Source organism: Tetzosporium hominis (genome assembly GCF_002265435.1).
Taxonomy (GTDB): domain Bacteria; phylum Bacillota; class Bacilli; order Bacillales_A; family Planococcaceae; genus Chryseomicrobium; species Chryseomicrobium hominis.
Window position 1 is genome coordinate 56,980 of record NZ_NOKQ01000204.1, and the last position, 54,251, is coordinate 111,230.

Annotated in this window: 51 protein-coding genes and 1 pseudogene (1 of these 52 running past the window's edge); 36 read left to right on the plus strand and 16 right to left on the minus strand. The window is 43.1% G+C overall.

The annotated features are described in order from the left end of the window. The 15 genes from mdh to CF394_RS07860 form a co-directional block, all read left to right on the plus strand. On the plus strand, positions 1-85 hold the final stretch of the coding sequence (gene mdh / locus CF394_RS07790; protein WP_094942771.1) for a malate dehydrogenase. Its footprint begins 854 nt before the window's first position; the window shows 85 of its 939 coding nt (coding positions 855-939); its start codon lies beyond the left edge, outside the window; its stop codon occupies positions 83-85. Positions 86-314: 229 nt separating this feature from the next. Beyond that, complete coding sequence (locus CF394_RS07795; RefSeq protein ID WP_094942772.1) at positions 315-1,463, plus strand: acyl-CoA dehydrogenase family protein; 1,149 nt, start codon at positions 315-317, stop codon at positions 1,461-1,463. A 15-nt stretch (positions 1,464-1,478) separates the two neighbouring features. Next, entirely contained in the window at positions 1,479-2,063 is a 585-nt protein-coding gene (locus CF394_RS07800) for a TetR/AcrR family transcriptional regulator (RefSeq protein ID WP_094942774.1), read from the plus strand. Positions 2,064-2,075: 12 nt separating this feature from the next. After that, positions 2,076-3,581 carry a class I adenylate-forming enzyme family protein gene (locus CF394_RS07805; RefSeq protein ID WP_094942776.1) on the plus strand — a complete coding sequence of 502 codons (1,506 nt, stop codon included), beginning with the start codon at positions 2,076-2,078 and terminating at the stop codon, positions 3,579-3,581. Between the two features lie 46 nt (positions 3,582-3,627). After that, the gene (locus CF394_RS07810; RefSeq protein WP_094942777.1) at positions 3,628-4,773 is read left to right on the plus strand and encodes a TRAP transporter substrate-binding protein; all 1,146 of its coding nucleotides are present in this window, start codon (positions 3,628-3,630) and stop codon (positions 4,771-4,773) included. A 62-nt stretch (positions 4,774-4,835) separates the two neighbouring features. Then, positions 4,836-6,149, plus strand: coding sequence for a TRAP transporter large permease (locus CF394_RS07815; protein WP_094942779.1), 1,314 nt, complete (start codon positions 4,836-4,838; stop codon positions 6,147-6,149). Positions 6,150-6,160: 11 nt separating this feature from the next. Further along, positions 6,161-6,664, plus strand: a complete 504-nt coding sequence (locus CF394_RS07820) for a TRAP transporter small permease (protein WP_094942780.1) — start codon at positions 6,161-6,163, stop codon at positions 6,662-6,664. Next, on the plus strand, positions 6,664-7,572 hold the full coding sequence (locus CF394_RS07825; RefSeq protein ID WP_094942782.1) for an NAD(P)H-dependent flavin oxidoreductase: 909 nt from the start codon (positions 6,664-6,666) through the stop codon (positions 7,570-7,572). Before CF394_RS07820 ends, CF394_RS07825 begins: the two co-directional genes overlap by 1 nt. Continuing rightward, entirely contained in the window at positions 7,565-8,380 is an 816-nt protein-coding gene (locus tag CF394_RS07830; protein WP_094942783.1) for an enoyl-CoA hydratase-related protein, read from the plus strand. The genes CF394_RS07825 and CF394_RS07830 overlap by 8 nt, the downstream gene beginning before the upstream one ends. Before the next feature lie 5 nt (positions 8,381-8,385). Next, complete coding sequence (locus CF394_RS07835) at positions 8,386-9,228, plus strand: 3-hydroxyacyl-CoA dehydrogenase family protein (RefSeq protein WP_094942785.1); 843 nt, start codon at positions 8,386-8,388, stop codon at positions 9,226-9,228. Positions 9,229-9,341: 113 nt separating this feature from the next. After that, complete coding sequence (locus CF394_RS07840; protein ID WP_094942786.1) at positions 9,342-10,523, plus strand: acetyl-CoA C-acetyltransferase; 1,182 nt, start codon at positions 9,342-9,344, stop codon at positions 10,521-10,523. After that, positions 10,523-10,789, plus strand: a complete 267-nt coding sequence (locus CF394_RS07845; RefSeq protein WP_094942788.1) for a hypothetical protein — start codon at positions 10,523-10,525, stop codon at positions 10,787-10,789. The genes CF394_RS07840 and CF394_RS07845 overlap by 1 nt, the downstream gene beginning before the upstream one ends. Positions 10,790-10,889: 100 nt before the next feature. Next, positions 10,890-11,330 carry a MarR family winged helix-turn-helix transcriptional regulator gene (locus CF394_RS07850; protein WP_094942789.1) on the plus strand — a complete coding sequence of 147 codons (441 nt, stop codon included), beginning with the start codon at positions 10,890-10,892 and terminating at the stop codon, positions 11,328-11,330. 1 nt (position 11,331) lies between these two features. Continuing rightward, the gene (locus CF394_RS07855) at positions 11,332-11,949 is read left to right on the plus strand and encodes an alpha/beta hydrolase (RefSeq protein WP_094942791.1); all 618 of its coding nucleotides are present in this window, start codon (positions 11,332-11,334) and stop codon (positions 11,947-11,949) included. Between the two features lie 66 nt (positions 11,950-12,015). Next, positions 12,016-12,651, plus strand: a complete 636-nt coding sequence (locus CF394_RS07860) for a nitroreductase family protein (protein ID WP_094942792.1) — start codon at positions 12,016-12,018, stop codon at positions 12,649-12,651. 40 nt (positions 12,652-12,691) lie between these two features. On the opposite strand, the gene CF394_RS07865 is transcribed toward CF394_RS07860, so the two are convergent. The 3 genes from CF394_RS07865 to CF394_RS07875 all read right to left on the minus strand — a co-directional run bounded on the left by CF394_RS07865 (position 12,692) and on the right by CF394_RS07875 (position 15,702). Continuing rightward, positions 12,692-13,831: a zinc-dependent alcohol dehydrogenase gene (locus tag CF394_RS07865; protein ID WP_094942794.1), complete on the minus strand. Its 1,140-nt coding sequence runs from the start codon at positions 13,829-13,831 to the stop codon at positions 12,692-12,694. Between the two features lie 247 nt (positions 13,832-14,078). Next, complete coding sequence (locus CF394_RS07870) at positions 14,079-15,194, minus strand: TolB-like translocation protein (RefSeq protein WP_094942795.1); 1,116 nt, start codon at positions 15,192-15,194, stop codon at positions 14,079-14,081. Then, complete coding sequence (locus tag CF394_RS07875) at positions 15,169-15,702, minus strand: sigma-70 family RNA polymerase sigma factor (RefSeq protein ID WP_094942797.1); 534 nt, start codon at positions 15,700-15,702, stop codon at positions 15,169-15,171. Before CF394_RS07875 ends, CF394_RS07870 begins: the two co-directional genes overlap by 26 nt. Before the next feature lie 311 nt (positions 15,703-16,013). Between CF394_RS07875 and CF394_RS07880 the strand changes: the two genes are divergently transcribed. Next, on the plus strand, positions 16,014-17,000 hold the full coding sequence (locus CF394_RS07880; RefSeq protein WP_094942798.1) for a sodium:calcium antiporter: 987 nt from the start codon (positions 16,014-16,016) through the stop codon (positions 16,998-17,000). A gap of 30 nt (positions 17,001-17,030) precedes the next feature. On the opposite strand, the gene CF394_RS07885 is transcribed toward CF394_RS07880, so the two are convergent. Continuing rightward, entirely contained in the window at positions 17,031-17,576 is a 546-nt protein-coding gene (locus CF394_RS07885; RefSeq protein ID WP_094942800.1) for an ECF transporter S component, read from the minus strand. Between the two features lie 113 nt (positions 17,577-17,689). Between CF394_RS07885 and CF394_RS07890 the strand changes: the two genes are divergently transcribed. Beyond that, positions 17,690-19,390: an ABC transporter ATP-binding protein gene (locus tag CF394_RS07890; protein WP_094942801.1), complete on the plus strand. Its 1,701-nt coding sequence runs from the start codon at positions 17,690-17,692 to the stop codon at positions 19,388-19,390. 13 nt (positions 19,391-19,403) lie between these two features. Here the strand turns inward: CF394_RS07890 and CF394_RS07895 are convergent, their stop codons facing one another. Continuing rightward, positions 19,404-20,246 carry a TetR/AcrR family transcriptional regulator gene (locus CF394_RS07895; protein WP_094942803.1) on the minus strand — a complete coding sequence of 281 codons (843 nt, stop codon included), beginning with the start codon at positions 20,244-20,246 and terminating at the stop codon, positions 19,404-19,406. A gap of 102 nt (positions 20,247-20,348) precedes the next feature. Here CF394_RS07895 and CF394_RS07900 point away from each other — a divergent pair, with 102 nt between their 5' ends. From CF394_RS07900 to CF394_RS07915, 4 genes are all read left to right on the plus strand, one after another. Continuing rightward, positions 20,349-23,444, plus strand: a complete 3,096-nt coding sequence (locus CF394_RS07900; RefSeq protein ID WP_094942805.1) for an efflux RND transporter permease subunit — start codon at positions 20,349-20,351, stop codon at positions 23,442-23,444. Between the two features lie 111 nt (positions 23,445-23,555). Beyond that, positions 23,556-24,404 (plus strand): VOC family protein, encoded by an 849-nt coding sequence (locus CF394_RS07905; RefSeq protein WP_094942806.1) that lies wholly within the window; start codon positions 23,556-23,558, stop codon positions 24,402-24,404. A 45-nt stretch (positions 24,405-24,449) separates the two neighbouring features. Continuing rightward, positions 24,450-25,118, plus strand: a complete 669-nt coding sequence (locus CF394_RS07910; protein ID WP_094942808.1) for an HAD family hydrolase — start codon at positions 24,450-24,452, stop codon at positions 25,116-25,118. 52 nt (positions 25,119-25,170) lie between these two features. Then, positions 25,171-26,271, plus strand: a complete 1,101-nt coding sequence (locus CF394_RS07915) for an MBL fold metallo-hydrolase (protein ID WP_094942809.1) — start codon at positions 25,171-25,173, stop codon at positions 26,269-26,271. 26 nt (positions 26,272-26,297) lie between these two features. Here CF394_RS07915 and CF394_RS07920 read toward each other — a convergent pair whose 3' ends face one another. Then, on the minus strand, positions 26,298-26,741 hold the full coding sequence (locus CF394_RS07920; protein ID WP_094942811.1) for a GyrI-like domain-containing protein: 444 nt from the start codon (positions 26,739-26,741) through the stop codon (positions 26,298-26,300). A gap of 42 nt (positions 26,742-26,783) precedes the next feature. Here CF394_RS07920 and CF394_RS07925 point away from each other — a divergent pair, with 42 nt between their 5' ends. Together CF394_RS07925 and CF394_RS07930 are read left to right on the plus strand one after the other, a co-directional pair. Further along, positions 26,784-26,975: a hypothetical protein gene (locus CF394_RS07925; protein ID WP_094942812.1), complete on the plus strand. Its 192-nt coding sequence runs from the start codon at positions 26,784-26,786 to the stop codon at positions 26,973-26,975. A gap of 205 nt (positions 26,976-27,180) precedes the next feature. Then, positions 27,181-27,819, plus strand: a pseudogene (locus CF394_RS07930) (SDR family NAD(P)-dependent oxidoreductase); the annotation flags it as partial. Between the two features lie 37 nt (positions 27,820-27,856). Here CF394_RS07930 and CF394_RS07935 read toward each other — a convergent pair. The 3 genes from CF394_RS07935 to CF394_RS07945 form a co-directional block, all read right to left on the minus strand. Further along, positions 27,857-30,028 (minus strand): YhgE/Pip domain-containing protein, encoded by a 2,172-nt coding sequence (locus CF394_RS07935; RefSeq protein WP_094942814.1) that lies wholly within the window; start codon positions 30,026-30,028, stop codon positions 27,857-27,859. 78 nt (positions 30,029-30,106) lie between these two features. After that, on the minus strand, positions 30,107-30,661 hold the full coding sequence (locus tag CF394_RS07940; RefSeq protein ID WP_094942815.1) for a TetR/AcrR family transcriptional regulator: 555 nt from the start codon (positions 30,659-30,661) through the stop codon (positions 30,107-30,109). Positions 30,662-30,750: 89 nt separating this feature from the next. Then, entirely contained in the window at positions 30,751-32,508 is a 1,758-nt protein-coding gene (locus CF394_RS07945; RefSeq protein ID WP_094942817.1) for an ABC transporter ATP-binding protein, read from the minus strand. 170 nt (positions 32,509-32,678) lie between these two features. On the opposite strand from CF394_RS07945, the gene CF394_RS07950 reads away from it, so the two are divergent. From CF394_RS07950 to CF394_RS07960, 3 genes are read left to right on the plus strand one after another with little or no spacing between them, the layout of a single operon-like run. Further along, complete coding sequence (locus CF394_RS07950; protein WP_243370743.1) at positions 32,679-34,082, plus strand: ABC transporter permease; 1,404 nt, start codon at positions 32,679-32,681, stop codon at positions 34,080-34,082. A 10-nt stretch (positions 34,083-34,092) separates the two neighbouring features. Then, on the plus strand, positions 34,093-35,589 hold the full coding sequence (locus CF394_RS07955; protein WP_094942818.1) for an ABC transporter permease: 1,497 nt from the start codon (positions 34,093-34,095) through the stop codon (positions 35,587-35,589). Positions 35,590-35,610: 21 nt separating this feature from the next. Beyond that, the gene (locus CF394_RS07960; RefSeq protein WP_094942820.1) at positions 35,611-37,404 is read left to right on the plus strand and encodes an ABC transporter substrate-binding protein; all 1,794 of its coding nucleotides are present in this window, start codon (positions 35,611-35,613) and stop codon (positions 37,402-37,404) included. 37 nt (positions 37,405-37,441) lie between these two features. On the opposite strand, the gene CF394_RS07965 is transcribed toward CF394_RS07960, so the two are convergent. Further along, positions 37,442-38,815, minus strand: a complete 1,374-nt coding sequence (locus tag CF394_RS07965) for an RQC-minor-2 family DNA-binding protein (RefSeq protein WP_094942821.1) — start codon at positions 38,813-38,815, stop codon at positions 37,442-37,444. Positions 38,816-38,989: 174 nt separating this feature from the next. On the opposite strand from CF394_RS07965, the gene pxpB reads away from it, so the two are divergent. From pxpB to CF394_RS07985, 4 genes are read left to right on the plus strand one after another with little or no spacing between them, the layout of a single operon-like run. After that, positions 38,990-39,652, plus strand: a complete 663-nt coding sequence (gene pxpB, locus CF394_RS07970) for a 5-oxoprolinase subunit PxpB (RefSeq protein ID WP_094942823.1) — start codon at positions 38,990-38,992, stop codon at positions 39,650-39,652. Beyond that, a complete protein-coding gene (locus CF394_RS07975) occupies positions 39,645-40,604 on the plus strand; it encodes a 5-oxoprolinase subunit C family protein (RefSeq protein ID WP_094942824.1) in 960 nt (319 codons plus the stop codon). Before pxpB ends, CF394_RS07975 begins: the two co-directional genes overlap by 8 nt. Further along, positions 40,594-41,367, plus strand: a complete 774-nt coding sequence (locus tag CF394_RS07980) for an IclR family transcriptional regulator (protein ID WP_094942826.1) — start codon at positions 40,594-40,596, stop codon at positions 41,365-41,367. The genes CF394_RS07975 and CF394_RS07980 overlap by 11 nt, the downstream gene beginning before the upstream one ends. Further along, positions 41,354-42,109 (plus strand): LamB/YcsF family protein, encoded by a 756-nt coding sequence (locus tag CF394_RS07985; protein ID WP_094942827.1) that lies wholly within the window; start codon positions 41,354-41,356, stop codon positions 42,107-42,109. The genes CF394_RS07980 and CF394_RS07985 overlap by 14 nt, the downstream gene beginning before the upstream one ends. 37 nt (positions 42,110-42,146) lie before the next feature. On the opposite strand, the gene CF394_RS07990 is transcribed toward CF394_RS07985, so the two are convergent. Further along, entirely contained in the window at positions 42,147-44,198 is a 2,052-nt protein-coding gene (locus CF394_RS07990; RefSeq protein WP_165767504.1) for a sensor domain-containing protein, read from the minus strand. 100 nt (positions 44,199-44,298) lie between these two features. Beyond that, entirely contained in the window at positions 44,299-44,847 is a 549-nt protein-coding gene (locus CF394_RS07995; protein ID WP_094942830.1) for a hypothetical protein, read from the minus strand. Between the two features lie 225 nt (positions 44,848-45,072). On the opposite strand from CF394_RS07995, the gene psiE reads away from it, so the two are divergent. Further along, complete coding sequence (gene psiE / locus CF394_RS08000; protein WP_094942832.1) at positions 45,073-45,540, plus strand: phosphate-starvation-inducible protein PsiE; 468 nt, start codon at positions 45,073-45,075, stop codon at positions 45,538-45,540. Positions 45,541-45,655: 115 nt separating this feature from the next. Here psiE and CF394_RS15770 read toward each other — a convergent pair whose 3' ends face one another. From CF394_RS15770 to CF394_RS08005, 3 genes are all read right to left on the minus strand, one after another. Then, on the minus strand, positions 45,656-45,820 hold the full coding sequence (locus CF394_RS15770; RefSeq protein WP_165767505.1) for a hypothetical protein: 165 nt from the start codon (positions 45,818-45,820) through the stop codon (positions 45,656-45,658). A gap of 68 nt (positions 45,821-45,888) precedes the next feature. Beyond that, positions 45,889-46,044, minus strand: a complete 156-nt coding sequence (locus tag CF394_RS15775; protein WP_165767506.1) for a hypothetical protein — start codon at positions 46,042-46,044, stop codon at positions 45,889-45,891. A 71-nt stretch (positions 46,045-46,115) separates the two neighbouring features. Then, positions 46,116-46,433: an ArsR/SmtB family transcription factor gene (locus CF394_RS08005; RefSeq protein WP_094942833.1), complete on the minus strand. Its 318-nt coding sequence runs from the start codon at positions 46,431-46,433 to the stop codon at positions 46,116-46,118. 207 nt (positions 46,434-46,640) lie between these two features. Between CF394_RS08005 and CF394_RS08010 the strand changes: the two genes are divergently transcribed. The 3 genes from CF394_RS08010 to CF394_RS08020 all read left to right on the plus strand — a co-directional run bounded on the left by CF394_RS08010 (position 46,641) and on the right by CF394_RS08020 (position 49,000). Continuing rightward, positions 46,641-47,942 carry a M48 family metallopeptidase gene (locus CF394_RS08010; RefSeq protein ID WP_094942835.1) on the plus strand — a complete coding sequence of 434 codons (1,302 nt, stop codon included), beginning with the start codon at positions 46,641-46,643 and terminating at the stop codon, positions 47,940-47,942. 120 nt (positions 47,943-48,062) lie between these two features. Next, positions 48,063-48,647, plus strand: a complete 585-nt coding sequence (locus tag CF394_RS08015; protein WP_094942836.1) for a YdcF family protein — start codon at positions 48,063-48,065, stop codon at positions 48,645-48,647. A gap of 71 nt (positions 48,648-48,718) precedes the next feature. Then, complete coding sequence (locus CF394_RS08020; RefSeq protein WP_094942838.1) at positions 48,719-49,000, plus strand: DUF1292 domain-containing protein; 282 nt, start codon at positions 48,719-48,721, stop codon at positions 48,998-49,000. Between the two features lie 40 nt (positions 49,001-49,040). Here CF394_RS08020 and CF394_RS08025 read toward each other — a convergent pair whose 3' ends face one another. After that, positions 49,041-49,391, minus strand: a complete 351-nt coding sequence (locus tag CF394_RS08025; protein ID WP_094942839.1) for an STAS domain-containing protein — start codon at positions 49,389-49,391, stop codon at positions 49,041-49,043. Positions 49,392-49,473: 82 nt separating this feature from the next. Between CF394_RS08025 and CF394_RS08030 the strand changes: the two genes are divergently transcribed. Together CF394_RS08030 and CF394_RS08035 are read left to right on the plus strand one after the other, a co-directional pair. Beyond that, positions 49,474-53,268, plus strand: a complete 3,795-nt coding sequence (locus CF394_RS08030; protein WP_165767508.1) for a DEAD/DEAH box helicase — start codon at positions 49,474-49,476, stop codon at positions 53,266-53,268. Beyond that, the gene (locus tag CF394_RS08035) at positions 53,225-53,965 is read left to right on the plus strand and encodes a hypothetical protein (RefSeq protein WP_094942842.1); all 741 of its coding nucleotides are present in this window, start codon (positions 53,225-53,227) and stop codon (positions 53,963-53,965) included. Before CF394_RS08030 ends, CF394_RS08035 begins: the two co-directional genes overlap by 44 nt. Positions 53,966-54,251: the final 286 nt, after the last annotated feature.

The window sequence follows — 54,251 nt, forward strand, 5'->3', positions numbered from 1 at the left end:
TGAGCTCGAGCTGACAGATGCAGAAAAAGAAGCCCTTGATCGTTCTGCTGAATCGGTAAAGAACGTCCTTAATTTATGTAAATAACTATTAACAGACTGGCTGTTATAGCTGGTCTTTTTTATTTGTTCAATTATTAAACAAAAGTCAGTCATTGGTATTGCTCAGCTAATTGCTATTTGATATATAATTTATAATTCAGTTTAAAATTTGAACTTTGTTCAAAAAGTTCTTTACTTCGAAGTTAAGGCGATTTATACTTTACTTAATTATCAGAAAATTAAATGTTATTAAACAATTATGGGGGGAGTTAGCATTGACGAGTTTGCAATTCACTAGCGAACATGAATTATACAGAAAGTCATTACGAAAAATGCTAGAAAAAGAAGCTTATCCATTCTATGAAGAGTGGGAAGAAAAACGTCAAATTCCAAGATCGATTTGGACGAAGTTGGGGGAAAATGGATTTCTTCTTCCCTGGGTTGAAGAGGAATATGGGGGGCTGGGGCTAGATTTTTCTTACTCAATGATCATGATTGAAGAACTTGAACGGGTGGGACAAGGATTAGCTGGTGGGGTTTGTCTTCATTCAGAAATTGTAAGCCCTTACATTGTGGAGTTGGGAACCGAAGAACAAAAGAATAGATGGCTTCCAAAGTGTATTAGTGGAGAGTTCATTACTGCTATCGCTATGACAGAACCTGGTGCAGGTTCAGATCTTGCCAACATTAAAACCACTGCAAGAAAAGAAGGAGACTACTACATTCTAAACGGAGAAAAGACCTTTATCACCAATGCAATTGATTCTGACTTAGCTATTGTTGTTTGTAAAACGGACCCTACTGCTCAGCCTGCTCATCGAGGCATTAGTCTCATAGTTGTTGAGACAGGCACACAAGGATACAAAAAAGGAAAAAAACTCGACAAGATGGGAATACATAGTGGGGATACAGGAGAGTTGATTTTTGAAGATGCGAAAGTGCCAATTAGCAATCTTTTAGGTGAGGAGAACAAAGGATTTTATTATTTAATGGGGCATCTCCAACAAGAGCGCCTAGTAGTCGCCATTCAGTGCCAAATTGAAGCAGAGGTCATGTTTGACATCACGCGAAATTATGTAAAAGAGCGAAAGGCATTTGGCAAGTCCATCAGTCAATTTCAGAACACGCAATTCAAGTTAGTCGAAATAGCAACTGAATTAGAATTGGGTAGAAATTATCTGAATTCTGTAACCCATAGACATATTCAAGGAGAAGATATTGTGAAAGAGGTTTCTATGGCGAAATGGTGGATAAGCGAAATGGCCAAAAGAACCGCTGCTGAATGTCTTCAATTACATGGAGGATACGGATACATGGAAGAATATGAAATCGCTCGCAGGTATCGAGATATTCCAGTTGCAAGTATTTATGCAGGTACGACTGAAATTATGAAAACCATCATTGCGAAACAACTGGAGCTTTAGAAAAGAGGGTGTGCTATGAAGCGCTCGGAGATGAAAGTGAAGAAAAAGAAAGAAGATATCATTCTTTCTGCTATAGCCATAATGAATCGCCAAGGTACTAAAGGAGCGACTATGGAACAGATTGCTGCAGAGCTTCTTATGACGAAAGGATCTCTTTATTATTACTTCCGCAATAAGGAAGATCTCATTTTTCAATGTCACGTTTTGGTCCTGTCACGAGCCAATGAGGATATACAACAAGTTGTAAGTAGCGATAAAAGTTACGAAGAACGATTACGAGAAATGATTGCGCTGCATATCGATTACGCCATTAATGAAAAAGAAACATTCAATATGATCATACGTCCAGACAAAACGTTTGCGGAAGACCAGTTACAACCTTTGTTTGAAAAACGTGCGATTTACTCTCGCTTCTTTGATGAAATTATTGAAAGAGGGATTGAAGCGGGAGAATTTGAAAAAGTGGATGTTCGAATGGTGCGGATGATTTTACTCGGTGCGATGAACTGGATTCAACAGTGGTACAAAGAGGATGGAAAAAAATCGATTGAAGAAATTCAACAAGTGTATGCAGATTATTTAATCAAACTATTGAAGTAAAGGGGTAGAGTCATGTTTATTACGGGTCAATTAGCAAAGCATGCAGCAGCTCAAGGGGACAAGGTTATTACATCGTTTGATGGAAGAGAGCTAACTTATCAAGAATTTTATGAAAAGGCAAAGCGATTAGCAGCTTTTTATCAATCCAAAGGGTTAAAAAAAGGGGATCCAATCGCTTTCTTATTACCTAACAGTGACTTCTTTTTGGTTTCTTATTATGCAGCACATTTAGGTGGATTTGCCGCTCTTCCAATCAACCATAAACTTGCTCCTCCAGAAATTCAATACATTCTAGAGCATTCAGAAGCAAAACACTTTATCTATGACACTCGTTTTGATGAAACGTTAAAGCAAATCCCTACTTCTGTTCAACAGTTCGAAACAGTGTTAAAGACCGGCGAAGAGGAATCTCTTGAAAACGTCTTAAATAATACTTCTTTGGTCTATACACCTGTAGAGCTTACAGCAAAAGATGTAAATGTCATCTTTTATACGTCTGGGACGACAGGGCGACCTAAGGGAGTCATGTTAAGTGCCGGAGCGACAGAAGCGACCGCTCAAATCTGGGGAGAAGCAATGAACTTAAACTCCGAGGATCGCATGCAAGTGGTGACACCATTGTTTCATTGTGCTGCTAGCCACGTGTTTAGTATCCCTGTTATTTATGCCGGAGGAACCATCGTCATTGAAGAGGCATTTTCACCAGATACAGCAATGGATACGCTAGAAAATGAAGATATCACAATTTTCTTTGGGGTCCCAGCCATGTACAGCATCCTATTGAATAATGCGCGCATGAAAGAGTTGAATTTACCAAAACTTCGCCTCTTTACTTATGGTGCAGCACCTATGCCTTATGAATTAGTAAAGAAAGTAAAAGAAATGTATCCAAACGTAAAAGTCCAGAACTTGTATGGTCAAACAGAAAATTCACCAGCGGCTACCACGCTTAAAGATCACTATGCATTAGACAAGATTGGATCAGTGGGAGAAGTACTGCCACAAACGGATGTCAGAGTAGTCGATGAGTTTGGTGAATCCTTGCCTGTTGGACAGGTAGGAGAAATTGTTGTGAAGGGTCCGCAATTGATGAATGGGTACTTAAAAAATGAAGAAGCAACGAACCAGGCGATTCGCAATGGTTGGTTATACAGTGGAGACTTAGGAAGGTTCGATGAAGACGGGCTTCTCTATATCGTAGACCGAAAGAAAGACATGATCATTAGGGGTGGTGAAAATGTCTATCCGGTAGAAGTAGAAGAAGTACTCTATCAAATTCCAGAAATTCTAGAAGCTGCGGTAGTAGGCGTCCCTCATCCGATTTATGGAGAAGTACCAAAAGCATATGTTGTGTTAAAGAGTAATCAAAACGTCACGGAAGAAGATGTCAAAACCTACTGTAGTCATCATATTGCAAAGTATAAGGTTCCGGAAGAAATAGATTTCTTAGATGAATTACCACGAAATGCAAGTGGCAAAGTTCTTAAAAATGTTTTACGAGAACATCAAACAACATAAACACTTTATCAAATGAAAGTAAATACAATTCAAAGGGGATAATGGGATGAAACTTTCAAAAAAATGGCTTTCTGTCGTAGCAATGTCTGCTCTAGTTTTAGGTGCTTGTGGGGATGGAGGGGGTTCATCATCTTCTGCAACAGCCGATGGAAGTGCTTCAGGAGAACAACAGTCGCTCACGTTTAATGCTTCTTCAGGGGTAAATGATAAACACTTTTGGCATCGAGGTTTCTTCCAGCCACTTATGGATTCTGTGGATGAAGAGACAGGCGGAAAAGTAAGCTTCAATGCGTTTACCTCTGGGGAGCTTGTAGGACTCGGGACAGAATATGACGCACTGACGAACGGTACAATCGATGTAGCTTTGACACTCATGGCGCCTTACGATCCACAGCGTTTCCCGTACACAGAAGTAGTCATGCTTCCTCTTCTTGAGTCGGATTCTACGATTGCGGCTGAAGCCATGAAAGCGATGATGAACAGTGATCAGGAAATTAAAGATGGGAAAACCTATTATCAAATCGAATTTGAGGACAAAGGGTTAGTGGCTTTCGCAAACTCACCAACACAACCTTATGTGATTTCTACGACGAATAAAGCATTTGATGAGGTAGGGGATTTTAGTCGAGATGTTCGCATGCGCACCGCTTCACGCGTACATGAAATCTTATCAACGAATTTAGGGATTACTTCACAATCTATGCCGATTACAGATGCATACGATGCATTAAGTAGAAATGCTTTAGATGGCTTCTTCTATAACGTTCCAGATTGGATAGCTTTCGGTTTTGATGAATTAATCAAGCATACCATTGAGGGGGCTAACTTCGGACATTTCGTAGGTCATACAGCGATGACAGAAGAAACATGGGCAAAACTAACGCCTGAAACGCAAGATATCTTCCGCAGCAATGCAGAGCGATTGATTGTCGAAGGGTCGCAGTTGACGAAAGACGAGACGGAAGAAAATCGTCAAAGTAATATCGACAAAGGTGGAGAATTTAAACACCTTTCAGAAGTTCCAGAGGACGTTCGAGTACACATAGAGGCAGCTATTACAAAAACATGGTTAGACTGGATTGAAAACTTAGAATCACAAGGACATGCAGGTAAAGAAATTGCCATCCTTTGGAGAGATAGCTTAGTAGAAGCGGGTGCAGAAGTACCTCAGGAAGTAATGGATATTAAATAGAAAAAAGAAGGTTTGGGGGCTCCATAGCCCCTATTCTTCTTTTTAGGCGTAGGGGGCAGCGTATGACAGAAAATATTGTGTTGTTTATCGTCATTTTAATTTTTCTGTATTTCTTAACTACAGGTATGTATATTAGTTCATTATTGTTTTTCGTTGGTATTCTTGGCATTTATCTCATCGGTGGAACGACAATTATGAGTGGTTTTTTACAAGGTGAACCCTTTGCCCGTGTCGCTAGTTATTCATTAACAACAATTCCACTCTACATACTCATGGCACAGTTTATTATGCAAGCTGGAATTGTAAAAGACCTCTATGATCTCGCGTATAAGTTATCAAAAGGAAGAGGTGGCGTTTTAGGGGTTCTTACCGTATTCATCGGGGGTCTTCTAGGCGGTGTATCTGGATCGGGAACGGCTACTTCTGCTGCTCTTGGGCAGATTGCGGTGCCGGAGCTGATTCGAAGAGGCTATCCGCCACACTTAGCGGGTTCACTCGCAGCTGCCTCAGGATCTTTGTCTGCGATTATTCCGCCAAGTGTATTCTTGATTTTATACGGTGTGGTGGCACAAATTTCAATAGGACAACTCTTTACGGCCGCCATGATACCAGGGATTCTCATGATGTTCGTATTTGCTGGGACAGCAGTGGTTTATTTAAAACTCTATGGAAAAGAGTTTGCGACCAACGCCATCCAAAATGAGAACAACGAAGAAACTCCCGTGATGCGATATGTCACAGTTGTCCTCGCCGGAACATTTATCGTGGCAGCGATTTTTGGTGGAATTTACATGGGGATCTTTACTCCGACCGAAGCGGGAGCTGTAGGAGCTTTTATCGCTTTTCTATTAGCACTTGTATTAAGAAAGGTATCTTTTAAATTTTTAAAAGTTTCCTTCGTTGAAACGATTAAAGTTACAACTATGGCAATGTTTATCGTAGTAGGTGCTTCCCTATTTGGCCGATTTATCTCATTGTCACTGGTGCCAAGAAAAATTATCGATTTATTAGGACCTCTCATGGAATCACCACTTTTAATTATCACAATTATTATGGTTTTCTACTTCTTCTTATTTATGTTCATCGAAGGAGTAGCCGTCATTTTAATGACCGTCCCAATCATCACACCAATTCTAGATCAGATAAATGCGGATCCATTATGGTTTGGTATTATGTTGACAGTTGTTTGTACTCTTGGGATGTTGACCCCACCAGTAGGAATCAGCGTGTATGCAGTCGGTGGTGTCACGGGAATTCCTATCGAGCGATTGTTCAAAACATCTACCGTGTTCGCCGTAGTGGCAACCATTGTTGTCATTGGATTATTGATTGCATTTCCGCAACTGGTTACTTGGTTGCCGAGTCAGATGCGATAGGAGGAATTTGAGTGAAGACTATTGAAAAAATCGCACATTGGTTCCGTGTTGTTGGAATAAGTTTAGCAAGTTTTGCTATAGCCGCCATGGTTCTTATGATTGTTGTAGATGTAACCATGCGCAATGTATTTAAAATTCCAATTCAAGGAACATATGAAATTGTTCAATACTTTTTGATGCCCTTAGCTATTTTTCCGACTCTTGCATTTGCCTATCAGTCTGGGGTGTTGCCAAGACTCAGTGAACTGGTGGAAAAGTTACCGAAGCGATTTCAACAAATCAATCGCATCATCATTTACGTGATTGAACTAGTTGTATTTTTATTTTTGACGTATTATAGCATCCTCTTTGCTTTATCAGGGATACAGGACCAGATGGCAATTCCAGTTGCAGGGAATTTATTGCCAGTCTATCCGCTCTACATTATCGTACCAATCAGCTTTGCAGCAGTGGTCGTTGAGATACTGTTATCGATTTACCGAACATACTTCAAAAAAGCAAGGGAGGTTGCATGATGTACGCTCGTTTAGAATTGCCAGTCATTGTCGCGCCGATGTTTCTCGTATCTAGTCCAGAATTAGTAATTGCTAGCTGTCGAAATGGCTTGATAGGATCGATTCCTTTATTAAATGCTCGAACGAAAGATCAATGTGAGGAATGGTTGCAGCAGCTTTCAAAAGAGCTTTCCGAACTACCTTGGGCAGTCAATTATATTTGTCATCGTACCAATAGAAGATTAGAAGAAGATCTAGAGTTGATTCAGAAATATCAACCACCCGTAGTCATTGCTTCACTGGGTCATCCAGGGAAAGTAGTTAAGGTTGTTCAATCATACGGTGGAAAAGTGTTTGCGGATGTAGCGAATTTAAGGCATGCTCAAAAAGCTGCGGAGTCCGGCGTAGATGGCCTCATTCTTGTAAGTGCAGGTGCGGGTGGTCATGCAGGTATCATTAATCCATTTGCGTTTGTTTCAGCAGTAAGAGAGTTTTGGCGTGGCACACTTATTTTGGCGGGTGGTATTTCTACGGGGCAGGATATATTAGCGGCGCAAGTACTCGGAGCAGACCTGGTTTATATGGGGACACGCTTTATCGCAACCCAAGAGAGTATCGCATTTCCTGAGTACAAAGAAATGCTTACCAAATCAACAACAGAGGATATTCTCTATACGGATGCGTTCAGTGGAGTTCATGCAAATTATCTAATACCTAGTTTGAAGAACAATCATATTGACCCGTCCACATTAAAGAAAAAAGAGTCGGTTGATCTCGGACACATGATTGACCCTAAAGCATGGCGAGATATCTGGTCTGCTGGACATGGTGTGACGGTGGTAAAGGAAACGCAACCCGTATCTACACTTATTCAAACGTTGAAAGGTGAATATATGAAAGCAAAGGAGAAGTGGGCAGTCCATGTTTAATACAATTACATATAATGTGGAGGAATCCATCGCAACCATCTCATTGAATCGACCGGATGCACTCAATGCATTTAATGAACAAATGATGCATGAGTTGATCCAGGCCTATAAAGAAGCCGATCAATCCGATGCGGTTCGGGTCGTTATTCTAACTGCGCAAGGAAGGGCTTTCTGTGCTGGAATGGACTTATCTTCAGGTGATGACGTGTTTGCATCTGAAGAAAGTTTGGAAGAATTTAGAGATACTGGCGGAAGAGTGAGTTTAGAGGTATACAAAGTCAAAAAACCTGTCATTGCTGCCGTGAACGGAGCGGCTGTTGGGATTGGCGCGACCATGTTGTTACCGACAGATATTCGGATCTTCTCTGAAACATCGAAAGTTGGATTTGTTTTTGGAAAACGTGGAATCGGTCCAGAAGCTACAAGTGGCTATTTTTTACCGAGACTAGTAGGCATGTCGAAGGCTCTAGAATGGGTCTATACAGGGAGAATGATTTATCCTGAGGAATTGCTTTCTTCAGGATTAGCAAACTATGTCGTGGAAGATGCATATGAAAAAGCCCACTCTCTAGCCAAAGAAATCATAGAAAACACTTCCCCTGTCTCTAACTCTTTTACTAGGCAACTATTTTATAAGATGTGGGAAGCCGACCATCCAGAGGATTCGCACCTAATTGAATCCAAGTTTTTATACTGGGCTTCTAGAGAAAAGGATGTAAAAGAAGGAATTGCTTCTTTTAAAGAGAAGCGTCATCCGAATTTCCCTCTAACAACGAGTGATTTACCAGATTTCTTTAAGGAGAGTTGAATGGAATGAAAATCGGCGTACTAGGCGCAGGCACAATGGGACATGGCATCGCGCAAGCCTTTGCGATGTCAGGATACGAAGTGAAATTATTTGATATCGAACAAACCAGCTTAGATAAAGCAAAGAAAAGTATTCACAAGAGTGTATCAAAAATCCACGAAAAACAAGGGAAAGAAATACAGGCGACGGAAGAAGTAGTACAACGCATCGACTACGTCACGGAAATAGAAAAATTGGCAGAGAGCGATTTGATTATCGAGGCGATTGTGGAGCAGATGGCAATCAAAAAAACGGTATTCAAACAGCTAGGAGACATCTGTAAAGAATCTACCATTCTCGCATCGAACACATCAGGACTCAGTGTGACAGAATTGGGGGCAGCCAGTGAACGTCCGGAGCAAGTGGTCGGCATGCATTTTTTCAACCCTGTGCCTCTGATGAAGCTGGTCGAAGTGGTCAAAGCGGAAGAAACGTCAGAAGAGACGCTTCAATCGGTGAAGGACGTGATTACATCTCTTGGGAAAGAGGCGATCACGGTTCTCGACTCACCACTATTTGTCGTCAACCGGATTCTGGTACCCATGTTGAATGAAGCCATGATTGTCTACGGAGAAGGTCTGGCATCAAAAGAAGACATTGACCGAGGCATGATGCTCGGAACGAATCAACCGATTGGACCATTAGCTTTAGCTGACTTGATTGGTCTAGATACACTTCAATTTGTGTGTGAAACCCTCTTTACGGAGACGGGAGATTCCAAATATCGAGTGCCACTCATATTGAAGAAGAAAGTGAGAGCAGGTCACTACGGAAGAAAGTCAGGACGAGGCTTTTATTCATATGAATAAAGGGGCGGGCGAATCGAAAGGTTCGTCTGTTGTCGTGTTCTTTTCACTAGAAAATCGATATACTTAAAAAGTAATTGAATCGTATATAGGATGAGCAAAGGGGATGTTTCAACATGAAAGAAGTGTACATATTGGATGGCGCACGTACAGCCTTTACGGCGTTCGGGGGATCGTTTTCAACGATTCAAGCGGATGAGCTTGGAAAAGTCACAGCAGAAGAGGCGATGAAACGGTCAGGCGTCACGCCAGAACAAATTGATCACGTGGTTTACGGCAACGTCATTCACTCGCACACCAATGCAGCATATCTTGCACGTCACATTGGACTAAAAGCAGGCGTCCCGAAAGAAGTTCCAGCACTGACACTCAATCGCCTGTGTGGCTCGGGAACACAAGCTGTCGTTTCCTCGGCACAGATGATTCAACTTGGAGAAGCAGAAATTGTGCTGGCAGGGGGAGCAGAAAACATGTCGATGGCACCTTATGCGAATTTTAGCAGCCGCTTCCATCAAGCCAAACTCGGTCCGATGAAGTTTGAAGACATGCTGTTATCGACGTTGACCGATGATTATACAGGAAACGGCATGGGGATGACTGCAGAAAAACTCTCTGAGATGTACGACATTTCACGTGACGAACAAGACGCGTTTTCAGCACTGAGCCATGAGCGTGCTGCAGCTGCCCGTGAATCAGGTCGCTTCGGCAAAGAGATTGTGCCATTTGAAATGGCAACCCGTAAAGGGACGCTAGTGGTGGATAAAGACGAACACATCAAGCCAGAGACAACGGCCGAGACACTTGGAAAGCTGCGTCCTTCCTTCAAGAAAGATGGAACAGTTACAGCAGGAAATGCAAGTGGCATCAACGACGGAGCCGCGAGTCTGGTGATCGCAAGCAAAAATGCAGTGGATCGCCACGGATTAAAACCGATGGCGCGCATCGTATCTTGGGGGATTTCCGGAGTGGATCCTGAAATTATGGGAATTGGTCCTGTACCAGCTATCAAACAAGCACTCGACCGTGCAGGCATGTCACTTGAACAAATCGATTTGTTTGAAGTGAACGAAGCCTTTGCTGCACAGTATCTGGCTGTAGAAAAAGAGTTAGGTCTAGACCGAGAAAAAACGAATGTCAACGGTGGGGCCATCGCACTTGGACACCCTGTGGGAACAAGTGGGGCACGCATTGTGCTTAGCCTTGCGTATGAATTAAAAGAGCGCGGGCTGAGATACGGTGTGGCGAGTTTATGTATTGGTGGAGGCCAAGGAATTGCTTTGGTCATTGAAAGCGTCTGATGGAACTTCTAATTGCAGGCATTGTCCTTCTATTAGCCATCGGTATCACGTTCGTCTGGGTAAGAAAGAAATCGGAGAAGATTCGCTGGGTGACCTGGGGCATCGTTTCTTTATTGATCATCACGCCACTTGCTAGTTGGCTGATCAGTATGGGCTACGCAATTTATGAGGGAGACGGTTTTGCGGGAGTCGCCCTCATCATGATTCTTTTTCCGATCTGCGCTATCATCAGTGCAGTCATCCTGATTCGAGGAATTTTTCTATAGAATGTAGCGAGGGGCTTACGGAGACGTGAGCCTCTTTTTTGACGTTGTTTTCCATGTCGTGCTATAATATCTTAAAATCAAGATAAAAGGAGGGTCTACTATGGTGGAGACAAAATTAGTGGGACGAGCCATCGATGCTTTGGTTCGCACATCAGGTGCATTTCATCAAAAAATCAAAGAAGATGCCGCGATGCATGGTCTACATGTTACAGAATTCTCTGTTCTCGAATTATTGTATCACCAAGGTCGTCAACCCGTACAAAAAGTAGCCCGACACGTATTAATCACGAGTGGTAGTACCACGTATGTGCTAGATAAACTTGTTAAAAAGCAATTACTAAAACGCACGCTATGTGCAGAAGATCGTCGCGTGACCTATGTGGAATTGACGGACGAAGGGCAACGATTAATGGAAAAGGCCTTTCCCGAACATCTCGAGAAAATGGCACAGTTTTTTGACGGAGTCGATGAAGTAACATTAAAAGAGTGGATTGAGTTAACACGTAAACTTGGAAAAGCTGCTCGTAAAGGAGAGAGATAATATGAAGCATATTTATAAAAAAGGGACCGATCAACAAGCACCAACCCTTCTCCTGTTACACGGAACAGGGGGCAATGAACACGACCTGTTGTCTATCGCATCTATGATTGATGACACAGCGAACGTTCTAAGTGTGCGTGGCAACGTCTTGGAAAATGGCATGCCACGTTTCTTTAAACGACTAGCAATGGGTGTCCTAGACCAAGAAGACCTTGCTTTCCGTACAAAAGAGTTATATGACTACGTAAATGAAGCGGCGAAAGAATATGGTTTTGACTCTACGAACGTTGTGGCTGTTGGCTACTCCAACGGAGCGAATATTGCGGCGAATCTAGTGATGACCGAGAAAGATTGCTTGGCAGGAGCCATCTTGTATCATCCAATGATTCCGAACCGAGAAGCCCAAATTCCAGACATCAGTGGTCTGCCTATTTTTATAGGTGCAGGAGAGAACGACCAGATGGTACCGTATGAAGAATCGCGAGATCTTCAACAGATGTTAGAAGCGTATGGCGCACATGTTTCTATGCATGTGGAGCCGTATGGCCACCAATTGACAGGCACGGAAGTGGATGCCTCGAAACAGTGGTACACACGCCATTTCAAGCAGAGTAATTGACTTCGAATGGGAGCTGAGTTTAGACTAGCTAACATGCTAAAGAGTATAAAAGTGAGGGTTTTATAAATGACAACGACAACACAACCAACATATCAAGAGACGGTCAAGTCACGCCGTTCGATTCGTACGTATCAACCAGATGTGAAAATTTCACAACAAGAGATGCAAGAGCTTTTAGCAGAGGCGACGCTTGCCCCATCATCATTAAACTTGCAGCCATGGCGTTTCCTCGTCATTGAAAGTGAAGAAGGCAAAGCGACATTGAAAGAACTAGCGAAGTTGAATCAGCGTCAAGTAGAAACGTCTTCTGCGGTCATTGCTGTCTTTGTAGATATGGAAAACATTGAAACGACGCAGGAAATTTATGATCTAGCGGTAGAAGAAGGCGTCATGCCAGCAGATGTGCGAGACCGCCAAGTACCTTCAATTCAGAGTATGTTACGTGCCATTCCACGTGAAGAAATGAGAGCCATGAACTTTATCGATGCGGGTCTCGTCTCTATGCAAATCATGTTATCTGCCCAAGCACGTGGGTATGCGACAAACCCGATGGGTGGGTTTGAAAAAGCCAAGATTGCTGAAGCCTATGATTTAGATAAGAACCGCTTCGAACCTGTGATGTTGATTTCTATCGGTAAAGCGGCTGATGAAGGGCATGCATCGGTTCGTTTACCGATTGACGATATAGCGAAATGGGTATAATAGAAAAGCTGAGCTGCACGTGTGTGCAACTCAGCTTTTTTTATGGTTTCAATACAAACTTAATGCTATCGTCTTGATGGTCATGGAACAGCTCGTACGCATCAGCCGCTTGGTCTAAGCTCATACGATGTGTAATAATTTCCGTAGGATCAAACTCGCCGTCTTCAATTTTCTTATAGAGCATCGGCATTAAATGCACGACAGGAGCCTGTCCCATTTTTAACTCGACGTTTCGTTCGAAAATGTTTCCGAGAGGGAAATTGTTATAACTAGATCCGTACACACCCGTCATTTGAATCGTTCCGAACTTGCGGACTGCTTCCAGACCAATATCCAGTGCACTTAATGTGCCTCCTTGGAGTTTCAGTTTCTGCTGGGCTTTATCAGCAAGGGACATCTTTCCGTCCATTCCGACACAGTCAATGACGATGTCCGCACCACCATTCGTGATTTCACGGATATGTTTCCCCATATGATCAAAATCATCAAAGTTATACGCTTCCACTTTATTCATCTGAATGGCTTTTTGAAGACGATATGGCACATGGTCAATGGCAATGACGCGCTTAGCTCCAAGCATCCATGCAAATTTTTGTGCCATTAATCCAATCGGACCACATCCTAAAACTGTGACCGTGTCTCCTTTTTTCATCCCAGAATTTTTGACACTCCACCATGCAGTAGGCAAGACATCCGAAAGGAATAAAAGGGCTTCATCTTCAAGTTCACTGGACTCTGGGATTTTAAACGGAAGGTAATTGCCAAACGGTACGCGTAAATATTCCGCTTGTCCGCCTGCCCAGTCCCCGTAACGTTCAGTAAATCCAAAATACCCACCGGAATCAATTTCTGGATTATCATTGGTATTGTCACATTGACTCTCCATGTCGTGCTGACAATAGAAGCAATCGCCGCATGCTACATTAAACGGAATAACGACCCGGTCGCCTTTTTTCACAGATGTCACATCCGGCCCGACTTCTTCTACGATTCCCATCGGTTCATGCCCAATGACATAGCCTTTTCGCGTCGGAAGAGCTCCGCGATAAATATGCAAATCGGATCCACATATCGCTGTGGTTGTGATTTTCACGACAATATCATCTGATTTCTCAATCTTTGCATCTGCGACTTCTTTTACTTGCACGTCCTTTGAACCTTGAAACGTAACTGCTTTCATCCTAACATCCGTCCTTTCGGGTTGAATTAGTACACTATTCCCTATAGACGGTGAAATAATCTGCGACTAAAGTGGCAAATTAATGAAAATGATTTATAGTCGTGATAGTTTGTTCAATTTGATCTCCAGTAATTCTGTTGTTTGTTACGAAACGAATAATGCCTGGTCCAAAACATCCCGCGAGGATAGTTGCTTCTTTTAGATATGGAAGTTAAATAAACCACGGCGCAATTTGCGCCGTGGCTTTTTAAGGTTTCACGAAGTGGAGGGTAGGTCCATCTGAGATGAAATCCTCTTCGATGAAGAATGCAAAATCCCTGCCAAATAGATAAGGGATGACTAAACGTTCCTTGACCTCTGGGAATTGCGAGATAGGCACGAGTTCTTGACCTTTCACCTTATACAACTTTACGTCCGATAAATCACTTCCACGTTTATCTGGCATGTCTAAAGCTACATAGTCCCCAAATATAATCGAGTTCCAATAAGTGGGTGTATCGAGTTCTGTGTATTCGCCCGTACTCATAGTCAAATAACCAAGCTGCATATGTTCATCTTCGCTTGCAAAATCTCCGTAAATACGGTCTCCGATAATTTGCAACCTTTGAACGGACGCGTAGGGAGAAGGGAATTCATGTAACAGTTCGCCCGTTACATCTGAGTACACAAAAAGAGTTGACGTGTCTTCCGTACGTTCAGAAAAAACAATCTTCCCATTTTCATGATCGAGCATTCCCAATGACCCATCTTTCCCTTGAGAATGTAAAGAAGTATCCTGCAGTGTCGCTAGATCGAGTAACCAAAAAGATGGTGGGTTTGTAGAAATACTTAAGTGAACCAGTTTGTCGCCTTCTATACTCATAATTAGCGCTGAATCATTGGTTATACTATTTTCCTCACCCGTTTCCCGATTAACAATATGAAGAAAACTATTAGTGTCCGTATTTTCTTTCCAAACGATCCACTTCTCCGAAGCCACATAATCATAAATACGCTTTGGTGTATCGTATAACTTTTCACTCACGCCTTGTTCGAACGAATAGCGATAAATCCCATCATTGGTTGTATAGATCAGTTCATCAGTTTGCTCGATATACGTAGACGGAATTAACGAATCATACGGTATATCTGGTAATGCTACCGAACGCTCGATTTCGAAAGCTGGTTGTTGATCCTGCGTTAGAGTAGGTATGAAAAGAATAAGTGCCAACAATAAAACGGAAGCCGCCACAACTGGTGCTAAGAATCGCAAAGAATTAGGCTTTTTGTTTACATGTATACGTTGTCGAATCGCCGCTTTTTCTCGTTCACTTAACGTCATGTCATCAGGTATCGTCTCACTCAGTAACTGTTTGATGTTCATAGCCATTCACCTCCAATTGTTCCCGCAGATGTTCACGTCCACGAGCTAACCGTGTTTTCACTGTATTGGCTGAGCACCCCAGTACGTCCGCAACTTCCGCTACCGATAACTCCGCATAATAATAGAGCCATAAGGTCTCTCGGTAATGGAGGGGGATCGACTCGAGGACAGTTTGGAATTCCGATGTCCGCTCTTGTTGTATGTAGGTATCTTCTGTGCTTTCCCGTCGTTCCCAGAACTTCAGTTTGTCACGGAAGGATACTTTGGTTTGATGCCAGCTCTTTAAGTGATTCAAGCTTTCGTTGACTGCAATCCGGTAAATGTATGTCTTATAAGAAGCGTGTCCGTCGAACCTATGAAGGCTCAGATAAAACTTCACAAACGTTTCCTGAGCGATGTCTTCCGCTCGCTGCCTGTCGCGCACGTAGGAATAGATGACGCGCTTGATCATGTCACCGTGCTCATTCATTGCTTCATTGAGAAGCTGGTTTTTTTGTTCTTCTGTCACATCACCGCATCCTTTCCTAAACGTTAGACAAAGCAGCTTCTTATATGGTTTCATATTTATTAAATAAAAGAAAAGATTTACTTAGGATGCTGGTCTTCTCGCTGGACAAGAATACAAGTGCCCGCTATACTAAAACTATAAATAGGGGAGTAGTGACAAGTGATGTGTTCGTCATTCCGGTACCGAGTACCCGGACCATCCCGCTCGCAATGAGCGCACAAGACCTTTTTATGAAAACAAGCTGACTCATCAGATGTTTTCATAAAAAGGTCTTTTTTTGTCTCTACTCTTAGTGAAAAGGAGGAATTTAAATGGTGTATGTATTGTTCATTCTTGTAGCTGCTGTCACGGTATATGCTGCAATGAAGTTATCAACATTCGCTGATGTTATTAGCTCAAAAACATCTATGGGAGGTCTGCTGGTAGGGACTATCTTATTAGCAGGTGCCACTTCACTTCCAGAAGTAACAACGAGTATATCGGCAGTTGTGATTGGAAGCCCAGATATTGCAGTTGGAAATGTATTAGGGTCCAACTTATTCAATCTTTTCATACTAGCCATGTTTGATTTGTACTTTAGAAGTAAACGACTTTATGAAAAAGTGGATCGTACTCATTTGTATTCAGCGATTCTCGGTATAGTGCTAACTGGTTTGGCATTAACAGGGTTGCTTTATAATCAGACACCAACATTATTAGGCGTTGGTATTGAAACGATTGCGATTTTAATCATCTATATCGCAGGTCTAGTGTGGATGAATAAAAAAGCGGCTGAACATCCTATTGCAGAACCAACTACAACTGAGGAGCAGACAGCCGGTTCAGATATCTCAGTGAAAAAAGCGGTAATTGGTTTTGCTGTTGCCGCTGTGGTAATCATGGCTGCTGGTACAGCTCTTTCGATATTAGGAGATCAAATTGCAGTGTTAACGGGATTAGGAGCAAGCTTTATTGGAAGCTTCTTAATTGCTGCCACAACTTCACTACCAGAAGCCGTTTCCGTGTTCGTTGCCTTGCGCTTACGTAATGTCAACTTAGCCTTCGGATCTATTCTTGGAAGTAACTTATTTAATATGCTGATCCTGGTGATGTCTGATGTCGTTTATAATGGTCAATCTATTTTGAATGTCGCAGCAACAAGCCATATCATCACAGGGATTAGTATCACATTTTTATCCTTCTTGGTGATGTATACCATCCAGCGAAAACGAAATGTGTCAGGACCAAGATATATCTTACCTTCCATTATCACCGTACTAGTTTACTTTGGAACTACGTATTTGCTCTTTGCAGCATAAAAAAGCACGGCCAGCTGGCCGTGCTTTTGCTTACTTGAAATAAGGAAGACGCTTTAGAGCGACTACAACTGGAATCGCAATAAGTAAGCCGATACCATTTTGAACTAGGTTTCCTGTGACGGAAGCTAGAGGAGCAATAAGGCTTTGGTACATAATCGCTTCACCGATATAGTAAAGGACAAGCATGAACGGGATAGAGATGACCGCTCCAATGATATTCCAAACAATGCTTGATCCATTGCGGTTTCCAGCCCATGCAATCTTACCGACAACAAATCCTTGTACGGCACGTGCTACAAACGTAATAGGTGCCCAAGCTAACCAACCGCCTGCAATATCGAACAGCCCCATACCGAAGGCTCCAGCTGCGGCTCCTTTTTTAGGTCCGAACAACATAGCAGAAATGAACAGCATAGCTGTACCCAGGTGGACGAGCCCGCCATTGGCAGCGATAGGAAGACGAATGTTGAGCATCATGGTGGATACAAATACTAAAGCAATCAACATAGATGTTAAAATAAGGTCAAAGGTCTTAACGCGTGAAGTAGGGCGCGAAAGTGTTTGAGGGTTTTGCATAAGATACCTTCTTTCTAGTGTCTAAGATGTAGTTTACTTTACCAAAAAGCTGAACCCTCAAAAAGTATCAGTTTTAAATAAAAATAGGTGGTCAGAAAAAGGGGAGAGAGAAGATGAAAGCGTTAGTCGAGGGAATGAAATGGCCGAAGTGGATGATTGGCTTTGCTTTTTTCTTCAGTCTAATTGAAACGGCCTTCGGGCTTGTAGTGCCATTACTGACTATGGACTTCATAGACAGCTTCACAGAAGGTGGCATCAGTGCGTGGATGCTCGCTGCAGTCGCCCTACTGTTGATTGTTCAAGCGATACTATCAGGTGTCGCCTTTTATTTAATGCGCAAAATTGGAGAATACGTAGTTGCATACATTCGCAATAAAGTATGGCGTCATGTACTCGGACTACCTGTCGCCTTCTTTGATGAAGAAGAGTCTGGAGAATTGATGAGTCGGATCCTCCAAGATACGGGGGTGATCAAGTCACTCATTACCGATCACTTGATCACATTTTTTACGAGTATTCTTACAGTTGTTGGTGCCATAGCGATATTGATTTATATTGACTGGAAGATGACATTGATTCTGCTAATTTCGGTACCTGTCACTCTGGCTATTATGTTCCCTATTGGGCGCATGATGTCCAAAGTGGCGAAATCCACTCAAGATGAAGTGGCCACATTTAGTGCACAACTTGGAAGAGTCCTTCAAAACATTCGTCTCGTAAAGTATAGTCAGTCTGAACCAAAGGAGCAGCTCCACGGGGAGCAGCAAGTTGCACGAATTTACTCGTTCTATCTAAAAGAAGCCAAGCTTGTAGCCGTATTGTCTCCAGTTATGACGCTCGTCATGACGCTAGTGCTTATCGTTGTGTTTGGATACGGAGGTGCCCAAGTAGCTTCAGGAGCATTGACGGCAGGTGCTCTAGTAGCTATTATCTTTTACTTGATTCAAATCATTGTCCCGTTTACCCAAATGGCGAGTTTCTTCACGGCTTATCAAAAAACAGTCGGGGCAACAGAGCGTATTAAGGATATTCTTGAGCGACCTCAAGAAACTAGCGGAGGCATCCCCCTTCCAAGTGAAGAGCAAGACATAGAGCTTAGAGATGTTACATTTGCATATGGTGAAAAAGTCATTTTAGACAACGTCTCTTTAATCATTCCAAAAGGAAAAGTCACAGCCTTTGTTGGGGAGAGTGGTGGAGGGAAGACCACTTTGTTTTCTATGCTTCAGAGATTTTACCAACCGCGTGATGGCACCATTTTATATGGAGATACTGACATTGGAAACATCGACTTAAAAGAATGGCGTAGCTTGTTCGGGTACGTCTCTCAAGAAAGTCCGCTCATGAACGGAACGATTCGAGATAACATCCTGTATGGTGTAGATCCTCAATCTGTCTCAGATGAAGCTATGGAACAAGCATTGAAGCAAGCGAATGCTTGGGAGTTTGTTTCTAAACTAGAGCAGGGGCTTGAGACGCCAGTTGGAGAGGGCGGGATCAAACTCTCTGGTGGTCAGAGGCAGCGAATTGCGATTGCTCGGGCGGTTATCCGTAATCCAAGAATTTTGCTATTGGATGAAGCTACTTCGAGTTTAGATACAGAATCCGAACGCTTGGTCCAGCAAGCCTTGCAAAGCATCATGAAAGGTCGTACGACGCTTGTGATCGCACATCGCTTGTCTACAGTGCAACACGCCGATCAACTCGTTGTCATCAAAGACAAAGGGGTACGGGGAACAGGCACTCACCAGCTATTGGTGGAAACCAACTCGTATTATCAAGAACTCGTCAAGAACGCACAATTGTTCACATGAGAAAAGACGCCAACTAGGCGTCTTTTTTAGTGTCTATTTGTTTTACAAGATACGATAACCACTTAGTTGGCGTATAAGCGATTAGATGCCCATACAATCCTTGGAGAACTGCTTGACGTGGTAGTTCTCTTTGCAATTCCTCAAGCAAGACCTCAAATGTCTCTTCAATTAGTTCCGGATGGCGTTCCTTTTTCAAGTCTTCTATGACTAATTGAATAGACTCTGCACTCGGTTTGGTAAGTTCACTAGTAACCGGAAGTTTCACCATCTCCATAGTCAAATAGAAGGTGTTTGAATGCTTACCTAGCAGCATCGTCTTCTCTACTAAAACTTCTACAATACGAGTCGTATCATGCGGATAGGGATGGAACAATATCAGCTGTGAATAGATTCGGATGAGCCCTTTGATTGAGACGAGCAAATCGATGGCTTGTTGTTCCGTTTGCTGAGGGAACAATTCCTGAAACAGTGAGAGAAGAGATTGATCGATCAAGGCATCGTAATACATCAGTTTTTCTACTATTTCTTCGTTGATACTGTACATCTGCTCTTGCGCATACATTTTCGCGAAATTCGCATGTTTCTCCAGTAAATTCAAATGTGCAGAGAAGTAATCCTGTAGTTTCTCATCTGCTGGATGTTGTGTATTGACCACTCGGTCAATATCTGCAACAAACTGTTTCATGAAAGTATCGATAATCTCTTTGATCAAGTCTTCTTTAGAAGCAAAGGATAAATAAAATGCGCCTTTAGAGATACCTGTAGACTTGGTGATGTGTTGGATAGAAGTGGCCTCTATTCCGTGTTCTGCGAACAATTGAATAGCTGTCTCTAAAATCTGTTGCTTTTTAGACATATTTTTACTCCTTTTTTAGTTGGTTGAAATTGACGTTTGACCAACTGGTCATTAGTATAAAGTGGTGAGTTGATTTTCGTCAAAGAGAAAGGAAGTTATGGTGTGCAGAATCTTGTGCGTTTTGTTTTAAAAAATAAATTTGCCGTTTGGTTGCTAACTCTTATTGTAACCTTTGCAGGTATCTATTCCACTACTCAAATGAAAATGGAGTCCTTGCCAGATGTCTCAATCCCTTATTTGATTGTAGCTGGTGTGTACCCAGGTGCAACTGCTGAACAAGTTATGGAAGATGTATCCATGCCACTTGAACAAGCGGTTGAAGGTCTTGAAGATGTAAAAGCGGTTTTCTCTAATTCTTCTGCCAACGTCTCTCAAGTTCAAATTGAGTATGAGTATGGAGTCGATATGGACCAAAAGAAGCGTGAGCTCGAATCCGCTCTTGATAGTGTGACGCTTCCAGAAGAAGTAGAGACACCATCTATCTTAGCTATTAGCTTAAACATGTTTCCGGTTGTAGCGTTATCTGTCAGTAGCGAGGAAGAATCTATCGTAGAACTGACAGAGCGCGTAGAGAACTCAATCCTTCCCGAGCTTGAAAAAATCGATGGGGTTGCGTCCGCCACGGTAAACGGACAGCATATAGAGGAAATCCATCTGAGGTATGATGAACAAGCTTTAGAAACCTTTGGTGTGACTAAAGATGACGTCAAACAGATGATTGAAGCAAGCAATATTGCCGTTTCGCTTGGTCTTTATGAGTTTGAAGAAGGAGAAGAAGCAGTTTATGTTGACGGAGCCATTACGTCAGTCGAGGACTTCAAGGAGATCCTCATTCCGGTCACACCTTCTGCAACAAACCCGTCTCCTTTTGTGCCGTTATCTGAGCTAGCTGCTATTGAACAAGTAGGGCAAGTTGAATCGATTGCACGAACGAATGGGGAAGATGCGATTGCCATTCAAATTGTAAAAGGTCAAGAAGCCAATACCGTATCGGTCGTCAATGCGGTTAAAGACTTGATGAAAGAGTTCGAAGCAGAAACAGAAGGTTTACTTGTAGATATCACATTAGACCAAGGGGAGCCGATTGAAGAGTCGGTATTCGCAATGATTGAGAAAGCGCTAATTGGAGGTTTGATTGCGGTAGCAATCATCCTGATTTTCTTACGCGATTTCCGTTCGACTCTGATTGCGATCGTTTCTATTCCAGTTTCTATTTTTGTAGCATTACTGCTGTTGAACTGGCTGGACATCACTTTGAATATCATGACACTGGGAGCCATCACGGTCTCTATCGGTCGCGTTATCGATGACTCCATTGTCGTGGTGGAAAATATCTACCGACGCATGCATTTGAAAGAAGAAAAACTAACAGGACGCAAGCTGATTCAATCGGCAACGATTGAAATGTTCAAACCGATTTTGTCATCAACGCTTGTAACGATTGCCGTTTTCGCTCCACTAGTATTTGTTGGAGGCATGGTTGGAGAGTTATTCTTGCCATTCGCACTTACGATGTCCTTCGCGCTATTAGCTTCACTGGCAGTGGCGATTACGATTGTACCGGCAATGTCCCACAGCTTGTTCCGTAAAAAACTATACGGAGAAAAAACGGTTTCTGCCCATGAAGAAGTAGGGAAGATGGCGTTGTGGTTCAAAGGGTTCCTTGAAAAAGCCCTCAACCACAAATGGATTACTTCCATTGTGGCGGTTGCGTTACTAGTAGGGTCACTTGCTTTAACGCCACTGATTGGATTCTCTTTCTTAGGTTCCCAGACGGAGAAGATGATGTACGTCACGTACTCACCAGCTGCTGGCGAATTGAAAGAAGAGACTACAGCAAATGTGGAAGAAGTGGAGCAGCTGCTCCTTGAACGCGAAGAGATTGATATTGTGCAGCTGTCGATTACGGATGCGTCTTCAACTGATATCGCTTCTATCATGTCAGGAGGAAGCGACGGAGCTTTACTGTACTTGATTTTTGATGATGCCTTATCAGTAGATGAGTTTGAACAAAATCGAGAAGACGTTTTGGAAGAGCTTGCTTCACTAGACCATTCAGGTGAATGGAAAGAGCAAGACATGATGGGTGGAGGGATGATGGCTTCAAATGAAGTGGCCTATACCCTCTACAGTGAAGATTTAGAGGACTTGTTAGAATCGGTCGCAAAAGTAGAACAAGCCATGACAGACATCAATGGCTTAGTAGATGTCACGTCAGATGCGGAAAACCCTTATGTGGAGCATGTGTTGCAGGTGGAACAACAAGACACTTTACAATACGGGTTAACTGCAGGCCAGATCCTGATGGCACTCTCAGCAAGCGGGCAAGATGAAATACTGACATCTGTGCGCACAGATGCAGGTGAATTAGAGGTTATAGTGAAGAACCCTGAGCAACAGACAGCGGCTACTTTTGAAGAGTTGCTTGAAACACCGATCCCGACAGCAATGGGAACGATGATGACGCTTGGTGAGTTGGTGAACGTAGAAGAAAGTACTACTCAAAACACATTAAGCCGTTCAGAAGGCGAGTTCTATGCGAGTGTATCGGGGACAGTTGAGACAAAAGATGTTTCAGGTCCGAGTGCCGAAGCGCAGGAAGCCATTGATAAACTGGACTTGCCTATGGGCGTTAAAGTTGAGACGGGTGGAGTGACTGCAGACATTAATGAGACGTTCACGCAGCTAGGAATTGCGATGGCAGCGGCTATTGCCATTGTCTATTTCATCTTGGTGGTCACGTTTGGAGGAGGACTTGCACCATTTGCTATCTTGTTCTCCTTACCGTTTGCAGTAATCGGTTCCTTCACGGGCTTATTCTTAACAGGACAAACTATTTCAGTATCCGTTATGATGGGTCTCTTGATGTTGATTGGTATCGTTGTTACGAATGCCATCGTATTGGTAGATCGTGTCATTCAAATGGAGCGTGAAGGGATGTCTGTACGAAATGCTTTGTTAGAAGCAGGAGCTACACGATTACGTCCTATCCTGATGACAGCTATTGCTACGATAGGTGCCATGGTCCCTATGGCATTATCTAGCGGCGGAGGAGGGCTGGTCTCTCAAGACCTTGCCATTACGGTTATCGGCGGGCTGTTCTCGTCTACATTATTGACGCTTGTTGTAGTACCAGTCGTCTACGAACTACTGCGTAAGTTACAAAAGAATAAATCATTGGTAGATCAAGAAGATTAATCTAACTGCCGGCTCTTTTATTAGAGCCGGTTTTTTTGTTGGGCAATTGTTGACAGTTTTAGATTACTAATATAAACTAAGTTACAAATAGTAACTTAAGGAGAATGAAACATGAACTTTCATCAAAAACCAACTACATTTGTAACTAACGTTACAATTAATGTAACCGATATCAAACGCTCGACAGAGTTTTACCAACAGATTATTGGATTTCAAGTCCTTTCACAAACAGCAAATGAGGTCCAATTGACTGCAGATGGCAAGACAGCTCTGTTGACGCTCATTCAACCAGACCACGCTGGAAGAAAGCAACCCCGCACAACAGGACTATACCACTTTGCGATTTTACTTCCGTCTCGTCAGTCACTTGCAAGCATCGTTCCTCATTTGGTCGATCAAGGAGTCCAGTTGGGGTCTTCGGATCATTTAGTAAGTGAAGCGCTCTATTTTGCGGATCCGGATGGCAACGGCATTGAAATTTATCGCGACCGCTTACCAAAAGAATGGACGTGGAATGAAGGCTCTGTAGAAATGACGGTGGATCCATTGAATTTTGAGGATTTACTTACAAAAGAAAACGTCCTTCCGTGGACGGGACTACCTGAAAATACAGTAATGGGTCATATTCATCTTCATGTTGACGATCTGCAGGCCGCTGAGAACTTCTATACACAAGCACTTGATTTTGAAGTTGTGACTCGTTATGGGCACCAAGCTATCTTCATCGCTGACAACAAGTATCATCACCATATTGGACTCAATGTTTGGAACGGAATTGGGGCTCCGCGTCCGGCTGCACATTCTGCGGGGCTTGTTCATTACACATTAGTTGTTGAAGATGCCGAAAAGCAGAAGCGTTTCGAAGAGCACTTGAACACTCTGGGTGCTCGAGTCGAATGGAATGACGAAGTTTTAATTACAGAAGATCCTGCAGGGAACGAAATTCATATTCGGAGTTAATTCCTGTACAATAAAAGGAAACAAACCAAGTTGGGGGATTTTCCGATGACAACAGTTGCACTATTTGATTTTGACCGCACGATTTATAAGCATGAAACGTACACGCTATTAATGCGCTTTTTGCAGTCTCATGAAGTGTATGGCAAGCGGTATAAAAAATTCATGCGCCGGCTCATGCCGGTCTACCTTTTGTATAAGATGAACATGACGCCTGAGAAGACGATGCGAAAAAAAGCGATGGAAATTTACTTGAAGACTTTTGAAGGTTCGAGTGAGCAAGAACTACGTGCCTACTTTAGAGAGATGGCAGAAGAGATGGCAGGAGACTTTAATATGGAAGTCATCGAGCGACTCCATTGGCATCATGAGCAAGGCCACCGCATTTTAGTCATCTCTGGTGCCTTTGATGTCATGCTCGATGAGGTGTTAAAAGACCTTCCTGTTGATTCGAAACTTGGGACGCAAGTACCTTTCCGAGATGGGCATCTCCTAAAAGTGACGGAACTGTCTCATGTTCATGAAAAACAAAAACTCGTACGAATCGAAGAAGATTTGCAAGGTGTAGAAGTAAACTGGAAAGAAAGCTTCGCTTATGGAGATAGTATTTACGATATAGATGTTCTGGGACTTGTAGGACATCCTGTAGCTGTACAACCAGACAAGGAGTTAAAATCATATGCATATGAGCAGGGCTGGGAAATTATCGAAGCCTAGTTTACCGCAATACGTTTTACGGGAATACATCCAGTAAAAAGAGGTGACGAGGATGCACATCAAGAAACGATGGATTGCGGGTACGGCCGTGGCAGCTCTGGTTGGGTATATCATGGCGAATCCGACCTTTGGAAAACGCGTGACGCGGGCTCAAAAGAAACAATTTGATGAGCTTCCGCATTTTAAAGATGGGAAGTTTCGGAACACGCCACCAATTGTGTCTCCTGGCGGGTTTGAAACCCTTCAAAGTCTTGCAAAAGATTACTTAGTACGAAAAGCGGACTTACATCCTGCTAATCCGATGTCGAGTGTGAAGTATGAGAGACATTCAGGTGTAGAAAGTCCTCATGTTACATGGCTTGGCCATTCTTGTTTTTTACTAGAGTGGAAGGATAAAGTCATTCTTGTTGATCCTATGCTTGGAAAAGTTCCCCTGCCATTTCAAATCAAAGATATGCGGTACCCGGTAGAAGAGGCGTTTGATCTCGAACAACTTCCGGAAATTGATATTGTAGTGTATTCTCACGATCACTACGATCACTTAGATTATGATACGCTTCAGCAAATCAAAGACCGCGTGCGTAAGTTTTTTGTTCCGTTAGGAGTTGGCAAGCGACTTGAGGGGTGGGGAGTTCCGGAACACCGAATCTTTGAAGTGGACTGGTGGCAGTCTATTGAAGAAGAAGGCATCTGTTTTACAGCAGCTCCTTCTCGCCATTTTTCAGGGCGACTCGGTATTGATTATGCAGAAACGCTTTGGTGTTCTTGGATTTTTGAGTGGGACGATACTCGTATTTTTTATAGTGGAGACAGCGGATACGGGAAACACTTTGAAGAAATCGGTCGCCGTTATGGACCGTTTGATTTAGTGTTGATGGAGTGCGGTCAATATGATGAGCGTTGGCCAGGTGTGCACATGCATCCAGATGAGAGTATGCAGGCTTTCCTCGACTTAAACGGAAGTCATTTACTGCCCGTTCATTGGGGGGCTTTTACGTTGGCTTTCCATAAGTGGGATGATCCGCCGGAAGAAATGATGCGTCTTGGAAAAGAACACGATGTCCATGTTGTGGTTCCTAAAATTGGAGAAACACTAGACGTTTCTAAATTGAACGACTATCAAACAACGACTTGGTGGAAACCATGTATATAATAACAACGCCTTTCCTAGGAAAGGCGTTAGTTTGTTTTTACCGGCAAATAAATCTCAACTTCTTCAGCTGTTTCTGTAGGGAAGTACATCTCGACAATATAACCTGAAAGATCAAATTGAAGGTTTTCGTCAAGCATCCAGTTTGTGAGTTTCTCATGAAGTGTTCCGATTTCTTCCGTCGTGCCTCGAGCAAATGCATAGTCTCGTGTGATTTCAATATACTCCATGCCAGCAGGTGGATGGGGCGGTTGATGCGAGACGAGAACACCTACGTAAAAATGACCTTCTTCATGGTCGATTCCGGACTTTGGTTCAAATAAAGCAACTTCCACGTGGGCTTGGTAATCGGTGTCCTGCAACTTTTCCATGAAGCTTCGAGCTTTTTCGGGTACAATGGTAGCATAATCTTGAAAAATTCCTGTATGCCGCGTCACAAGTGCGCGGATGGTTACAGATTTATGAGCTGGCATGATTCCAGTCCTCCATTCAAAGAATTCGTAAAGGAGACTCTTATGAAAAATCGTGTATTTGGTACAATCTATCTAGTGTTTAGCATAGCACTCTTTATCGGCGTAGAAAAGTGGCCATTTCTTCAGGACATCGATCCGATCTACCACATTCCACTTTATTTTCCGTCACTCGTATTAGCAGCTATCGGCTTTTATTTGTTCCGGATCTCAACAACCAAGTTGCCAAATTCGTGACTCTTCTCTTACTGGGAAGAGTCTTTTTTTGTTTGGCCAAAAAAGGTATAACTCGCAATATGGGCTTGACTCAACTGAATGAGTTCATTAATAAACTGTTGGTCCTCTTTTGCGTAATTTGTTTGAATCCAATCCCGGATCAATCCGTACAATCCATTGGCCATATAGCGCTTAAATAAATCCATATCTACAGGCAGGTCGTTAAGGAGCTAAATTAGTTTTAGTCGACCTTCAAGAAGATCTAGGAACATCTTTTGCTCAAGAACTACCAGACGCTATCTTTGTAAAAGCAGATGTTACAAATGAAGAGCAAGTGGCAAATGTGTTTGAAAAAGCAAAAGAAGCTTATGGCCAAGTGGATATCGTGTTCAATAACGCAGGTATCGGTAAAGTGACACCAACACATGAAGTGAGCTATGACGAGTGGAGAAAGACCGTTGCAGTAGATTTAGATGGTGTGTTCTTAGTGGCTCGCGAAGCGATTCGCTCTTTCCAACAGACAGGTGGTGGAGTGATAGTGAACACAGCTTCTATGTATGGGTGGGTAGGTTCTCCAGGGTCAGCAGCTTACAATGCGGCAAAAGGTGGCGTAGTCAACTTTACTCGCTCAATCGGTCTTGAGTACGCAGAACACAATATTCGTGTGAACGCCCTATGCCCAGGATTTATCGATACACCAATCATCCCTGAAGAAAGCAAAGACATCTTGAAGCAGATGACACCGATGAAACGATTGGGCCAGTCAGAAGAGATGGCAAAAGCAGTTCTATTCTTGGCATCAGATGATTCAAGTTTTATGACAGGTGCAAGTTTAGTAGTAGACGGTGGATATACAGCTCAATAACAAAAAGGCTCTCTTCGAATTCGAAGAGAGCCTTTTCTTATGCTTCTTTAGTTGTAAGCTTTCTGAAACTAAATATAAAGTAAAGAAGTGTAGCTACAGAGAAAACAATCGCAAATACAGCTAATATTGTAGCGGCAAACGCGAATCCTGCACCGCCTTCGATAGAGATGGCGGATTTGAAAAGATCAACCGAGTAAGTCATCGGCAACCACTGATTAAATACTTGAAGTGCTTTCGGTAACAATTCTAGTGGGAACGTTCCCGCGCTTGTAGTCAATTGAAGAATCAATAAGATAATGGCTACAAAACGTCCTGCATCTCCAAGTGTCGTCACTAAGAACTGAACGAGTGCCATGAACGTCAGGCTTGTAAGGACAGTACCTGCAACAAATAACCAAGGATTGACTGGATCCACTCCAACTACCCAAATAGCAAGTCCCGCGACAATGAGTGCTTGTAGGATGCCGATTGCAGCTACAACCATTGTCTTGCTTGAATACCAACGAACGCCGCTTGTAGGTGAAGATGCAGGGTCTCGTAATGGGAAGACGATGGAAGTAAGGAGTGCACCGACAAAAAGACCAAGTGAAATGAAGTAAGGAGAGAATCCTGTTCCGTAATTGGGTACTTCATGTAGTGCTTTCTTTTCCACCTGTACTGGCTGAGCTACAGCTTTCGCTGAAGCTTCACCGGCCTTGAATTCCGATGCCTTCTCTGAGCCATCTGCTAGTCCGTTATGAAGCTCTGTGGTGCCTTCAGCTAATTGTGTGCTTCCCTCTGCTAGTTTCCCTGCACCATCCGCGAGTTGTTGCGAGTTTGATGCGAGCGTTGTTGAGCCAGATGTCAGTTGGCCAGCACCCTCTGCTGCTTCTGTAAGTCCCGCAGTCAAACGAGCTGAACCTTGTTGAAGTTGTTCAAGGCCACTTTCTAACTCAGGGAGCTTGCCTGCTAATTGTGTGGTCCCGGAATTCACTTGATTAGCACCGTCTGTGAGCACGCTATTCTTTGAAGCTAATTGTTCTAGACCGTCTGCTACTTGTGAAGTACCTTGCTCCAAATCTTGGCTTGCTGCTTGAAGTTGTTGTAGACCATCAGCAAGCTGTGAGCCTCCACCAGCAGCTTGTTGCATTTTCGTACTATAAGATTGCGTAGCCTGCAGAAGGGGATCGAGTTGCGCTTGTACGGCAGCAGCTTGCTCTGGAGGAAGACCAGCTACAAGTTGTGCGATTGCACCATTCCAACTAGCTGCTAATTGTTCGGAACCAGTTGCTAATTCTGAAAGCCCCTGCTGTAGTTGCACAGCGCTTGTGGATGCTTTTGAAACACCAGCACTAAACTGGACCTGACCATCCTGCAATGTCCCGGAGCCAGTTGCTAATTTGTCTACAGCAGCTGTGTAATCTGCAATTCCTTGCTGTAGAGAAGTTGTCCCAGCCGCTAGCTGTGAAGCACCCTCTGCAGCTGTGCGAGCGCCATCTTTAGCATCACCTAGTTTAGTGGTTAACGTAGCACTACCTTGTCGCGCTTGCTCAACACCTTGTGCGAGCTTTGCTGTCCCGTCCGTCAATGTAACGCTTCCAGCTGCTAGGTCATTTAAATAACTTTTTAATTCACTTGTCCCTTGTTGAAGGGATAGAGCCCCATCTTCTAGTTTTGCAGAACCATCCGCTGCACTTCCAATTCCGTCTTTCAAAGAATCGACAGCTTCATAGATTCCTTCTGTAAAGGTTTGTGTCACTTGTTCATTAACAGTTGCCTGAATGCGAGCGATGGCTGTCTCGCCGATTTGGCTGGATAAGAAATTAAATGCCTCGTTTGGACGGTAGATCAATTCCATTTGAGAAGGGGATTCTCCGAGCAGTGTCGTTGCGTTGTGAGAGAAGTCTTCAGGAATTTCAATGACCATATAGACTTCTTTATTTTCTAGAGCCGCATCTGCTTGGTCACGAGTAAACGCTTCAAACTTAAAGTCCTGTCTCTCTTCTAAGTTCGTAAGTAAATCCGTACCTAGCTCCAGTTGCTCTTCCTGATAGGTTGCTCCTACATCTTCATTCACTACTGCAACGGGTAAATCCTCTAGCTGCGCATAAGGATCCCAGAATGCCCATAAAAACATACCAGCGTACATAATCGGAATAAAGAGAATAGCCAGTAAAGGTATCAATTGTTTCTTGTTAGTAAAGATTGCTTTCCATTGTTGCCGAATCATGAAGATTCTCCTTTCTGTTGTGACCGAATGACTGCTTTGTTATTTTGGTTATTTTATGATAAAAGAAAAGGCTCTTTATTAGAGCCCTTTGAATAGGCTTTGATGAAAAAACTGACTGATGGTTTTTTCATCTAAAGGCTGCTCATACAGTTGGTTCCAGTCCACTACAAAAGCTACATACGATTTGTATAACAAATAAGCAAGAAGTTTCGGGTCTGACTCAAGATCAGGCAGAGCCCGACTCAATCGCTGTTCAATAAATTCTACAATCGCTTTTTCTACCTGCTGCATCATATCATACACAGCTTTGGACTTCGTGGCACGTTCTTCTTCAATCAAACGAGCAAGAAGTTGGTGGGTTTCACGGAACTCCAACATTTTAATTAAAGCTTTATGTGCATTTTCTGCAGGAGTAGCAGAAGGATCTAAGACACGCACGGCTTGTTGCTTCATTTCCTCTATTGTAGAAAGGACGATAGCTTGAAATAGATCTTCTTTATTCGCAAAAAATGTATAGATGGTTCCTTTTCCAACACCAGCTTCCCGTGCTATCTGATCTACGCTAGTAGCTTTGTAGCCATACAGGCTAAAGGTTTTGGCGGCAGCTTTTAATATTTCTTGTTTGCGATCCATCGATTCGCCTCCTAAAATGACCGAAATTCAAATTCGGTCATTTAGTCAAAGTATACATCGGATGTTTTATAGAGGCAAGTGAAATTCCATTACACATGTGTAAGCTCTTGTTGAAGTGCCACCCAGTGGTTTGGAGAAACTTCTGTCCAGATTGAGTTTGCTACATCGTAATGTGGTGTCTCTTGATGTGCGACACTTGCACGAGCCGCTCGTCTCTTCACTTCAACATGCGGATCAGGAAGGGGGATGGCAGCTAGCAGAGCCTGCGTATAGGGATGTTGTGGGTTTGAGTATAGCGTTTCACTTTCAGCTAGTTCCACAATCTTCCCTTTATACATCACCGCTACTCGATCACTCAAATGTTTTACCATCGACAAATCGTGAGCAATGAATAAGAAGGTCAATCCTAATTTCTGCTGGAGCTCTCGAAGGAGTTCCACGATTTGCTTTTGTATAGAAACGTCCAGTGCGGATAAGGGCTCATCACACACTATGAAATCTGGTTCAACTGCGAGTGCACGTGCAATCCCGATTCGTTGACGCTGCCCTCCAGAGAACTCATGGGGATAGCGCATAGCATGACTTTTCTCCAGTCCCACTAATTCTAGTAATTCTTCGACTCGCTGTTGTCTTTGTGTACGGTTTTGAGCTAGTCCGTGAAGGTCTAAGGCTGTACCGATGATGTCGACGACTTTCTGTCGAGGATTTAGCGATGCATAGGGATCTTGGAAAATGATTTGAATTCGGCGACGCATTTGTTTTAATTGTTTCTTGTTCAAGCGATTTAAAGGGATGCCGTCAAACAGCACGGTTCCAGAAGTTGCTTGATGCAGCTGTAGAAGGGTGCGTCCGGTTGTTGACTTCCCAGAACCAGATTCTCCTACAAGCCCTAGTGTTTCTCCTGGGTAAATAGAAAAACTGATATCGTCTACGGCTTTGAGTTGTTCGCCTCGGCCAAGATCAAACTCTTTAGTTAAATTTCGGACTTCCACAAGTGGTTGAGAAGGGTCACGCTGGGTATCCACCTTGCTAGGAAGTTTCGGTTGTTTAGGTTCATGAAGTTTCGGCAGTGCAGCAAGCAGCTTTTTTGTATAAGGATGCTGAGGCGAATAGAAGATGTCTTCTGTCGTTCCCGTTTCAACGATTTCTCCTTTTTGCATCACAATGACACGGTCACACATTCCAGCAACGACACCTAAATCATGCGTGATCAGTACGATAGCTGTGCCAAGCTTTTGTTGCATCGTCTTCATCAGTGCCAAAATCTGCGCTTGAATCGTCACGTCTAGTGCAGTCGTGGGCTCATCCGCAAGCAATAGTTCAGGTTGACAAGAGAGTGCCATGGCAATCATGGCACGTTGACGCATTCCTCCAGAAAATTCGTGAGGGTACTGTGCGGCGCGCTGACTCGCTTTTTGGATCCCGACCTGCTCCATCAGCTCAATAGTTTGTGTAAGGGCATCTTTTTTAGAGAGCTTTCGATGCTTGATCAAGCTTTCAGCAATTTGATCACCAATACGTGTCGTCGGATTTAAAGAGCTCATCGGGTCTTGGAAAATCATCGAAATCTCTTTTCCTCGAAGTTGCTCCAATCGTTTCTCTGGAGCTGAAAGTAACTCTTCGCCTTTCCACAGGATAGAGCCACTTTTGACAAATGAAGGAGGAGAGGGAAGGAGGCGCATGACCGAGCGGGCAGTAACACTTTTTCCGCTTCCAGACTCTCCGACAATGGCTACTGTTTCTCCTGGATAAACATCTATATGTACACCTTTAACAGCTTCTATTTCTCGTTCTCCTGCTAAAAACGAAACGCGTAAATCTTGTATCGATAAAATGGGTTGATCCATAACAAACACCTCAATCTTTAAATGAGCAAAATCTATTGACTCTTTAGTAAATATGTTTCATACTCTACTATACCACTAGGAATTATACAATATATTCATTTTACTTCGAACTCGTCTTCTAGTTATAGAAGGCGGGTTGAATTTTTGGCAGAAGAAAGGAGTGTGCCCTAATGACCATCCCCGAATTTATGAAGTCACTCTATTTAAAGGCTTCCTTACATAGAAAGTCTTATTGGCTTGTAGTATTGCTGAGTCTTCCTCTCCATCTGATTTCCTGGTTGTTGTACCGTATTCAGAAACCCGAAAAGAACTACATAGAACAGCTAAATAAGGAAACAAGATTGATTTCTGAACAGGAAAGGCAACACTGGTTTGAAGATTTCTACCGACAAGAGAAAGCAAAAGATCAGACGTTCCAACTTCGTCAAAGTGAAGACACGCTCCATAAGACGGCAAAGCGATTAGTTGCTCAGCATGAACGGGAAGAGTTGGAGAAGAAGCTTGAGAAACAAGGTGTTGTTCCTCAGACCTATTCACATTTTACGGGTAACCTGATTGGAACGCCTATCTTCTTCTGGACGACTTTCATATTTGCGTTCTTGTTATATAGCTTCCTTGCAGGAAGAAGCCAATCATTCGCTTGGTTTGTGTTGGGACGCTTAGTTCAAACTGTGTTTGTCATCATAGGTGTCGCAACTTTTGTCTTTACGATCTTATACATATCTCCATTAGATCCAGCGCAGAACATCCTTGGTGTTGAGTCCACACCTGAACAAGTCGCTAACTTTAATCGGATTTACGGATTAGACCAGCCATACTTAGGACAGCTTTGGAATTCCTTACAAGGACTGTTCACATTTGATCTAGGTACTTCATTTGCAGGCAAAGAAAACATCACAGCAAGCATTGCCTCTAAGTTCCCAGTGACGTTGATTATTGCTCTCTTTTCTCTGTTGATGGCCATCATTATCGCATTACCTGCAGGGATTGTTTCCGCATTACGTCCAAACAGTTATTGGGACTATACGTTTATGATTGTGGCTTTGATTGGTCTATCTATACCGAGCTTCTGGCAAGGATTACTGTTCATTTTAGGGTTTTCCATTCACTTGCAATGGTTCCCGGCTACATATAGCACATCAAATTGGTTATCGCTTGTATTGCCAATTGCGGTACTGGGAACGTCTATCGCTGCATCGATTGCACGAATGACAAGGTCGTCTATGCTGGAAGTGATACACGAAGACTACATCGTCACCGCTAAAGCGAAAGGTCTTACCGAACGTCAAATTGTTTCCAAGCATGCTTTGAAAAATGCCATGATTCCTATCATTACGGTGATTGGACTGTTGTTCGGTGGTATGTTAGGCGGTGCGGCCATCACTGAAAAGGTATTTAATATCAGCGGGATTGGGAGCTACATTGTCGACAAGCAGTTCATCCCAGACATACCTGCACTCCTTGGTGGGGTCGTCTATATTGCCATCGCTATTTCACTGGTCAACTTGGTCATCGATATTTTATACGCTTTCTATGATCCGCGTATCCGCTCGACCATGAAAAAGAAAGGATAGGAGGGAGCCTGTGAAGCAGATCACCAATGACGCATTGCGTCTCAAATTATCACAAGAATACCGGAACGCTCAGTTCACATGGATATTTACAGCGCTGTTTGCCCTTCTGTTTTTAGTCTATAGCTTTGATTTTTCTAACCAGCAAGTGAGACTTCCTGTTGTGATTTTCTTAATCATCTATACGGTAACGACTTTATATGTACTCTTTCTTGCTAAACGAATTCGTAACGATGTTCTACGAAAAGGAGAAGTGCAGAAGAGCACGCGTCTTTTGGCGTATCCTTTGTTGCTGACAATCGTTGCAGGCAATATCTTTGCGTCTGGGTTCGCTTTCGCACTTGTTAGCCAAAATCAAACGCCAGAGTATACATTTGCTAGCTATGCTTTATTGACGCAGCTATTTGTAATCGGTGTTTCCGCATTCAATTTATTTAAACCTTATGTAGTAGACACGTTCCTACTAGCTATAGGTCTACTTCTAGTGGCAGCACTTCTGTACGCAGTAATGATTGTGCTCACTGCACGATTTGTAACCGCTGAATCAGCTCCGAAGTGGATGCTGATTCCTGGAATTATTCTGTTGTTCAGCTTGTTCATAGGGAACTTTTTTGGATTCTTACTTGGGTATTCGCTTATTAAAAAAGCACGCTCTAAAAACCCGTCTTCTGTGGAGAAGTGGCATACGATGTGGTTGAAAATCACACGCAATACGATGGCCATCTTCGGGATGTTCTTTATCACATTCATCTTTAGTTTATCCGTGGTCAGTGAGTGGATCTTCGATTATGACTTTGCCACTCAAAACAATTACAGTGCCATCTTGCAAAATCCATCACTCGAGTATCCATTAGGAACCGATGATTTTGGACGGGATCTCTTTTCTCGCATCGTCTTCGGCGCTCAGATTTCATTGATTGTTGGATTTGCTTCAACTGTGTTACCAGCTCTGATCGGAGGGACGCTAGGGGCGATTTCTGGATATTTTGGTCGCACAACCGATTCGGTCATTATGCGTCTATTAGATATTCTTTACGCGATTCCAGGAATTCTTCTCGCTATTGCCATCATCGCAGCATTTGGTGCTAATACGGTCAACTTGATTATTGCGCTTAGCGTTGGAGCTATCCCTACTTATGCACGTACTATGCGCGCAACCGTGATGCAGCTCTCCAACTTTGAGTTTGTAGAAGCGGCAAGAGCATTGGGGGCTTCGGATGCGTCCATCATCTTCAAACAAATCGTGCCGAATTCTCTAGCTCCTATGATTGTAAAAGCGACTCTCACGATTGGGGGAGCGGTCATTGCAACAAGTAGTTTGAGTTTCCTTGGACTCGGAATTGAACCGCATATCCCTGAATGGGGCAACATCTTGAAAGTGGGAAGTACGTATCTAGAAACCCATTCTTACGTAGCGATATTCCCTGGAATTTGTATTATGCTTCTTGTTTTATCTTTTAACTTTTTTGGAGATGGCCTGCGCGATGCGCTTGATCCAAAGACAAACTAACATAGAGGAGGAATTTACAGGATGAAGAAATTTTTTGCGGTTGCTGCAGCGGCAACTTTAGTATTAGCAGGCTGTGTCGAAACGAAATCAGAAAACGAAGCAGGGGGCGTCTCGGAATCGGGGACAGCTGAAAAACCAGTTATTGAAGTGCTGGGTATGGCTTCGAATGAACAAGATATGAACATTGTTCGTGATCAATTGCTTAAAAATGGATTTGAGGTCAACTTAAATATCCAGCCGGATTACGGCTCGTTCACTTCTCAGAAAGACGCAGGCAACTACGATGTGGCCGTCTCTTCTTGGACTACTGTTACTGGAAATCCAGACTATGCTGTTCGTGGCCTATTTAAATCAGATGGCGCATCTAGTGTCATTGCGGATGAAAAATTAGATGAGTTAATTGATGCAGCGAGTGCGGTTACAGGGGATGAAGCGGTAGAAGCTTATAAAGCTGTAGAAGAGTTGCTTGTCTTCGATCAAGCCTATATTGCTCCACTTTATATTTCTAATAAAGCGCAAGGGATTTACTCAGCTGCTGTGAATCCAGATACAGTACGTCTATCGAAGTCACGTGCACAAGCGTGGGAGAAAATCTCGTTCAATGACGCATCTCTAAATGCATCAGAAACGCTTGTATTGCACCAAGCGATCGGCTCACTAACATCACTTGATCCAATTAAAGCAAATGATGGTTCGATCAATACGTTAAACACAAATATGTACTCCCGTCTTGTCAATTTGACAGATGAAGACGAAGTGGTAGCAGAGGACTCTCTTTCTTACAACTTCGCTATGACAGAAGACAATTCGAACTACTACTTCATTTTACGGGATGATATCAACTTCGCAGCTGTTGAAAACGGTGCTGCCGTAGATACAGGAGACCTTGTGTCAGCAGAAGATGTAGTATTCTCTCTAAACCGTGCGAAGGATCCAGAATCTGTTCCAGATCATCGTACATACAGCCTACATGAGAACATGGAGACTGTTGAAGTCGTAACAGACCTTGCAGAGCTTGAAAGTGCGACAACTCCAGATGGAGAAAGTGTATTAGAAGCCTTATCGAATGAATTACCAGCGGATATTACTACTTTAGTAGCATCAGAAGACGAAGTCGACAATGCGGCAGGGAACTACCAAGTGGTGAAAGTGACAACTACACAACCGTTCCCGCAAGTATTGAATTACTTAGCTCACCAATCCGGTGGTATCGTTTCTGAACAACAAGTGTCTTCAATCAATACGTTTGATGTAGCTTCTTACGATCCAAACAGTGATATTGCGTACGGAGATCAGTCTACTGTCACAGAAGGTGGTTCTTACGACAATCAATTGTTCGCAAGCGGCCCTTACATCTTGATTCAGAAAAACGATTATGAAGCTCAATTTGTGAAGAATCCTGCTTACCGTGCAGATTCTGAGTATGCACCACTAATCGATAAAGTGAATGTTCGTTTCATTGATGACAACGACAGTGCACTTTCTGCACTGCGTAACGGAGAGATCCACGTCCTTCAGACAGTACCGGATACAAAATACGATGTAGTTAGCTCAGACGACAATCTGACTTTAAAACAAGCAGACAGCAACGGCGTCAGCTACTTGCAGTTCAACATGTCAGGTCGTGATGTGTCAGAGTCAGCGGATCTACGTAAAGCAGTTCTATACTCCATCAATCAACAAGACTTTATCACATATTACCAAGGGAACAAAAAGCCAGCAGTGTCCACAGTCACTCCACTTGTAGACACAGGCTTAACATTTGAAGCGGATGCAGAAAAAGTTAAAGAATTCTTAGACGCTTACGCACAATAACACGAAAGGACCTGTCCATTTGGGCAGGTCCTTTTGGTTACCAAAAGCTCTTGATAGCTTGAGGGATTAATTTCTTCGGCCAAGGCCGGAGTAGTCCAAATATAGGAGAGCGGTGCAAATTTAGAGCTCGAACTTTACTCGTTGCCTCTCCTTTCAGCACTTGGATGAGCAAATGAAACGTCATCTGTTCATCACGAGCCAAATAGTCTTCGATAACATCCACTTCTTCTTCATACAGCGTGTAGCCTTTCGTTGAGAAACGAACCGGTTTTTCGGTATCTCCTAACGGTGAACTAGATGTTTCACGTTGTTCATCCTCGAGCTGCTGATCTAGTTGTTGTTTGCTCTTATCTAGATAGGGTTGAACGAAACGTAAACTATCGATGGTTGATAGTTTGACATGGTGTAGCGATAACAATGTAGGTTCAACAGGTTCTTCAGGGAAGGAAGCTCCTTGCAAGGAAAACAAGAGACGATGGGCATCTCCGGTGTGCGCCGGAAATTCCTTGTCTATATACCACCCTTGGATCTGTTGAAGTTTTCGAAGAGCAGCGATCACTTTAGGTGTTCCTTCTGCTAGTGCATTAAATTGCCGTTCTATAGTCGAGATACGTTTTTGTACTTGTGCCAAGTTGATTTCTTCTTGAAGAACGACACGGTCTTCGAATGGGTCGTATTTATATGCGTAATTGCACGTCTCGCAGTAGATTTGGAGCATGGGAGACTCTTTATCAATCGTCACTTGAATTGGATGGCTGCATGCAGAATAAGTGGCATCCGGTGGAAGTGCACGGTAGGGCCTCAGTACAATCTCCACACGATGACGCCAGAAAGCCACATCTTCTGGTGGATTGAGGACGCCCATAAGCATGGATCGTTTAGCATTCTCTACGGCTTCAAGCACATCTTGTTTCTCTGCAGCCAAACGGATGAACGGATGTTGGGAATAAGCTAGACGAACTTTTTCTTTCCACTGTCTTCGAGACAAAGTGGGCAGCTGTGCAGCAAATACATAGCTATCCAAGAGTTCATCAAAATAACTTCGTAGCTGATTGTCCGAGAGAACGTAAAGATTGCGAGAATCAAAATGGTGACTATCCGGAGTGAGTATTAGCTCCGGTTTTTGCTTTTTCCATAAGAAATAATCAGGCCGTATAGCATACAAGTAAGCTTGTTGTTCCGAAACGATAGCTAGTGGAAATGTATGTGACGGAAGTTTTGTGAATCGGGAAATCAGTTCAAGTTCATGTTGTCCTCTACCACTAAGCAGCTCGTTCAAAATACTTGAGATTCTGCGTAGTAACGGAGGTGATGAAGGATAGTTCGAAGGGACGTGAAGGACTGCCCCAACAGGGATCAAATATAAGGAATCATACGGTTGTTCAAGTAGGCCAAGGTGTTGTTGTGTCATCGGTATTCCCCCTCTCTTTTAGTATAGAAGGAAAGAAAGAGATGCCCAATTGATTTGCTTGAACTATTTTCTGAATAGTGAAAATGTCCCTTGTCATAGAAAGGCATTTCATGTACTCTTATAAAAAGTTTCTAAAAATGGAATAGTTGTTCCGAAATATGGGATGGTGAAACGATGCATTCATTTTGGTTATCTGAAGAGTGTTGGATCCTTCGTCTAGAAGAGGCAGCAGATACAGAGCAGAGAATAAGACAGATAGAGGCTACCATTCAGAAAGACTACGGTGAAGAAATTGTTGAAACCGTTTCCACTACACAGTCTATTGGAGTCTATATAAAACCATCTATCTCTACTGATAGACTTGAAGAGCTTCCGGAGCTTTGGAGAGATGTAGCTAAGCAGAAAGTAATTGAACAAGCAGTAGTTAGAAACGTGGTCCAAATTCCTGTCGTGTACGGAGGAGAAGAGGGACCTGACCTAGAGATAGTTGCAGAACATGCAGGACTAACGCCGCAAGAAGTGATAGAACTTCATACATCGGTTATTTACCCAGTTAGGATGATTGGATTTGCCCCAGGGTTTCCTTACTTATCAGGCTTACCTGAAGCAATTCATGCTCCTCGTAAAACAACGCCTAGGTCGTCTATTCCAGCTGGTAGCGTCGGTATAGCAGGTGGCCAGACAGGTGTTTACTCTATCTCAACTCCTGGAGGCTGGCAGATTATCGGACGCACGACAATAGCGCTATTCTTACCCGATCAGCAACCACCTAGTTTAGTGCAAGCAGGAGACGCCATTCAATTTGTTGCTGTAGAGCGAGGTGAGGAATATGCTTGAAGTTATTCATCCAGGACCGTTCACTACTATACAAGATTTAGGACGAGCAGGTTTTCAGAGATATGGAGTGAGCGTCACAGGAGCTATGGATCCTCAAGCAAGTGCTATCGCAAATCTGGTTGTTGGAAATGACCCAAAAGACGCCGTCCTAGAAATCACCTTAACTGGAGCCAAGCTTCAATTTCATCAGCCGACGAAGATTGCAGTCACGGGTGCTGACATGTTGGTTCAGCTAGACGGGATGGAAATCAAGCGAGGCTGTGCCATTCCTGTATCTGGTGGAGAAGTCCTACATTTTGTAAACCTCCGCGCAGGATGCCGTGCGTATCTAGCTGTGCATGGAGGACTTGAAGTACCAGAGGTCATGGGAAGTCGGAGTACTTTCTTAAGAGCTGCAATTGGAGGACTTGAAGGAAGAGCACTACGCAAAGGAGATAGAATCCCTTATGCATCCCACGGACAAGAAAAACAATTACTGGCCGACTGGCACGTCCCTACGGATTCATGGTGGAAGAAAGAGAAAGTTCGAATAGTAAAAGGGCCAGAGATAGACCGCTTCGATGTAGAACAACTCAATAGGTTTATAAGTGAACCATATACCATTTCTCCTCAATCGGATCGTATGGGGTACCGACTCCAAGGGTCACTTTTGAAGAGCCGAGATGCAACAGAGCTTGTGTCCGAGCCCGTTACATTTGGGACGATTCAAGTTCCCTCTGGTGGAGAACCGATTGTATTGATGGCGGATAGACAAACAACCGGAGGCTACCCACGAATTGGTCAAGTGATTCAAGTGGACCTACCTGTTCTGGCGCAAAAAAAACCAGGTGACCGAGTTGAATTTGAATTTGTTTCTCTAGAAGAAGCGAGAAAACTGGCAGCGGAGTTTCGGCAATGGCAACAAGACGTCAAAATCAGTATTGAGGTAAGGAGGCGACAGAATGCTCAATAAAACTGTAGTGAAATCAATGGAGATTATCCAGGTGTTTTATGATAAAGACCAGGCGAGCCTATCGGATATTATTACTCACACTGGGCTGCCCAAAACCTCTGCACATCGCATGGCAGAAACTCTTGTTGAGATGGGCTTTCTTGAAAAGACTCAAGACCATATGTATCGTTTAGGCCTGTTATTTTTAAAGCTGGGTCATTTAGTAGCTGAGCGTTTGGATATTCGCCAACTGGCATTGCCTTTCATGGAGACGTTAAGGGATACGTACGGAGAAGCCGTGAATTTGATTGTCCAAGACGGAACAGACGCCGTTTATATAGAAAAAGCAGATACAAAGGAACGCATTCGTGTCTATACCCAGATTGGTCGCCGTGCTCCCCTATACGCAGGGGCTTGTCCGCGTGTGTTGTTTAGTTATTTACCTGATAAAGAGCAGCAAGAACTGCTTCACCAATTTGATTTCCGAAAATACGCTGAACAAACACCGGTTTCTGAAGAACAATTATGGCAAAAAGTGAAGGAAACGAAAGAACGTGGATGGACGCTCAGTCATTCGGAACTTGAAACGCATTCTTCTGCATTGGCAGTTCCTATTTTTGATCATTCAGGAAATGTAGTAGCTGGTATGAGTTTTGTAGGACCAGAAGTTCGTTTTCAAGATGAAGAGCATGTTCAGAATTTAGCAGATGCGCTGGTTCAAGTAGGTAAGGAACTCTCGAGAAAATTAGGAGCAGAGGAGGCCTTGTTAGATGGTATCTATTGATTTGAACTGTGATTTAGGAGAATCATTTGGGTCGTACCAGATGGGGAATGATTCACTGATTCTACCACTAATCACATCGGCAAATATTGCTTGTGGCTTCCACGCAGGAGATCCAAGCGTCATGAGACAGACTGTAGAGAGCGCAATACTTCACAACGTTGGAATCGGAGCACATCCTGGCCTGCCGGACCTACAAGGTTTCGGTAGAAGAGAACTTGCTATTTCACCGCAAGAAGCCCACGACTTAGTGGTTTATCAAATTGGAGCGTTACAAGCTGTTGCAAAGAGTTGTGGAACGTCTGTCGGTCATGTAAAAGCCCATGGCGCTCTTTACAACATGGCCGTAAAGTCGGCTGAACTAGCAGAAGCCATTGTGTCTGCTGTAAAAGCGTGTGATTCCAAGCTCATCATTGTAGGGTTAGCAGGAAGCGCTTGGGTAGATGCGGCTGAAAAATTTGAAATGCGAATCGCTCAAGAAGTGTTTGCCGATCGTCGTTATGAAGAAGACGGTTCCTTGACACCAAGAAGCCGACCTGATGCGTTGATTGAAGACCAACAAGAAGCTGTGGAGCACGTGATTCAGATGGTTCGAGACGGAATGGTGACAACACGACAAGGGACAAGTCGTCCTATACAAGCAGATACTATCTGTATTCATGGAGACGGAGCGCACGCGCTAGACTTTGCTCAAGCAATACGAGAACGTTTCTTAAAAGAAGGCATTGCAATCGAAGGGTTATAAGGGGGAAGCTTAGACAAAAAGAAGCGGTGACGAATTGTCACTGCTTCTTTTCGTTTGAGAGTTGTTCGTAATAAGTATGACAAGTGGCACGCGTTTTTTTAGACTCATAGAGAGCATTATCTGCTGCTATGAACAGTGCTTTTTTGTCCTGTGCGTCTTGAGGATAAAGAGCGATACCAAGTGCAATTTCAATTGGAATCGTCGCATGTTTATATAGAAACGGTTCTTTGAAGGCTTCTATAATACGGTTGATAATGGCCTCTACTTGATCGTGTGCACGGATCTGTCCTAATAAAATCCCGATTTCGTCGCCACCTAACCGAGCAACTAAATCGTTCTGGCGAACACTCGTTGACAGTCGTTTGGCCATTTCTACAATTACCGCATCTCCGGCATCATGACCATAGGTATCATTGATTTGTTTAAACTGATTGCCATCAACAAGGAGTAAAGCCAAGGAAGGTTCTTGACCTTCTGTATCTATGAGGTCCTGCAACCGATCATCAAATGCTCGTCGGTTCGGCAATCCAGATAAATGGTCGTAATAAGCCATCTGTTTTAACGCTTCTTGCATCGAGTATCTCTCTGAAATATCCCGTGAAATGGTAATGATGTTGATGACTCGACCTCGTTCTATTACGGGGCTAGCTACTACTTCCATCCAAACGTAATGTCCGTCGATATGTCTCATTCGGAGTTCCATCGTACAATGCTTGCGGGTGACAAGCAGAAGCTGCAGGTTTTTTTGAACTACAGCATGATCTTCTGGATGAATAAACTCAGTAAACTGTTTTCCGATGCATTCAGATGGTTCATGACCAAGCAAGTGTTTGATAGAAGGAGATAGGTAATCGGCTCGCCCGTTACGATTGAATACCTTGATGACATCAAATGCGTATTCTGTAATAACCTTATATTTCTCTTTGCTCTGATCCAGCTCACGTTGTGTATTTTTCAACTTGGTAATATTGTTATACACGACGTGAATACCAGTGGGTTCTCCATGCTCATTGTACACAGGTGTATAAGATGCTAGGATATCAAGTAATTTTCCGGACTTGGTAATGCGCTGAGTCTCATAAGATTCGATGGGTTCAAGATGATCCAATCGTTTTTGCAGTTGCAGCATTTCTTCCTGAAGGTACTCTGGGACAATCTCATAAAGCGTCTCTTGAATCTCTTGCTCATCATATTCAAACAATTGACGAAATGCTGGATTTACTTGAGATACAGTTCCATCTAGATTCAACTGGAAGACGGGATTGATAGCAGTGTTCCAAAGCGTCTCTAAATCTTTGTTTTTCTCTTTTAAGGCTCTAGCCAGTTCACGCTCTCGAGAGATATCTTTAAATACCCCATAGGCTCCCACGATTTCGTCATTTACGCTGATTGGGATATTTACTATGGACAAGTATAGGACATGCCCTTCTTTATGATAGATCGCAGTCTCGTATTGAACGGATTTGCCGTGTTCAATAGACTTGGCAAACGCGTCCCGTGTCACGTCTTTATACTCATCTAGAATAAAATTTGTGAAGCCATGCTCAGAAGCATCTCCGAACTGATAGCCAGTAATTTTAGAAGAAGCAAAATTTCCATCCACTAGTTGGCCTTTCAGGTTATAAGCAATGATCCCATCTGGGTGAAAATCAAAAAGTGATTTATAGCGCTGTCGGTTTAATTCGGATTCGTCTTCACTAACTTTTAATGTGGATACATCTTGGACGATGCCTAGTATATGTGTCACTTCCCGAGAAGAGTTGTATAAAGGAGTCAATTTACTTTCTCCAGTGAACATTCCAGTTGGAGTCCGAACTTGTTGGCGAAACACAAGGGTTTTTTCGGATCGTACCACGCGTTGGTAAGCTTGATGAAGTGGAACTGCTTTGTCACTATCATGTGCGGATAAAATACTTTGTCCTAATGTCGCATCGGAAAGACCTAAAATTTGTCGTGCTTTTTTATTGATAAATTGATAGATGAATTGGGTTCCTTGTACTTCCATTAAAAAAACGAGGTCTGTCACGTGGTCGAGCATTTGAACCAACAGGTCGATATCTGTATCTCGATGAATCAATGGCTTTTCCATCTCCATGCCCCCTTTTTTAAATGTTACTCAATTCCTATCTTTTGAGAAAAGTATACGCCAGCATGCGACATTTGTCTGTTAGATTTTTATTGTTTTTCTCTCATCTTTGAGACTTTTTTATTTCTTTTTCACTTTCTGTTGTAGATGGGAGGAATGGTTCTGGACAGTAGTCCGTTCGTTTGCCATAACGTAGCATTTCGTAAATGATCATACCGTTGTTGGGTTTGCCGTTTAACATTCTCATAGGTACGATATCGAATAAAACGTAATAAAAAATGTAAAAGACAAAGCGGTCCCAAAAAGCTAAAGTATCGTCTAATACACCATTAACGACTAAAAGATTAACAACAATTCCCACTAAGATATTAGATAGAATAGGTGCCGCGTAAATGACTACATAGATCCAGCGATTTTTGTGCGCTAGATCGTCATAGGAAAACCAACTATATAAATGATAATACTTTCGTACATCGAGTATACCCAATTTGAAAAGACGTGGTCCGGAGCCAATTGTGATACGAGGGTTTTTCACTCCAAAAAAGAGACTTGCTACGATATATCCGGTCTCTCGAACAAAAACGACAATAGGTAAAATGATAAATGCGGAAATCAGCAGCGATAAGAAATCTGTAAAACCAAATGTAAACATGTCATCTGCTCCTTTCCAAACCTTATTCGCAGTATAGCAAGAGCGCGAGAAGAAGTCGTGAGAAAACCATTATAAATGGAAACGCTTACCAAAAATAATGATTGACGAATGCTATAAAACCACGTATAACTAGACTAATCTATTTTTGTTAGAAAAGTTTACATGAGATTTACTGGGTCTTTATAGAAAGAAAGTACAGTAGAGATGAGTAGAGGAGGAAGTCAGATGAGAAAGCCGTTTCCTGAAGCTACACCACTTTCGATTATGGTACCTAAAGTTCTTCAAGTGTTCTTGAATGTTGCCCTTCTCGGTCTTGCAGTTACCCTTTCTTTTTTGTTGATGCGTTCTTTAGTGGAATTCATACAGTTGCTCTGGACGCTCGAGTCCTATGATTACAAAGTCTTTTTAGCTGATATCTTATTGTTTTTTCTGTACTTTGAGTTCATTGCAATGATTGTAAAGTATTTTAAAGAAGACTATCACTTCCCGCTTCGATACTTTTTGTACATCGGAATCACAGCCATGACACGGGTAATCATTGTAGAACATGATAATCCTGTTCACACATTATTGAATGCTTTAGTCATCTTTATCTTGATTGCAAGCTATTTCATCATTAACATGACTCCGCGAGAACGGCCGGAGATTGCTAATCAACATGAAAAAAAGCTCCCTTCATCTTTAATAAGATGAAGCGGAGCTTTACTCATTTTTGAAACCACTTTTTCATGATGGTGCGAATCACTTTGACAAGGGTGCGCTCAGCATGGGAAGACGATAACTCGTCTGATCGAGACATTCGCATAGATTATGCGATTGATTTTTGAGTAGACTTTAAGAAATTCCATTTAGAAAGACCTTTTACTTTAGAAGTAAATGAAGAAGTCGTATTTTCTAAACGTTGCTTAGTATGGAATTCCATTTCAGTTTGATCAGCCTTTACAGATTCTCCAAAAGTATAATAATTCATCATTTTCTATTCCTCCATAATTGTGTGAATTTTTAATTAAACAAGACAATTTGATAAAAGTGCGAAAAAAATTAAGCCGACTTGCGAGATTTGACTGAAAACCATTTCGTCCATGGCTGTGTTTTAGAATGAGCGGACGCTTGATTGTTCAAACGTTGCTGTGCTAAAAAGTGGACGGAGTCTTGGTGATCTTTCACAGATTCTTGCATTGTAAATACGTTCATCATACGAAATCCCTCCTAAAATTGTTTGAATTTTTAATTAAACAAGACAATTTGATTAAAAGCACAGCCGGAAATCAGTTTTCCGGTTTGAACAGGCAGCATAACTCATCCGAGAGAAGTTGATTCAACTCGTGTTGATTTAGCTCGTAAAAGCTCCACGTCCCGCTAGTCTCTTTCGTAAGAAGGTCAGCGTCTAATAAAATCTTTAGATGATAGGACAGCTTTGATTGTGTCATGTCAACGAGTGGGGCAAGATCTCCCACACACATGGCGCCTTTATTCGATAAGATGTTTAAAATTTGCAGACGCTTCTGGTCACTGATCGCTTTAAACTTTTTTTCAAAAGTAGCGAGTGTATCGGAAGACAACGTGCAGTATGTCGTTTCTTGCATCGAATTCACCTTCTAGTTGTCAATCAAATTTCCTTGATATACTCATCATACGACCTCTAAAACCGCATGTCAACTATTTCATCAAGAAATATTGATTAATTGATAATGGTGAATTTTGCAAAAATTAATTGTTAGAAAATGTCGAAAATAGAGTAGGAATTGCATAGGTCTACATGCTATTCTAGGAAAGTAAAAGGAGGAAGAAAGATGCAGCTCAATCAAATTAAGTCAGACCGTGAGACGCTCTACTTTGTGCTCAGTATGATCGTTAGTATTTTTGTATACATAGGTGTGGCCGTATCAGTTGTTGGGATTCCAATAGCTCTAATCGTATTTGCATTTATTTTTTATATGCAATTAATGATGTTAGGCTCTATTCGAGGTAATGGGGTGCGAATCCATCAAAATCAATTTCCGGATGTCTATGCCCGTGTTCAGCAACTATCGAAAGAGATGGGTTTAAAAAAGACGCCTGATATTTTTGTCATACAGTCTGAAGGTGCGCTCAATGCATTTGCCACTCGTTTTTTAGGGCGAGATATGGTCGTATTGTATTCTGAAGTATTCGAGCTTGCTAGGGAGCAGGGGCAAGATGAGTTAGACTTTATTATTGCTCACGAACTGGCACATGTGAAACGCCGTCATGTATGGAAGAACCTTGCCATTTTACCAGCTGCGTTTATTCCGTTCTTGTCTCAGGCGTATAGCCGCTCATGCGAATATACGTGTGATCGTCATGCGGCATTTATGATTCAGAATCCTGATGCTGCTAAACGTGCATTAACTCTTTTAGGAATTGGGAAAAAGATGTATGCAGAGGTTGATGAGCAAGCCTACGTGCAACAGATTGAAACAGAATCGAATGGAGTTGTCTGGCTGACGGAAGTTCTGTCGACACACCCTCGTTTACCAAAGCGAATTCAAAGCATCTCTCAATTTGCAGGGAGTGCTGAAAGACTTTACTATCCACGCACAGGAAGAATCCTTGCTGGTGTTGCAGGCTTAGCGGCTCTAGGAACAGCTATTTACATTGCGTGCATTGCACTTTTTGCGGCAGGTGGCATGCTTTGGGGTAGTCTATTTGCAGGTTCAGAAGCGTTAGGTTTAGAAGAATCACTTGGTCTTGAATCAGCTTTTGAGACGCCGGGAGAAACAGACCTCATGTCTGCGGCTTATATGGGAGACATTGAAGCCATGGAACAAGCATTAGCCTCTGGAGATTCAATTGACGAACAAGATGAATACGGTGCGGATGCTTTGATGTATGCGGTTAAAGGGTATTCTCCTGAAGCAGTAGAATATTTACTAGAATTGGGGGCAGATCCAAACACTTATGATGATGTGGACTCTGCACTGGTTCTCGCAGTTTACAACGAAGATATCGAAACTGTAGAACTGCTTTTGGAGTACGGGGCAGACCCGGCTCTTCCAGACCCGGAAGGCTATACGATATATGATATTACTGGCGAATCTACAGTTGAAGATGTGCTTAACTACTTATCCTGGTAATTCAGTCGCTCCCACGGGGGCGGCTTCTTTTTGTTCACAATGTCTACTCTATGCAGCAATCTCCAAATGATGCATAATAAAAAAATATGAGAGATTGGCAAATGGGGGAAGAAACAAACTATGCAATGGGTTGGGAAGGCGTGCATTAGTGCACTGCTTTTATATATTGGATTATCTATGTACGGGATTTGGACATTCACAGGAGAAACAGAGCTTCGTCATGCAGATGCTGCCTTAGTATTGGGAACACGACTAGACGGTGAAGAGCCATCTTATGCACTTCGCGAGCGTATAAATCATGCGGTCTGGCTATATGACAACGAATTTGTTGAAACCCTCGTTTTCACAGGTGGGATGACTGAAGGCGGTCTGATTAGTGAAGCAGAGGCTTCAAAAGCTTACGCTGTTGCACTTGGCGTACCAGAGCAAGACATTATTATTGAAGATCAATCACTAGTGACACGCGAGAACATGGAATATGTTAAAAAACTGATGGCGTCTTGGGAGTTAGACAACTTCTTACTTGTCAGCGATCCCTTTCATATGAAACGCGCATTGATGATGGCAGATGTATTTGATTTAGAAGTAGAAGCCTCTCCAACTCCACAAAGTGTTTATTCTACTTGGGCAGAGCAGTTCCCATTTGTGCTTCGAGAGACGCTTGCCTACGTAGGTTATCAATTGACGTTTCATCAAGCCTTCTGAGGGAATAGAGGAGTATCAAGCATATGTATGCTATGCTGAAGACGTAAGACAGATTACGAGGAGGAACTAGAATGAGTACTGTACAAGTAGGCGACGTTTTTTCAATGGAAGATGAGAATGGTCAAGAAGTAGAGATTGAAGTTCTCGGCCTCGTCCATGTCGATGAGATCGAATATGCAGCGGTTGCATTTTCAGAAGACGTACAAGATGAAACAAAAGAAGATATTGATGTCTTTTTCCTGAAAGTTGAAGGGGAAGAAGAACTATATGAAATCGAAGATGACGCGGAGTTTGAGCGTGTCTCAAAAGCATTTCAAGAGCTTCAAGAAGAAGCTGCTGAAGATTTAAACTAAAACTAAAAGGCACTCCGTGAAACTAATCGGAGTGTCTTTTTTAATCTTTTTGAAGGGAAAACCCTATTTTAGTGAGAGCGCGTTCTAAATTCGCTTCAATCATTACGTGCTTCAATTCAATTCCTAATCGGTTCGTTTGAAGAACGGTTTCTGGGCGTAACCCGGTAAGTACCGGTTTCACACCTAATAAATTCAACAAGTTCGTAATCTTCATCAACGAATCAGCAGCAGACTGATCCATTTCCGTGATTCCAGATAGATCGACAAACAGATAGTCCAAGTTTAGTTCTTGACTTCTAACTAAGGCTACTTCTACCAATTGTTCTACTCGTTTTCGTGTGATGTTCCCGATGACAGGTAAAGATACAAAACGATTTCCCGGGAAATGAATTCATAAAGAAAGGACTTCTGACGGTTTCTTCTAAATGACATTCGTTGTACTATGAAAGAAGCAGAACTAAATGAGGGATACGATGACAACGGAACGTTTATTTACATGTCCTGTTCGTTTGACGAAAGCCGTTCAAGAGGCCTTTAAACGCTTTGGATGGGCAGAGACGGGATTTCTGACACAACAGCCGATATTTACCGTCCAAATTGAAAAAAATAAAGAATCAGAGCAGACCGCGACCAAGGTGCTGCTCTATTTTACGCACTTTTCGCAGCCAGATAACGCCGGCAAGATGCCGGTTCTCACTTTGCTCGAAGAAGATCATGTGCTGACAGCTGTTCATTTTATGATGGTTCCAAAAAAGATAGGGCAACCGACAAACTGGAGACGCAGCGTCCAACTTGCGTTTGCACCGGACGCTCGCATCAAAAATCCGATGCCTCCCGCTTTTCGTGAATGGTTGCAAGATCTTCCGTTTGCTAATGAACGAACAGATTATGTTCGGAAGCGGATTGCTGGTTGGGAAGGCTATTTAGCTATTCAAGAGCAACAACTGGATATTCCGGACATCAAATTCCGCTATCAAGATGTGGCGGTGCAAAAAGACTTCCGCAAGTTGACGCTGTATCAAGTAGAGTTGAAGCCTGAAGAGTGGAAGCAGATGCGTCAAATGGACATTAAGCTTCTTAGTTTAGGAAAAGAAGTGGGAAAAGTCAGCAAAGCAAATCCTCGAGACAGAATCTTAGAGATTGATGTGCTCTCCTATATGGAAGATGTCATTCGTCGCACGCCACTGGATCGTCTTGGACATGATGCCGTGGTGTCGAACTTTGCCTCTCTAAGTCAGATTCGAAGACTGCGATCAGGTTTCCAGCAATTAGAGAGAGGGCAAGCTGAAAATCCGTTACTTGAGCAAATCTTATTTGAAGAGACACCGCCGGTTGCTCCGCTTCGCACCATTCCAAAGCTGACATTCTCGCATCCTTTAAACCCGTTTCAAAGACGAGCTGTCGAAGGAGCCATTGCTGCAGAAGATCTTTATGTGATTCAAGGGCCGCCAGGCACCGGGAAGACAACGGTCATCTCTGAAATTTGTCTTCAAAATGCTAAGGCCGGCCTTCGTACACTGGTTGCTTCCCAGTCCAATCTGGCCGTAGACAATGCACTCAGTCGCTTGTTGGCAAATAAAGATATCCGGATTCTACGCGTAGGACGGACGGAGAGTATTGAAGAAGAAGGGCAACGGTTTATAGAAGAAAACATCGGACAGTACTGGCGAGATGTCACATTAAAAACTGTTACGGATGCGGTCTCGGAACGTGCTCCTCGTCTACAACACATCACATCGGAACTTGCGAGACTTCGCCCGTTATTTCAAGAAACTGAAGTACGACTAGAAAAGTGTCAACGAGCTGTTCAGAAAAAAGAGCGGGCGTTGGCTGAGCAAAAGGTGCTTCAAACCGAACTTACGGAACTCCTGACGAATATGGAGCAGATTAAGGAACAGCGAACGCGTCTCCAAGAACAAGTTGAAAAGGCTTCTCAAAAAGTTCTAGATGCACAAGAAGTGAAAGCGCAATTAGAAGAAAAACAGAAAGGCTATCCGGAGCCTCAGGTCATTCAATCGGACATTATGGAGAAAAGAGAACGCATTCAAGCTGTCAACCAATTGTTAGAAATCAAAACGCTCCTTCAAGAACGAGAAACCACTCTGCAACAGATTGAAGAAATCGAACGAGAACTGGCAGGTCTTGAGAGTAAACTCCAAGTGATGGATTCTGAAATCGAAGAGATTCGTCAGTTGCGTTCTGTAGCGGCGATTCACCAGATGCTAGAGAGAGAACCCGCATTTGCGACAGCCCGTGTGTTGTTCAAAGTAAAAGGGATTGAAGGCATCAGAGGGCTGGTTAAGACGTATCACCCTGCAAAAGAGCTATACGCTCGCTATGACAAGGCATTGCTATACTTTATTGGGCTTTTAAAAGAGAAGAAGCGGCCTGTTCGCCCTGTAGCAGAACCGACGTTTACCCATCCGGAACTTGAACGCTATCTTGAGCAAGGTCGTCACTGGATTCGCATGAAGCAGCTGCCTTCAACCCGTGAACTAGCCGATTACGTTCAAGGACTCTATACTCGCATGCGTTATTTAGCGGCTATTGATGCGTACTATGAAGAACTGGTAGTCCGGGGCGAGTCTGAACTCGAGTTATTGAGAACGGAGTTGCAAGAGCAAGCGCTCCTTCAGAATCAGCAAGAACGGAAACAAGCGCGTACGTTTGAAGAAAGAAAAGAGCATCTTTCAGAACTTCTTGCGGAGCAGACCTCTCGTTGGAATGAGGTAAACGGAGAGACTGTGCGATCACAACTTGAAGAAGTAGATGCAACCAGCAAGTTTACATTAGAACGAGAGCTCGTCACTTTAGAACGGTTACGAGTGGAAATAGAATCTTTTGAGGCGACCTATCAAATGGCTTGTGATTCATTGTCAGAGACAGAGAAAGAAAGTCACACAGCACAGAAACAACTGACTACATTCTTGACCGAATCCGCAGGTTATGATGAGGAACGGACGCGTCTTGAGCAAGAGATTCGTTTATTAGAGCCTCTAGTAAGTGAAAAGCCGGAGGAGCAGCTTGAAGCCGTGCAAAAGGAATGGCTGTCTCTTAAATTTGAGCTCGATAAATATGAAAAAGAAGACAAAGAAGCACCGGTTCATCAAGCGCTACAGACGCAGTGGCAAGAACTTCTGGAGCAAGCGTCTGCAGAAGACGTCGATGAGATCCGGAAGCTGAATGTTAAATATGCAAATGTCATCGGAACGACTTGTGTGGCATCAGCACGTAAAGACTTTATAGAAAACTATCCTTCTTTTGATGTCGTCATCATCGACGAAGTATCAAAAGCGACTCCTCCAGAGCTGTTACTTCCCATGCTAAAAGGGAAGAAGGTCATCTTGGTGGGTGACCATCATCAGTTGCCACCATTATTAGGTGATGACACTCTTGAAGAGACCCTAGCTCAACTGATAGAAGAACAAACGGAGTTTACGGGTAAACAAGAGTTGGAGAGCTTATTAAAAGAGTCCTTATTCGAAAGGCTTTATAAACATCTTCCGGCCACCCATAAAACGATGCTCGCGATTCAATACCGGATGCATGAGACCATCATGGAAACCATTGCTCCGTTCTATCAATATGAGCAAGATGCCTTGTCTTGCGGTCTTGAAGATTCCGAGAGTCAAAGAGCGCATGGGTTAGCGACTTCGTGGCTCCGGAAAAAAGATCATGTGGTTTGGGTTGACTTGCCGAATCAACAAGGTTTCTTGGAAGAACGAGCAAAAGGCGGAAGCAGTTTATGGAACCCAGCAGAACTTGAAGTGACCAAAAAGGCATTGATTGACTTAAATGCCGCAGTGGAACGCAGCAAGCAGCAAGGCTTGTTCCCGCTAGATGCTCAAAAAACAGTAGGAGTCATCAGTTTTTACGGAGAGCAAGTGAAGCAGCTGGACCGTTTGATTCAACAAGAATTGCGTCTGCCACATCTTCATATGAGAACGGGCACAGTCGATCGATTCCAAGGCATGGAGATGGAAGTCATCGTCTTAAGCATGGTTCGAAATCAGACAGAGGGCAGAGGAGATATCGGTTTTGCCAACGATTACCGCCGTTTGAACGTGGCTTTGTCCCGAGCGAAAGAATTGTTGATCTTGATTGGTAGCCAGGAGATGTTCACAAGACGTGTAAAACGTGAAGCGACGCGCGCGATGTATGGACATGTTGTCCAACTGGTCGACCGGTTGGAGACACGTAGAACACCAGAGGAGGTGACCGGTGATGGCCGAGCAACAAGCGAAATTGAAGAGCCAATTACTTCGTAACCCGGTGCTTACCATTGTCAAAGAGGCTTCCTGGGAGTTGCCTCTCTGGTCCTTTGAAGTGGGCTATATGCCAGTGCGCAGATTCCGTCTCGATATTTTGATGCGAATGATGCTCCACGTCATCGAGACGCTTCCTGTCCGAAGAGCAATAGCCATTGCAGATATTTTACATGTGGAAGAATTGTTTATAGAAGACCTGTTAACTAAGATGCAGCAGAACGGACTTGTTGAATTGGAGAAGAGCGGGTATAGCTTGACCATACAGGGAACTCGACAACTTCAAGCGGGGGTATGCGAGGAATTGCAGGAGGAACGCTTCGATCAATTGCTCTACAGTCCCGTTCATAGTGGGTTCATACCTACAGAGTTTGAAATAGAAGTAATGGAACAACCTACTAACGCCTTCAGGTTCACTCAGCTTGATCAACGTATCGATCTAAACGAAGACCAGTTAGTAGAAGGAATTCGGGGAAAGATGGCTGAAGAAACAGAGCATGTAGGAGATTTTGTGGAGACAGTGGATGCCTTATCCAGTTCTGATGACGGAGAAGTTCAGTGGGTGACTTGCTATGAGTTTTTAGTCTATGATTCTAAAGAGCAGCAGCATTATGTACGGGTATGGAATCCAGCGATCGGCAGCTGGGACGCGACACTCGAGCAGGCTATTGAAGAACAAGAAGCACCAACCTGGAAATAAGAAAGAGGCTGGGACAAAAGCCAGCAAATGGAGTTTCTCATAATGAGAAACTCCCTTTTTGGTCTACTATGCTTCTAAAGAATTATGAACCTGAGATGCCATTTCCCAGGGTATCAGAGGTTCTGCGAGACCCCGCAGTCGCCCGTAATCCAAGTTTTGAATTTTAGAATACTCGTATGAAACGCTCCGTACTTTAACCGAGGTGTAGCGCGAGGAGCATTCCTGTCTTGAACGCAAAGACATCTTGAAAAGAAAAAAGTCCTCTTGTATGATGCAGGTATCAACG

Coding starts and splice junctions, on each gene's coding strand:
- CF394_RS07855 (WP_094942791.1), top strand. CDS start 11,332: ATGAAGCATATTTATAAAAAAGGGACCGATCAACAAGCACCAACCCTT.
- CF394_RS07870 (WP_094942795.1), bottom strand. CDS start 15,194: ATGAACATCAAACAGTTACTGAGTGAGACGATACCTGATGACATGACG.
- CF394_RS07965 (WP_094942821.1), bottom strand. CDS start 38,815: ATGACACAACAACACCTTGGCCTACTTGAACAACCGTATGATTCCTTA.
- CF394_RS07800 (WP_094942774.1), top strand. CDS start 1,479: ATGAAGCGCTCGGAGATGAAAGTGAAGAAAAAGAAAGAAGATATCATT.
- CF394_RS08030 (WP_165767508.1), top strand. CDS start 49,474: ATGACAACGGAACGTTTATTTACATGTCCTGTTCGTTTGACGAAAGCC.
- CF394_RS08010 (WP_094942835.1), top strand. CDS start 46,641: ATGCAGCTCAATCAAATTAAGTCAGACCGTGAGACGCTCTACTTTGTG.
- CF394_RS07830 (WP_094942783.1), top strand. CDS start 7,565: ATGTTTAATACAATTACATATAATGTGGAGGAATCCATCGCAACCATC.
- CF394_RS07960 (WP_094942820.1), top strand. CDS start 35,611: ATGAAGAAATTTTTTGCGGTTGCTGCAGCGGCAACTTTAGTATTAGCA.
- CF394_RS07910 (WP_094942808.1), top strand. CDS start 24,450: ATGACAACAGTTGCACTATTTGATTTTGACCGCACGATTTATAAGCAT.
- CF394_RS07840 (WP_094942786.1), top strand. CDS start 9,342: ATGAAAGAAGTGTACATATTGGATGGCGCACGTACAGCCTTTACGGCG.
- CF394_RS07980 (WP_094942826.1), top strand. CDS start 40,594: ATGCTCAATAAAACTGTAGTGAAATCAATGGAGATTATCCAGGTGTTT.
- CF394_RS07865 (WP_094942794.1), bottom strand. CDS start 13,831: ATGAAAGCAGTTACGTTTCAAGGTTCAAAGGACGTGCAAGTAAAAGAA.
- CF394_RS07835 (WP_094942785.1), top strand. CDS start 8,386: ATGAAAATCGGCGTACTAGGCGCAGGCACAATGGGACATGGCATCGCG.
- CF394_RS07950 (WP_243370743.1), top strand. CDS start 32,679: ATGACCATCCCCGAATTTATGAAGTCACTCTATTTAAAGGCTTCCTTA.
- CF394_RS07805 (WP_094942776.1), top strand. CDS start 2,076: ATGTTTATTACGGGTCAATTAGCAAAGCATGCAGCAGCTCAAGGGGAC.
- CF394_RS07885 (WP_094942800.1), bottom strand. CDS start 17,576: ATGCAAAACCCTCAAACACTTTCGCGCCCTACTTCACGCGTTAAGACC.
- psiE (WP_094942832.1), top strand. CDS start 45,073: ATGAGAAAGCCGTTTCCTGAAGCTACACCACTTTCGATTATGGTACCT.
- CF394_RS07935 (WP_094942814.1), bottom strand. CDS start 30,028: ATGATTCGGCAACAATGGAAAGCAATCTTTACTAACAAGAAACAATTG.
- CF394_RS07975 (WP_094942824.1), top strand. CDS start 39,645: ATGCTTGAAGTTATTCATCCAGGACCGTTCACTACTATACAAGATTTA.
- CF394_RS07810 (WP_094942777.1), top strand. CDS start 3,628: ATGAAACTTTCAAAAAAATGGCTTTCTGTCGTAGCAATGTCTGCTCTA.
- CF394_RS15770 (WP_165767505.1), bottom strand. CDS start 45,820: ATGATGAATTATTATACTTTTGGAGAATCTGTAAAGGCTGATCAAACT.
- CF394_RS08005 (WP_094942833.1), bottom strand. CDS start 46,433: ATGCAAGAAACGACATACTGCACGTTGTCTTCCGATACACTCGCTACT.
- CF394_RS15775 (WP_165767506.1), bottom strand. CDS start 46,044: ATGATGAACGTATTTACAATGCAAGAATCTGTGAAAGATCACCAAGAC.
- pxpB (WP_094942823.1), top strand. CDS start 38,990: ATGCATTCATTTTGGTTATCTGAAGAGTGTTGGATCCTTCGTCTAGAA.
- CF394_RS07920 (WP_094942811.1), bottom strand. CDS start 26,741: ATGCCAGCTCATAAATCTGTAACCATCCGCGCACTTGTGACGCGGCAT.
- CF394_RS07985 (WP_094942827.1), top strand. CDS start 41,354: ATGGTATCTATTGATTTGAACTGTGATTTAGGAGAATCATTTGGGTCG.
- CF394_RS07845 (WP_094942788.1), top strand. CDS start 10,523: ATGGAACTTCTAATTGCAGGCATTGTCCTTCTATTAGCCATCGGTATC.
- CF394_RS07945 (WP_094942817.1), bottom strand. CDS start 32,508: ATGGATCAACCCATTTTATCGATACAAGATTTACGCGTTTCGTTTTTA.
- CF394_RS07995 (WP_094942830.1), bottom strand. CDS start 44,847: ATGTTTACATTTGGTTTTACAGATTTCTTATCGCTGCTGATTTCCGCA.
- CF394_RS07895 (WP_094942803.1), bottom strand. CDS start 20,246: ATGTCTAAAAAGCAACAGATTTTAGAGACAGCTATTCAATTGTTCGCA.
- CF394_RS07860 (WP_094942792.1), top strand. CDS start 12,016: ATGACAACGACAACACAACCAACATATCAAGAGACGGTCAAGTCACGC.
- CF394_RS07815 (WP_094942779.1), top strand. CDS start 4,836: ATGACAGAAAATATTGTGTTGTTTATCGTCATTTTAATTTTTCTGTAT.
- CF394_RS07925 (WP_094942812.1), top strand. CDS start 26,784: ATGAAAAATCGTGTATTTGGTACAATCTATCTAGTGTTTAGCATAGCA.
- CF394_RS07825 (WP_094942782.1), top strand. CDS start 6,664: ATGTACGCTCGTTTAGAATTGCCAGTCATTGTCGCGCCGATGTTTCTC.
- CF394_RS07905 (WP_094942806.1), top strand. CDS start 23,556: ATGAACTTTCATCAAAAACCAACTACATTTGTAACTAACGTTACAATT.
- CF394_RS08020 (WP_094942838.1), top strand. CDS start 48,719: ATGAGTACTGTACAAGTAGGCGACGTTTTTTCAATGGAAGATGAGAAT.
- CF394_RS07890 (WP_094942801.1), top strand. CDS start 17,690: ATGAAAGCGTTAGTCGAGGGAATGAAATGGCCGAAGTGGATGATTGGC.
- CF394_RS07990 (WP_165767504.1), bottom strand. CDS start 44,198: ATGGAAAAGCCATTGATTCATCGAGATACAGATATCGACCTGTTGGTT.
- CF394_RS07940 (WP_094942815.1), bottom strand. CDS start 30,661: ATGGATCGCAAACAAGAAATATTAAAAGCTGCCGCCAAAACCTTTAGC.
- CF394_RS07880 (WP_094942798.1), top strand. CDS start 16,014: ATGGTGTATGTATTGTTCATTCTTGTAGCTGCTGTCACGGTATATGCT.
- CF394_RS08015 (WP_094942836.1), top strand. CDS start 48,063: ATGCAATGGGTTGGGAAGGCGTGCATTAGTGCACTGCTTTTATATATT.
- CF394_RS08035 (WP_094942842.1), top strand. CDS start 53,225: ATGGCCGAGCAACAAGCGAAATTGAAGAGCCAATTACTTCGTAACCCG.
- CF394_RS07915 (WP_094942809.1), top strand. CDS start 25,171: ATGCACATCAAGAAACGATGGATTGCGGGTACGGCCGTGGCAGCTCTG.
- CF394_RS07850 (WP_094942789.1), top strand. CDS start 10,890: ATGGTGGAGACAAAATTAGTGGGACGAGCCATCGATGCTTTGGTTCGC.